The following is a 54,072-nucleotide window of genomic DNA, read 5'->3' on the forward strand; positions in this document are numbered from 1 at the left end:
GGGGGGTTGGGGGGGGGGGGGGCCGGGGGGGGGGGGCCCCCCCCCCCCCCCCCCCCCCCCCCCCCCCCCCCACAACCGTTAACGCAGAACCCCGCCAACGGGCGGGGTTCCGGGGTTACCGCAGCAGCCTTACGCCGCCTTCATGCCCTTGTGCGTATCGATCAGGTGCTGCACCACGCCCGGGTCGGCCAGGGTGGAGATATCACCCAGCGCGTCGTACTCGCCGGTGGCGATCTTGCGCAGGATGCGGCGCATGATCTTGCCCGAACGGGTCTTGGGCAGGCCTGGCGCCCACTGGATAACATCCGGCGAGGCAATTGGGCCGATTTCCTTGCGCACCCAGTTCTTCAGTTCCTGGCGCAGGGTCTCGCTGGGCTCCACGCCATGGTTGAGGGTGACGTACACGTAGATGCCCTGGCCCTTGATGTCGTGGGGCACGCCCACCACCGCGGCCTCGGCCACCTTGGGATGGGCAACCATGGCACTTTCGATCTCGGCGGTGCCCATGCGGTGGCCGGACACGTTGAGCACATCATCCACGCGGCCGGTGATCCAGTAGTAGCCATCCTCGTCGCGGCGCGCGCCGTCGCCGGTGAAGTACATGCCGCGGAAGGTCTTGAAGTAGGTGTCGACGAAGCGGTCGTGGTCGCCGTACAGGCTGCGCGACTGGCCCGGCCAGGAGTCGAGGATCACCAGGTTGCCCTCGGCGGCGCCATCGATCAGGTTGCCCAGGTTGTCCACCAGCCCCGGCACCACGCCGAAGAACGGCTTGCTCGCCGAGCCCGGCTTGAGCGCGGTGGCACCCGGCAGCGGGCTGATCAGCACGCCACCGGTCTCGGTCTGCCACCAAGTGTCGACGATCGGGCAGCGTTGCTTGCCCACGGTGTCGTAGTACCAGCCCCAGGCCTCGGGGTTGATCGGCTCGCCCACCGACCCCAGCAGGCGCAGGCTGGAGCCGTCGGCGCCTTCCACGGCGGCGGTGCCTTCGGCCATCATGGCGCGGATGGCGGTTGGCGCGGTGTAGAGGATGTTGACCTTGTGCTTGTCGATGATTTTCGACACGCGGGTGATGTCCGGGTAATTGGGCACGCCTTCGAACAGCAGCGTGGTGGCACCGTTGGCCAGCGGGCCGTAGACGATGTAGCTGTGGCCGGTGACCCAACCGACGTCGGCGGTGCACCAGTAGATTTCACCCGGGCGGTAGTCGAACACCCGCTCATGGGTGAGGGCTGCGTACACCAGGTAGCCACCGGTGGTGTGCAGCACGCCCTTGGGCTTGCCGGTGGAACCGGAGGTGTAGAGGATGAACAGCGGCTCCTCGGCGCCCATTTCTTTCGGCGCGCAGGTGCTGGAAGCCACGTCCAGCAGGGTGTGGTACCAGATGTCGCGGTGGCGGTTCCACTCGATGTCGCCACCGGTGCGCTTGCACACGATGACCTTCTGCACGCTGCTGGTTTCCGGGTTGGTCAGGGCGCGGTCGACGTTGGCCTTGAGCGCGGTCTTCTTGCCGCCACGCAGGCCTTCGTCGGCAGTGATCACTACCTTGGAGCTGCAGTCGATGATGCGCCCGGCCAGGGCCTCGGGCGAGAAGCCGCCAAATACCACCGAATGGATGGCACCGATGCGGGTACAGGCCAGCATGGCCACCACGGCTTCGGGAATCATCGGCATGTAGATGGTGACCACGTCACCGCGGTGCACGTCCTGGCCACGCAGGGCGTTGGCGAACTTGCAGACTTCTTCATGCAGTTCGCGGTAGGTGATGTTGCGGTGCTCGGAGGGGTCGTCGCCTTCCCAGATGATCGCGATCTGGTCGCCGCGTTCGGCCAGGTGCCGGTCCAGGCAGTTGTAGGAGACGTTGAGAGTGCCGTCGGCGAACCACTTGATGTCCACGTGGTGGTCATCGAAAGAGGTCTGCTTGACCTTGGTGAAGGGCTTGATCCAGTCCAGGCGCTGGGCCTGCTCGCGCCAGAAGCCGTCCGGGTTTACCACCGACTGCTGGTACATGGCCTTGTAGGTCGCTTCATCGGTCAGCGTGGTGGCTGCCACCTCGGGACGAACGGGATACAGAGACGCCGCACTCATCTTTCTTACCTCGGAGCTATGTAGTTGTTTTTGTATGACCTCGTTGTAAGGCTATCCGCACGCCGAGGCCATTCGACGATGGTAGTAACCATTACCCTACTCTTTGATGACGCCAAGCGGCAAGGCTCAAGCCCGGGGACGGGCAGGCGCGTCTTTGCGGGAAAAGTCCTCAGCGGAGCCTTTCGAAATTGATTGTTACAGATTCAGATAAAACTGTTTATCAAAACTCTGGCTGTTTAACCCACCGCCATCGCCCTAAAATTCACCTCGCCAACCGGCACTGTGATTAACACACGCAACAGCCCCCACGAAGGCCCGTTAATCCGAATCCAACTTCCGAAGCTACACACGCAGTCCCACAAGGATTGCGTGCCCCCTGACGACCGCATAAAGGTAAACTTTAAAATGAAAGCTTTAATTGTCCTGGCCCTGAGTACTTTCTCGCTGGCAGCCATGGCTGATGAAGTTTCAAACACCGCCAACACTGATGTTCCCGTGGAACATTACAACTATTCACAGCACCTGGACATCGCCAAGGTCATCAGCACCAGCGAAATCCCCAACGTCTGTGAAGTGGTGCCGGCACGCATGACCTATCTGGACTCCACTGGCCAGAAACACATTCTTGAATACCGCGTGATGGGCAATGGTTGCTCCAACGGTTGATTAAGAATGATTGCGGCGCCTCTTGAAGCGTCAAGAGGCTCGCCGTCAAACAGGTGGTTCCATTTCCACAAACCTGCGCAACTTTAATTCCACGTCACTCCGAAGTTTCCCTATTAACTTCATGCTCCCGCAACTTGTTGGCAATCGTCGTGTGCGACACCCCCAGGCGTTTTGCCAATAAACGACTGCTGGGATGCTCGGCATATAAACGCTGCAACACGGCTTTTTCAAAACGCCCGACAATAGTTTGCAAATCCCCTTCCAACGAGAACTCTCCCAACGGCTGGCGCACGCCATAGTCCGGCAGGCGGATGTGCTCGGCTTTCACCCAGCCGCCATCGCACAACGACACGGCCTGGAACAATACGTTTTCCAGCTGCCGCACGTTGCCGGGCCAATGGTAGCGGGCCAGCTTGTCCTTCGCCGCAGGCGCCAGGCGCGGCAGTGGGCAGCCGATCTGGCGGCTGGCCTGGTCGAGGAAGTGCTCCACCAGCGGGTCGAGGCCGTCCATGCACTCGCGCAGTGGCGGAATGTGCAGCGACAGCACGTTGAGGCGGTGGTACAGGTCCTGACGAAATTCGCCACGAGCACACAGCTCCGACAAGTCCACCTGCGTAGCGCAAATCACCCGCACGTCCAGGTACACCTCTTCATCGCTGCCCACACGGCGGAAGCAGCCGTCCTGCAGGAAACGCAGCAGTTTCGCCTGCAGGCGCGGGCTCATCTCCCCTACCCCGTCGAGGAATAGCGTACCGCCAGCAGTCAACTCCAGCAGGCCCAGCTTGCCTTCGGCGCGTGCGCCCTCGAAGGCGCCGGGGCCGTAGCCGAACAGCTCGGTCTCAGCCATGGACTCGGGCAACCCGGCGCAGTTGAGCGCCATCAATGGCGACTGGCCACGCGGGCTGGCCAGGTGGCAGGCGCGGGCCAGCAGCTCCTTGCCGGTGCCGGTCTCGCCCTCGATCAACAGCGGCGCGTCGAGTGGCGCCATGCGCCGCGCTTCGCGTACCACTGCCGCCATCACTTTCGAGCTCTGGAAAATGCTGTCGAAGCCGCGCAGTTCCTGTTTGCGCACATGATAGATGCGCTCGCCGATGCGGTCGGCGCGGTGCAGGGTCAGCACCGCCCCCGCCAGCGCTTCGCTGTCGTCGTGTTCGGACTGCAGCGGGGCGATGTCGGCCAGGAACACGTCACCCCGTACCTTCACCCGCAGGCCGTTGATGCGCGATTTGTTGTCACGCACCAACTGCGGCAAGTCGAAATCCTCGGCGTAGCGCGACAGCGGCATGCCCGGTACCTCGTCCACCCGCACCCCCAGCAACTGCGCGGCGGCGCGGTTGGCGGCGACGATGGAACCGGCCATGTCGATGGACAGCACCGGGAATTCCAGCGCGCCCAACAGCGCATTCAGCTCCATGTGCCGACGCTCGCTGGGCATCAGCCCCACGCGCTTGACGCCAAACACCCCGGCAATGGCTTCGAACTTGGGGCGCAGCGCCTGGAACTGCAGGTTGATCAGGTTGGGGCAGTGCAGGTAGATGGCGTTGCCGTGCTCGCCCCCCACTTCGCCGCGGGCGACGTTGATGCCGTATTCCACCAGCAGGTTGAGGATGTCACGCAGGATGCCGATGCGGTTCTGGCAGTGGACTTTGATGCGCATGTAGAGGCCTGTTTTTTGGCGAGGGGCAAGATATTCGTAAAGAATATGTGACGCCTGGGGCTAACGACAAGACATGGGCGCCGATGAACACGCTAGCCGTAACGAATAGTTTACGAAAAGTGTGGGCTGTGCCTGCGATGCGGGGCGGTAGGTGGGCAGACAGCCATGGGGCGGTGGGCTATCAATGGATCGTGGGGTCTGCGGACGCAGCCTTTGGCAGCTGCTACGGGGATGTGTGCGGGCCCATCTATAATAAAAATGTGCGCTGGAGAACAGCATGAAGCAGACCCACTACGTGGCCCGCGAACCGGATGCTCAGGGGTTCATCCATTACTCTGACACCGAACACGCGGTATGGCACACCCTGGTCAGCCGCCAGCTCAAGCTGGTAGAGGGCCGCGCGTGCCAGGAATACCTGGACGGCATCGAGCAGCTGGCCTTGCCCCATGAGCGCATTCCGCAACTGGCCGAGGTCAACCAGGTGCTGGCGCGCACCACCGGTTGGCAGGTAGCGCGGGTGCCGGCACTTATCCCCTTCCAGACGTTCTTTGAGCTGCTGGCCAGCAAGCGCTTCCCCGTGGCCACCTTCATTCGCACGCCCGAAGAGCTGGATTACCTGCAGGAACCGGACATTTTCCACGAGATATTCGGCCACTGCCCGCTGCTGACCAACCCCTGGTTCGCCGAATTCACCCACACCTACGGCAAATTGGGCTTGGCCGCCAGCAAGGAACAGCGGGTATTCCTGGCGCGCCTGTACTGGATGACCATCGAATTCGGCCTGGTGGACACGCCCCAGGGCCGGCGCATCTACGGCGGCGGCATTCTTTCGTCGCCGAAGGAAACACTCTACAGCCTGTCGGGCAGCCCTGAACATCAGCCCTTCGACCCGCTGGAATGCATGCGCACCCCATACCGCATCGACATCCTGCAGCCGCTGTACTTCGTGCTGCCGGACCTCAAACGGCTGTTCGACCTGGCCCACGAAGACATCATGGCCCTGGTGGCTCGCGCCCAGCAGCTGGGCCTGCACGCGCCGAAATTTCCGCCCAAGGCGGCTTGATTCCCTTTTGACTACTATAAGGAAGCAACCATGAACCCATTGAACCAGGCCCACTGCGAAGCCTGCCGCGCCGACGCCCCGCAGGTCAGCGACGAAGAGCTGCCGGTGCTGCTGCGGCAGATCCCGGACTGGAACATCGAGGTGCGTGACGGCGTCATGCAACTGGAAAAGGTGTGCCTGTTCAAGAACTTCAAACACGCCCTGGCGTTCACCAACGCGGTGGGCGAGATCGCCGAGGCCGAGGGCCACCACCCGGGCCTGCTGACCGAATGGGGCAAGGTCACCGTGACCTGGTGGAGCCATTCGATCAAGGGCCTGCACCGTAATGATTTCATCATGGCCGCCCGCACCGACGACGTCAGCCAGGGGGCCGAGGGGCGCAAATAATGCATTTCCGTGCAATTCCGCGAATTCCTGGCGACTCGATATTGAGCCTGATGGATGCCTACGCCCGCGACCCCAACCCACGCAAATTCGACCTCGGCGTAGGTGTGTACAAGGACGCCCAGGGCCTGACCCCTGTGCTGTCGGCGGTCAAGCAGGCCGAGCGATTTCTGCTCGACCACCAGACCAGCAAGACCTACGTCAGTGGCCACGGCGACCAGGCTTTCGGCCGCCTGGTCAGCGAACTGGTGCTGGGCAAGGACTCGCCCCTGCTGGCCCATGAGCGCGCCGGCGCCACCCAGACCCCAGGCGGCACCGGGGCCCTGCGCCTGGCCGGCGAATTCATCGCCCATTGCCTGCCGGGCAAGGGCATCTGGCTCAGCGACCCGACCTGGCCCATCCACGAAAGCATCTTTGCCGCCGTGGGGCTCAAGGTGAATCACTACCCGTACGTGGGCCGTGACAACCGCCTGGACGTGGAAGCCATGCTGCTGGCACTGGAAGACATTCCACGCGGCGACGTGCTGCTGCTGCACGCCTGCTGCCACAACCCCACCGGCTTCGACCTGCAACACAACGATTGGCACCGGGTGCTGGACGTGGTCAAGCGCCGCGAGCTGCTGCCGTTGATCGACTTCGCCTACCAGGGCTTCGGCGATGGCCTGAGCGAAGATGCCTGGGGCGTGCGGCTGTTCGCCAAGGAATTGCCGGAGTTGCTGGTCACCAACTCCTGCTCGAAGAACTTCGGCCTGTACCGCGAACGTACCGGCGCGCTGATCGTCTGCGCCAGCAACACTGAACAGCTGCTGGACGTGCGCAGCCAGTTGGCCGGCCTGGCGCGCAACCTGTGGTCGACACCGCCCGACCACGGCGCCGCCGTAGTGGCCACCATCCTCGGTGATGCGCAGTTGAGGAGCCTGTGGGCCGATGAGGTTGAGCACATGCGTTCGCGCATCGCCCAGCTGCGTGCGGGCCTGGTGGAAGCACTGGCCCCCCATGGCCTGGCGGCGCGTTTTGCGCACATCGGCGCGCAACGCGGGATGTTTTCCTACACCGGGCTCAGCCCCGAGCAGGTCGACCGCCTGCGCGATGAGCACAGCGTGTACATGGTGCGCTCGGGCCGCGCCAACGTCGCCGGCATCGACGCCAGCCGCCTGGACGAGCTGGCCGCCGCCATCGCCAAGGTGTGTTGAACCTGTGGGAGCTGGCTTGCCAGCGAGTTTTTGGGGGCCTCGAAAAACTCGCTGGCAAGCCAGCTCCCACATTCGGCATCCATGAAAATCCGTTCATTGTGCGACCAATGGCCGCCCCGAAAGTCAGTTTGTCATCCGCAGTGCTGTATCCTGTGCCGGCTTTAACAGCACGCGCTATCCAGCGCCACCCTCAACCTGTAATTGCGAGGAGCGATGACGATGCACGAGATCCCGAACCTGCCATTCCCGAGCCTGCACCAACCCGAGCAGCCTCAACCGCCGCAATCGGCCAGCCAGGCCACTGAAAACGAGGCCGACGAAGCCTTGAGCGCTGATCGCGACGACTAAGCGCCGACAGCAGGTGGTACGATCCCTACGGCGGCCATGCCGCGTGATCGCACCACCTCAGCGCCGAAACGGAGCCCCCATGCAAGAAACCTTCAATGAAGCACAGGCCGCGCAGGTCATCGACACCGCGCAACAGATGATCGACGTCTGGGCCCGCCTTTCCCCGGAAAAACAACGCACTTTGCTGCAACGCTTCGGCACCCAGGAGAACGCCCTGGCGGCCCTGGTAGCCACCCGACTGCTGGCACAGCCGCAGGCTTGAGCCTTCGGCAGGATTAAATCTTGCCGCTGGTCGTGCACTGTGTGGCTCGTCGCCCTATGATAAGCGTCTAGTGTGCTGGCACCCGACACCTATCCCCCTGGAATTCCCAATGTCTTCAAACCCGCGGCCGCTGGCGGTCACGCTGCAAGTCGTTTCCATCGTCCTGTTTACCTTCATCGGTTACCTGAACATCGGCATCCCCCTGGCCGTGCTGCCTGGTTTCGTGCACAACGGCCTGGGCTTCAACGCCGTGATCGCCGGCCTGGTGATCAGCGTGCAGTACCTTGCCACCCTGCTCAGCCGCCCCCACGCCAGCCGTATCATCGACAACCACGGCAGCAAGAAGGCAGTGATCTACGGCCTGTTCGGCTGTGGTGCCAGCGGCCTGTTCATGCTGCTGGCCGCGTTTACCCAGAGCCTGCCCATGGTCAGCCTGGCCAGCCTGTTCGTCGGCCGCCTGGTGCTGGGCAGCGCCGAAAGCCTGGTGGGCTCGGGCTCCATTGGCTGGGGGATCGGCCGCGTGGGTGCGCAGCACACCGCCAAGGTCATCTCCTGGAACGGCATCGCCAGCTACGGCGCCCTGGCCATCGGCGCTCCGGCCGGCGTGCTGCTGGTGCAGCACCTGGGCCTGTGGGCCATGGGCGTGAGCATCCTGCTGCTGGCGGCCATCGGCATCGCCCTGGCCTGGAACAAGACCCCGGCACCTATCGTCGTGGGCGAGCGCATGCCATTCATGCACGTGCTGGGCAAGGTGCTGCCGCACGGCACCGGCCTGGCGCTGGGTGGCATCGGCTTCGGCACCATCGCCACGTTCATCACCCTCTACTACTCCACCAACCATTGGGATAACGCCGCGTTGTCGCTGAGCCTGTTCGGTGGCTGCTTCATCGTCGCGCGGCTGATATTCGGCAACCTGATCAACCGCATCGGCGGCTTCCGCGTGGCCATCGGCTGCATGACCGTGGAAACCGCAGGCTTGCTGCTGCTGTGGCTGGCGCCCAGCGCCGAGCTGGCCATGGCGGGCGCGGCCCTGACCGGCTTTGGCTTCTCGTTGGTATTCCCCGCCCTGGGCGTGGAAGCGGTGAACCTGGTGCCGGCCTCCAGCCGGGGCGCGGCGGTGGGTGCCTACTCGCTGTTCGTCGACCTGTCGCTGGGCATCACCGGCCCGCTGGCTGGGGCAATTGCCGCAGGCTTCGGCTTCAGCTCGATCTTCCTGTTCGCCGGCATCGCCTCGTTCGCCGGCCTGGCGTTGAGCCTGTACCTGTACCGGCAAACGCTGAACCAGCCGCGCCACCCGGACGCCGCGCTTTAAAAGTCGACCTTGCCGCGGCCAGCCTTGATAGCGCCGCGCTTGGTCTTGCCCTCCAGCCGACGGGTTTTCGAACCCAATGTCGGTTTGGTGGGGCGCCGCTTCTTCTCCACTTTCGCCGCATTCACGATCAGCTCACGCAAGCGCTCCAGGGCGTCGGCGCGGTTCTGTTCCTGCGTGCGGTATTGCTGGGCCTTGATCACGATCACGCCTTCGCTGGTAATGCGGCTGTCGCGCAGGGCCAGCAGGCGTTCCTTGTAGAACGGCGGCAAGGAAGAGGCGTTGATGTCGAAGCGCAGGTGCACCGCGCTGGACACCTTGTTGACGTTCTGCCCACCGGCGCCCTGGGCGCGAATGGCGCTCAGCTCGATTTCGGCATCGGGCAGGTGGACGTTGTTGGAGATTTCCAGCATGGGGGAAAGTTTTCGAAGGAGGAAAAGCAAGGACCGTAGCAGCTGCCGCCAGGCTGCGTCAAAAGCCACCGCGGTGGCCCAGAACGCCGCCTGGCGGCAGCTGCTACGGGTTCAACCCAGCGCCAGGGCGGCGCGGCGGTTCTTGGCGCGGTAGGCCAGGTACATCACCACCACCCACACCGGGATGGCGTATACCGAGACGTTGATGCCCGGGATCATCAGCATGATGCCGAGGATGAACAGCACGAACGCCAGGCAAATGTAATTGCCCCATGGGTACCACAGCGCCTTGAACGACGACACGCGGCCGTTGCGCACCTGGTGCTGGCGGAACTTGAGGTGCGAGAAACTGATCATCGCCCAGTTGATCACCAGGGTGGCCACCACCAGCGACATCAGCAGTTCCAGCGCGTCATGCGGCATGAAGTAGTTGAGCAGCACCGCCACCAGGGTCACCGCCGCCGACACCAGGATGGCCCGCACCGGCACGCCGCGCTTGTCCACCTTGGCCAGTGCCGCAGGGGCATCGCCCTGCTCGGCCATGCCCAGCAGCATGCGGCTGTTGCAGTAGGTGCCGCTGTTGTAGACCGACAGCGCCGCGGTCAGTACCACGAAGTTGAGGATGTGCGCCGCAGTGTTGCTGCCCAGCATCGAGAACACCTGCACGAACGGGCTGCCGCTGTAGGCATCGCCGGCGCTGTTCAGGGTTTCCAGCAGGCCGTCCCACGGGGTCAGCGACAGCAGCACTACCAGCGCACCGATGTAGAAGATCAGGATACGGTAGATGACCTGGTTGATGGCCTTGGGGATAACGGTCTTCGGCTGGTCGGCTTCGGCAGCGGTGAAACCGAGCATTTCCAGGCCGCCAAACGAGAACATGATGATCGCCAGCGCCATCACCAGGCCCTTCACGCCATTGGGGAAGAAGCCGCCGTGGTCCCACAGGTTGCTGACCGATGCCTGCGGGCCGCCGTGGCCGCTGACCAGCAGGTAGCTGCCCAGGGCGATCATGCCGACGATAGCCGCCACCTTGATGATGGCGAACCAGAATTCGGCCTCGCCGAACACTTTGACGTTGGCAAGGTTGATGGCGTTGATCATCACGAAGAACACTGCAGCCGAGACCCACGTCGGGATCTCCGGCCACCAGTAGTGCACGTACTTGCCTACTGCGGTCAATTCCGACATGCCCACCAGGATGTACAGCACCCAGCAGTTCCAGCCCGACAGGAAGCCGGCGAAGCCGCCCCAGTACTGGTGCGCGAAGTGGCTGAAGGAGCCGGCCACCGGCTCTTCGACGATCATCTCGCCCAGCTGGCGCATGATCATGAAGGCGATGAAGCCGCAGATGGCGTAGCCGAGGATCATCGAAGGCCCGGCCGACTTGAGCACCCCGGCCGAGCCGAGGAACAGCCCGGTACCGATGGCACCGCCGAGGGCGATCAATTGGATGTGTCGATTTTTCAGGCCACGCTTTAGCTGGCCGGATGAGTCTTGTGCACTCATTGAGTTGGTCACCTGGTTATTTTTATCTGTGACGAAACGGGCCCGCCTCACTCGTGATGAGGCGGTTGACAGGCGCGCGTTAACGCAAGGTGCCACAGTAAAGGGCGCGCATTGTACACGCCGTGCATCTGAGCGCGAGGGGGTGGGGCTGGCAAGGGGGCAAAAAGGCGGGGAATGTTACAATTTAGTGCACAAGTGGCAATATTTCTTTACACCCGAAAAGCTCGCTGGCACGCCAGCTCCCTCATTGCCCCCATGTTCCCTGTGGGAGCTGGCTTGCCAGCGAGCTTTTGGCCGACGCCACGATCGTAAACAAATGTTTACAGCGCGCAACGTCAGTTTTCCACACGCCAGAATGCAAAACGCCAGCCCGAAGGCTGGCGTTTGCAATTCAAGCGCGCTGGTTACTCAGGCTTGGGCTTGCGGCGGGTGACCGGCGCACGCTTGTCCGCGGCTGGGCCACGGCGCTTGCTGTCGTCCGACAGCTTCAGGCCCGGGCGCTGGGCGCCTGGCTTGGCAGGACGCTTGTTCATGTCGGCTGGGCGTTCGGCCACTGCCGAACCACGGCCGTCCTTGCGGGCCGGAGCTTCGCCACGGCGCGGGGCCGGTGCGTCACCACGTGGCTTGCGGGCTGGCCGCTCGCCATCTTCCAGGCGCGGGGCACGCGCTGGGCGCTCGGCCGGGGCACCGTCGTGCGCCGGGCGCAAGGTGCGTACAACGCGCTCGCTGCGGCCCAGCGGGCGCGACGATTTGCGCTGCAGGCGCTCCATCTTGTCCTTGCCCTTGGCGGTCATGGTAGGCATGGCCACCGAGGTCAGGCCCACTTCGGCGCTGAGGATGTCCACTTCGTTCTGGCTCAGTTCGCGCCAGCGGCCCATCGGCAGGTCGGAGTTGAGGAACACCGGGCCGAAACGCACGCGCTTCAGGCGGCTGACCACCAGGCCCTGGGACTCCCACAGGCGACGTACTTCACGGTTGCGGCCTTCCATTACCACGCAGTGGTACCAATGGTTGAAGCCTTCACCACCCGGGGCGATCTGGATGTCGGTGAAACGCGCCGGGCCGTCCTCCAGGATCACGCCGTTCTTCAGGCGCAGCAGCATGTCGTCATCGACTTCACCACGCACGCGCACGGCGTATTCGCGGTCCATCTCGTACGAGGGGTGCATCAGGCGGTTGGCCAGTTCACCGTCGGTGGTGAACATCAGCAGGCCGGTGGTGTTGATGTCCAGGCGGCCAATGTTGATCCAGCGGCCTTCGCGCGGGCGCGGCAGGCGGTCGAACACGGTCGGGCGGCCTTCCGGGTCGTCGCGGGTGCAGATCTCGCCGTCAGGCTTGTTGTAGATGATCACGCGGCGCACGGTTTCCGCCGCTTCTTCGCGCTTGATCACCTTGCCGTCGACGCTGATGGCGTCGTGCAGGTCCACGCGCTGGCCCAGGGTGGCGGCCACGCCGTTGACCTTGATGCGGCCTTCACCGATCCAGGCTTCCACGTCGCGACGCGAGCCGACGCCGATACGGGCCAGGACTTTCTGCAGTTTTTCGCCGGCGGGGCCCATTTCCTGGACTTCTGGCTTGATAGGTTCACTCATCTTTTAGCACCTCCCGGTGTGTGATGTGGGGCGTTCATGTCGCCCGAAGGGTCGCGAATCATACGCGCATGTGCGCCGTTGCGCACCTGAGACTAGTCGAAATAGCGTGGCTTATTTCTTTTTCCGTCGGCCGGTGGCGCCCAGCGCCAGCAAACGCATGTGCGCCTGGGCCAGCGCGTCGCGGCGCTCGCCCTTGTCCAGCTTCTTCCAGCCCTTGATTTCACGCTTGGTGCGCCCGCAGCCCACGCACACGTCATCGTCGAACTTGCAGACACCGATACACGGATCCTTGCTGCTCATGGGCTCTCACTCGTGGCGGGGCTCTTGCTCCTGCTGGCCATCTTCATCTTCCGCCTCGTCGAAGGGGGCCAGCGGCGCATCGAGCAAATCGTCGAAGTCAGTCTTCAGACCCTGTTCCATGCTGTCGAGTTCGGCCAGCAGCGTGTGGAAGCTGGTTTCCTCCTTCGGCGCCTCGCCCTCCTCGCCCGGCTCGGCACTGGCATCCGCCATGGCCTGCAGGTGCGCCGGCACGGGCGGATCATCATCGAGATCGTCGACCACCGGCTCGGGCTCCAGCTCGCGTAGTTCAGCCAGCGGCGGCAGGTCGTCGAGGTTCTTCAGGTTGAAGTGGTCGAGAAACGCCTTGGTGGTGGCGAACATCGCCGGCCGCCCGGGCACTTCGCGGTAGCCCACCACGCGAATCCACTCGCGTTCAAGCAGGGTCTTGGTGATGTTGCTGTTCACCGCCACGCCCCGCACGTCCTCGATCTCACCGCGGGTGATGGGTTGGCGATAGGCAATCAGCGCCAGGGTTTCCAGCAGCGCACGGGAATAGCGCTGCGGGCGCTCTTCCCACAGCCGGCCGACCCAGGGCGCGAACTTTTCGCGGATCTGCAGGCGGTAGCCGGAGGCCACCTCCACCAGCTCGAAGGAGCGGCTGTCGCAGCTTTTGCGCAGCAGCTCCAGGGCCTTCTTGAACACGGCGGGCTCGGGGCGTTCGGGTTCTTCGAACAGCTCGTACAGGCGGTCCAGGGATTGGGGCTTGCCGGAGGCTAGCAGGAAGGCTTCGAGCAGGGACGCCAGCTCGCGGGGTTCGGTTAGGTTCATCTATTGGCTCTTGTTCACAATTCTGATCCAGCGCTCTCTGCTGCTCTTGCCGTTGCTAGTGATCTTGATCTTGATCTTGCTTTGCTTTTGATCTGGCTTTTGATCTCGGCCCCGTTAAGCGCCAGGGCCGACTGGAGGCGTCGATCAACGGGCTGCCCGAAGGGCCGAGGCCGCAGGCCGAAGAGACGGTAACCCGCAGGCTTCTATAGCGGGTGCCGTCTGCCCGTTGAGCGACGCCGGAAGGAGGGGACCCGTAGCGCAGCGGAGGGCCCAAGCAGGGGCGAGCCCTTTTTGCTTCCTTTTTGGGGCGACTGCCAAAAAGGGAGTCGCCGTAAGGGCGAAACGGTCGGTGGTCGCCCCGCGAAAATGGATATGTTCGAAATCGCCGAAGCGGGATACCAAATCTGTGACCATATCCATTACCGAGGGTGATGCAGAATCACCTTTTCGGCCTTACGCCGACTCACTTTTTGTCAAACGCCACAAAAAGTAAGCAAAAAAGGCTTGCCCCTGCTTGGTCCCTCCGCTCCGCTACGGGTCCCCTCCCTCCGGCGTCGCCCAAGCGGCCGACGGCCCGGAATAGAAGCGCCTCCGGTTCCGTCTTCCCCGGCTACGCCGAGGACCGCTCGGCCAACGCCTCCAGTCGGCCCTGGCGCTTTATGGGGCACACAATCAAGATCAAAGGCCGCACGGGATCAAGATCAAAAGCTTGATCGGCGGAGTGACGGTGTTATCACTCCGCTCTTGCGCGGACATGAATCGCCGCAAACGGCTCATTCTGCACCAATTCCACCAACGATTCCTTCACCAACTCCAGAATGGCCATAAAGGTCACCACCACCCCCAACTTGCCCTCTTCCTTGGTAAACAACTCAACAAACGGCACAAAGCCCCCGCCCTTCAACCGCTCCAGCACCTCACTCATGCGTTCACGGGTGGACAACGCCTCGCGGCTCACCTGGTGGCTCTCGAACAGATCCCCCCGCCGCATCACCTCGGCCATGGCCAGCAACACCTCCTCCAGCGCCACGTCGGGCACCAGCTTGCGCACCTTGGCCTGCGGCGCATCCAGCTGCGGTACATGGATGTCGCGGCCCAACCGCTTGAGGCCATCCAGGCTCTCGGCCGCCGCCTTGAACCGTTCGTACTCCTGCAGGCGGCGGATCAGCTCGGCGCGCGGGTCGTCTTCTTCCACCTCGGCCTCGGCCGAACGCGGCAGCAGCATGCGTGACTTGATCTCGGCGAGCATGGCTGCCATCACCAGGTACTCGGCGGCCAGCTCCAGGCGCACGGTTTTCATCAGCTCGACGTAGCCCATGTACTGGCGGGTGATTTCCGCGACGGGAATGTCGAGGATGTCGATGTTCTGCTTGCGAATCAGGTACAGCAGCAGGTCTAGCGGGCCTTCGAAGGCTTCCAGGAATACTTCCAGGGCATCGGGCGGGATGTACAGGTCCACGGGCATTTCCGTGAACGACTGGCCATACACCAGCGCCAGCTGCTCGGGCACACGCGGTTCGTCTACGGCAGGGGTGTTTTCAGCAATGGTCACGCCACTCACGCCTCGGCCATGAACGGCGACGGGTCGCCGCAGCCCACGCGCACCACTTGCGGCTCGCCGTCGGCGAGGTTGATCACCGTGGACGCCGACACGCCGCCAAAGCCGCCATCGATGATCAGGTCGACGTGATGCTCCAGCAGCTGGCGCATCTCGTAGGGGTCGGTCATGGGCAGTGTTTCGCCGGGCATGATCAGGCTGACGCTCATCAGCGGCTCGCCCAGTTCTTCCAGCAGCGCGTGGGAAATGGGGTGGTCGGGCACGCGCAGGCCAATGGTGCGGCGTTTGTCGTGCAGCAACAGCCGCGGCACCTCGCGGGTTGCGTTGAGAATGAAGGTGTAGGGCCCGGGAATGTGCGCCTTCAGCAGGCGGAAGGCACCGGTGTCGATCTTGGCGAACAGGCCCAGTTGCGACAGGTCGCGGCAGATCAGGGTGAAGTTGTGCTTGTCGTCCAGCTTGCGCAGGCGGCGCACGCGCTCAATGGCGCCCTTGTCACCGATCTGGCAACCGATAGCGTAGGAAGAGTCGGTGGGGTAGATCACCACGCCGCCCTTGCGGATGATCTCCACGGCCTGTTTGATCAGGCGCGGCTGAGGGTTTTCCGGATGAATCTGGAAGAATTGACTCACGTTCTCTACCTGTTGGTCAGACGACGAGTGGCTGCTCATGTTTGAACCGGCACCATAAAGGCGGCAAGTCCTCTGGCACGGGTCGGTACACACCGATCTCGGACCAGGCCCCTGGACCATGGAAATCACTGCCGGCGCTGACCAGCAGACCGAACTCACGCGCCAGGATCGACAGGGTGCCCACCTGTTCGGCAGGCTGCATGCCATTCACCACTTCAATTGCCTGGCCACCGGCTTGAATATAGTCGGCAATCAGCTTGCGGCGCTTGCTGCGGGTGAAATCGTAGTGCAGCGGGTGCGCCAGGCTCACCCACGCGCCCGAGGCCCGCAGGGTGCCAACGGTGTCTTCCAGGGTAGGCCAGTGCAACTTGACGTCGCCCAGCTTGCCGGCGCCCAGCCACTTGCGGAAGGCTTCGGCGCGGTCCTTGACGTAGTTCTGGCGCACCAGGAACTCGGCAAAATGCGGGCGCGCCGGAGCGTTGCCGCTGTCGCCCAGTTCCTGCTGGATGGCGCGCGCGCCTTCCAGGGCGCCGGGCATGCCCTTGAGTGCCAGTCGTCGGCTGATTTCCTCGGCACGCAACCAGCGGCCAGTGTGCAGGGCCTCCACTGCGGCGACCAACGGTGGTGCGTCGAGCTCGAAGCCGTACCCCAGCACGTGGATGGTGGCGCCGCCCCAGGTGCAGGACATTTCCACCCCGCTCACCCACTGCATGCCCAGCGCGCGCGTGGCTTCGCGGGCCTCGGGCAGGCCTTCGAGGGTGTCGTGGTCGGTCAGCGCCAGTACCCGCACGCCGTTGGCGTGGGCGCGCGCAGCCAGCTCGGTCGGCGAGAGGGAGCCGTCGGAGGCGGTGCTGTGGCAGTGCAGGTCAACATTCATGTGGTGGCGCTTTCGCTGTCTTTGATGTTTGTTATTATGCCGTCACATCCTGCTTCTGGCTGCCATTGTGAAACAATTCATCGATTTCATCCCGCTGTTCCTGTTTTTCATCGTCTACAAGCTTGACCCGCGCACGGTCGAAGTCGCCGGCCAGCAGGTCACCCTGGGGGGCATCTTCAGCGCTACCGGCGTGCTGATCGCCAGCTCCATCATCGTCTACGGCATCCTGTTCATCACCCAGCGCAAGCTGGAGAAGAGCCAATGGCTGACCCTGGCCGCGTGCCTGGTGTTCGGCAGCCTGACGCTGGCCTTTCACAGCGAGACCTTCCTGAAATGGAAGGCACCGGTGGTCAACTGGCTGTTCGCCCTGGCCTTCACCGGCAGCCATTTCATTGGCGACCGTCTGCTGATCAAGCGCCTGATGGGCCACGCCCTGGCCCTGCCCGATGCCGTGTGGGCACGCCTGAACGTGGCATGGATCGTGTTCTTCCTGTTCAGCGGCGCCGCCAACCTGTTCGTCGCCTTTACCTTCCAGAGCATCTGGGTGGACTTCAAGGTTTTCGGCAGCCTGGGCATGACCCTGCTGTTCCTGGTAGGCCAGGGTATCTACCTGTCCCGCCACCTGCATGACGCAGACACCACCACCCCGAAGACCGAGGACTGACATGCTCTACGCAATCATTGCCACCGACACGCCTGACTCGCTGGAAAAACGCCTGAGCGTACGCCCGGCCCACCTGGCGCGCCTGGAAAAGCTCAAGGATGACGGCCGCCTGGTCCTGGCCGGCCCGCACCCGGCGGTGGACAGCAACGACCCGGGCGCCGCCGGCTTCTCCGGCAGCCTGATCGTGGCCGAGTTCGAATCCCTGGCCGCTGCCCAGGAATGGGCCGGTGCCGACCCGTTCGTGGAAGCCGGCGTGTACGGCGACGTGCTGGTCAAGCCGTTCAAGCAAACCCTGCCGTAACCGCTGACAGTGGGAGCTGGCGTGCCAGTTCCCACAGCTCCCACGACAATTTTGTTTCTTTGTCGCCCCGCATTGCTCATCATTCGCCCATGACTGCCGACAACCTGCCGAACAATCGACAGATTCGGGAGTCTCTATGCGCCAGAGTGTGCTGTTTTCGCTGTTTGTACTGCTCCTGCTCGGTGCCGGCGATGCCCAGGCCGACGAGCCTTCCACGCCCCTGGCGCTGAACGCCGGCAGCCAGGTCAGCGACCTGCAGCAGCGGTTGCAGGACAGCGAGCGGGCACGGGCCGAGCTGAGCCAGGAAAACCAGCGGCTCAAACTGCAATTGCAAGATGCGCAGGGCAAGATGGCCCCGGGCGTGCGACTGCTGACCGAACAACAGCAATGGTTTGTCACCGGTGGTGGTGTAGCCTTGTTGGCTGCCGTGTGCGGTATTTTTATCAGCGGCGGGCGTAGACAACGTCGGCAATGGTTGAACTGAGAGATTCATGAGCGATCTGTTACTGATTGATGATGACGTGGAGCTGTGCGAGCTCCTCAGCAGCTGGTTGAGCCAGGAAGGCTTCGTGGTGCGTGCCTGCCACGATGGCGGCAGTGCCCGCAAGGCCTTGGCCGAACTGTCCCCGGCGGCCGTGGTGCTGGACGTGATGCTGCCCGACGGCAGCGGCCTGGAGCTGCTCAAGCAGCTGCGCAACGAACACCCCGACCTGCCAGTGCTGATGCTGTCGGCGCGTGGCGAGCCGCTGGACCGCATTCTGGGCCTGGAACTGGGCGCCGATGACTACCTGGCCAAGCCCTGCGACCCACGCGAGCTGACCGCACGCCTGCGCGCCGTACTGCGCCGCAGCCACCCCAGCGCCGCCAGCGGCCAGCTGGAGCTGGGCGACCTGTGCTTCAGCCAGGCCCGTGGCGTGGTCACCATCGATGAGCACGACATTACCCTGACCATCTCCGAAAGCCGCCTGCTCGAAGCGCTGCTGCGCCAGCCCGGCGAGCCGCTGGACAAGCAGGAACTGGCGCAGATCGCCCTGGGCCGCAAGCTGACCCTGTACGACCGCAGCCTGGACATGCACGTCAGCAACCTGCGCAAGAAGATCGGCCCGCACGCCGACGGCCGCCCGCGCATCGTCGCCCTGCGCAGCCGCGGCTACTACTACGCCGAGTGATAATTCAACATCGCGTTATCCCCTTCGCGGCCAAGGCCGGCTCCTACGCCGATCGTGTAGGAGCCGGCCTTGGCCGCGATGCGGATGACGCGGTTGATTGTGTAAACCCCCGTCCCAGACGTCTTTACCTAAGCTTTACCGTCCACTGACCGCAGCTGACCTTGATCTCCATAAACTGAGCTCATCCGGTTAATACCACCGGCAACGAGACAAGGAGATTCACCATGCGCAAGACCCTTATGGCTCTGATGTTCGCCGCCGCCCTGCCCACCGTTGCCATGGCTGCACCTGAAGGCGGCGACGGCCCAGGCTTCGGTCCTGGCCCTGGCGGCCCAGGCTTCGGCGGCCCAGGCATGCACCATGAGCGCGGCCCGCGCGACGGCTTCGCCAAGCTGGATCTGAGCCCTGAGCAACGCGAAAAAATCGGCCAACTGATGGGTGAAGAACGCCACATCGACCGCGAAGTGCTGCACAAGTACCTGGAAAAACTGCCAGCAGCCGACCAGAAGGCAATGAAAGACGAAATCGCTGCCAAGCATGACAAGGCCCGCGCCGACATCCGCGCCGTGCTGAACCCGACCCAGCAGAAACAGTTCGACGAAATGAAGAAGAAGCAGGACGAGCGCCGCGCAGAATGGAAGGAATTCCAGGCGTGGAAGGCCCAAAAAGGCCAGAAAGCCCAGTAAGCTTCACCTATCGTTGACCCCCACCCGGCACGCTCACGCGTGTCCGGGCTTCTGCATTTGAGGTACTCCCCTTGCGATCATTGTTCTGGCGAATCCTGGCAAGCTTCTGGCTGGCCATCGCCCTCGTCGCCGGCCTGTCGATACTGCTGGGCCACGTGTTGAACCAGGACACCTGGATTCTCAGCCGGCACCCTGGCCTGAAAAACCTGGCGCAAACCTGGGTGCAAACGTACGAGAAGGACGGCCAGGACGCGGCCCAGCAACTGCTGGAAGAGCGCAAGTGGCGTTACCACATTGATGTGCAGGTGCTCAACGAAGCCGGCGAAGCGGTGGTGCCCGGCACCTTCCCGCGCCGCGCGGCTGCCTTCGAGGCACGCCAGAGCGACGGCAATGATGACCGGCCGCTGCCCTGGCGCCGCCTGACCGCCGAATACACCAGCCCGAAAACGGGCGACACCTACCTGCTGATCTACCGCATCGCCCACCCGGAGCTCGATGCCTGGCGCCGCCAGAGCCTGGTGTGGCCGTTCAGTGCGCTGGGCATTGCCTTGGTGGTGCTGACCTTGTTCAGCCTGCTGGTGACGCTGTCCATCACCCGCCCGCTGAGCCGCCTGCGCGGCGCGGTGCACGAGCTGGGGCAAACCACTTACCAGCAGAACAGCCTGGCGCAGCTGGCCAAGCGCCGCGACGAGTTCGGCGTGCTGGCCAACGACTTCAACCGCATGGGCGGCCGCCTGCAAAGCCTGATCGGCAGCCAGCGGCAGCTGCTGCGCGACGTCTCCCACGAACTGCGCTCGCCCCTGGCGCGCCTGCGCATTGCCCTGGCCCTGGCCGAGCGTGCAGAGCCCGAGCAGCGTGAGCGCCTGTGGCCGCGCCTGACCCGCGAGTGTGACCGCCTCGAGGCCCTGATCAGCGAGATTCTGACCCTGGCACGGCTGGACGCCGAACACGCCACGGCGGAACCGGTGGACGTGGCCACGGTGCTGAAAAGCGTGCGCAACGATGCGCGCCTGAGCGCGGCGGAACAGCAGATCAAGATTGACTGCGAACCGGGCCTGACCCTCACCGGCTGGCCAACCATGATCGAACGCGCGGTGGACAACCTGGTGCGCAACGCCTTGCGCTTCAACCCCGAGGACAAGCCCATCGAGTTGAGCGCGCGGCTGGTGAACGAACACGTGGAACTGAGCGTGCGCGACCACGGCCCGGGCGTGGCAGATGAGCACCTGGCGCAGCTGGGCGAGCCGTTCTACCGCGCGCCCGGGCAGACCGCAGCGGGCCATGGCCTGGGGCTGGCCATCGCACGCCGGGCGGTGGAACGCCATGGCGGCAACCTGAACCTGGCCAACCACCCAGAAGGTGGCTTCATGGCCACCCTGGACCTGCCGCTGACCCCGGTGACCGCCGCCTGACGCGGCCTGCGGCCGCTGCTACGGCACACACCACGGCCGCGTCAAAAGCCCAGGCCTATCAGGCCGACCAGGCGCTGACGTAGTCGGCGGTGCTGACCACCGGTGCTTCACGCGGCGGGTTCAACGGCGTACCCAGGTACAGGAAGGCAATCACCTCCTCACCCTCGCCCAACCCCAGGCCCTTGGCCACGTGCGGGGCATAGGCCAGCTCGCCGGTGCGCCACACCGCGCCGATGCCCTGGGCAAACGCCGCCAGCAAAATATTTTGCGCAGCACAACCGGCCGCCAACAGTTGCTCGGCCTTGGGCACCTTGAAGTGGTCCTGCAGGCGCGCCACCACCACGACCACCAACGGCGCGCGCAGCGGCATGCCACGGGCTTTTTCCAGGGCCGCCGGGCTGGCGTCGCCCTTGAGTTGCACCGCCTCGGCCAGGATCTCACCCAGCTGTTCGCGGGCCGCGCCTTCCACGGTGAGGAACCGCCATGGCCGCAGCTGGCCATGGTCCGGCGCGCGCAGGGCGGCCTGGAACAGCACTTCGCGCTGCGCAGCCGACGGCGCGGGCTCCACCAGGCGCGGAACGGATACACGGTTGAGCAATGCGTCGAGGGCCTCCATCGGCCACCTCCTGAATATTGAAAGAGCACCTATTCTAGACATAACGAGCAAACCCTTGCCGGGTTTACATGCACAGACCCGCAGGTAGAATGGCGCCCTTCTTTTTTCAGCCCCGAGCGGACTCCATGGCGTTGCCGACCCTGCGCATCATTGGCTTTATCATCGGCATCTTCCTGATCACCCTGGCGATCAGCATGGTTGTCCCCATGGCCACCCTGCTGATTTTCGGCCACACCGGCGACCTGCCGTCATTCCTGTGGTCCAGCCTGATCACCTTCGTTGCCGGCCTGGCGCTGCTGATACCCGGCCGCCCCGACAACGTCAACCTGCGCCCGCGCGACATGTACCTGCTCACCGTGTCCAGCTGGCTGGTGGTGTGCGTGTTCGCCGCCCTGCCCTTCGTGCTCACCGAGCACACCAGCTACACCGACGCCTTTTTCGAAAGCATGTCGGGCATCACCGCCACCGGTTCCACCGTGCTCAGCGGCCTCGACAGCATGTCGCCGGGCATCCTGATGTGGCGCTCGCTGCTGCACTGGCTGGGCGGCATCGGCTTCATCGGCATGGCGGTGGCGATCCTGCCCCTGCTGCGGGTGGGTGGCATGCGGCTGTTCCAGACCGAGTCCTCGGACCGTTCGGAGAAGGTCATGCCCCGCTCGCACATGGTGGCCAAGTCCATCGTGCTGGTGTACATCGGCATCACCGCGCTGGGCAGCCTGGCCTTCTGGGCGGCGGGCATGAGCGTGTTCGACGCCATCAACCACGCAATGTCAGCGATTTCCACCGGCGGTTTTTCCACCTCCGACCAGTCCCTGGCCAAGTGGTCGCAGCCGGCAGTGCACTGGGTGGCGGTGGTGGTGATGATCCTCGGCAGCCTGCCGTTCACCCTGTACGTCGCCACCCTGCGCGGCAACCGCCGGGCGCTGCTGCGTGACGAACAGGTGCAGGGCTTTATCGGCCTGCTGCTGGTGACCTGGCTGGTGATGACCACATGGTATTGGTGGCAGACCAACCTGCCGTGGTGGACCGCCCTGCGCCACGTGGCGCTGAACGTGACGTCGGTGGTCACCACCACCGGCTTCGCCCTGGGCGACTACAGCCTGTGGGGCAACTTTGCCCTGATGCTGTTCTTCTATCTGGGCTTCATTGGTGGCTGTTCGGGCTCTACGGCCGGCGGGGTGAAGATTTTCCGTTTCCAGGTGGCCTACATCCTGCTCAAGGCCAACCTCAACCAGTTGATCCACCCGCGCGCGGTCATCCGCCAGAAGTACAACGGTCACCGCCTGGACGAAGACATCGTGCGCTCGATCCTGACGTTCTCGTTCTTCTTCGCCATCACCATCAGTGGCATCGCCCTGGCGTTGTCGCTGCTGGGCCTGGACTGGATGACCGCGCTGACCGGCGCCGCCAGCACCGTGTCGGGCGTGGGCCCGGGGCTGGGCGAAGCCATCGGGCCTTCCGGCAACTTCGCCGGCCTGCCAGACGCCGCCAAGTGGATACTGGCCGGCGGCATGCTGCTGGGTCGGCTGGAGATCATTACGGTGCTGGTGCTGTGCATGCCGGCGTTCTGGCGGCACTGACCTCCAACTCTTCGGTGCCCAGCAGGCGCGCACGGTATTCGCCCGGCGTGGTGTCGAACCAGCGGCGGAAGGCGCGGAAGAAGTTGCTGGGGTCGGCGAAGCCCAGCAGGTAGGCGGCTTCGAGCAGGGTCATGCGCGGCTGCGCCAGGTACTGCTCGGCCAGTTCGCGGCGGGTGTCATCAAGCAGTGCCTGGAAGCTGGTGCCTTCGTCCTGCAGGCGCCGCTGCAAGGTGCGCTGGGACAGGTGCAGCACCTGCGCCACCGCCTCGCGCTTGGGTTCGCCTTGCGGCAACAGGCGGCACAGCACCTGGCGCGCCTGGTGGGTCACGCGGCTTTCCGAGAAGCGCGCCAGGTATTCCCCGGCGAAGCGGTCGTGCAGTGCCGCCATGGCCTCGTTGGCAGTGGCCAGGGGCGCTTCCATGTCGGCGCGCTCGAAAATCAGCGCATCGTAGGGCGCGCCAAACACCAGCGGCGCATGGAACGCCTGCTGATAAGCGCTGGGGTCCGGGGGCTCACTGCCCTGGATCATCACCTTGCGCGGTTGCAGGGTGCGCCCGCTCAGCCAGCCGCAAAGTGACAAGGCGCAGGCCAGCGAGGCCTCGGCGCTCTGGCGGGTGGGCGGCAGGTGGTCGCCGTGCACGGTCACGATCAGCCCGTAGCCTTCGGGCAGCAGTTTGAAACTGACGTCGGCGCTTTCGGCGATGATGCGCTGGTAGCGCACCAGCCGTTCGAAGCCCTCGGCCAGGGTGCGGCTGGACATCAGCGCATAGCCCACCACATGGAAAGACGCCGGGCGCACTACCCGCGCCATGTTCAGGCCAATGGCAGGGTTGCCCGACAGCTCGACTGCCAGGGTCCACAGCCGCGTCATCGAGTCCTGGGTAAAGCGTGCATCGGGGTCGTCCAGGGCGCCGTAGTCGAGCCCCAGCTGGGCGAACAGCGCCCGGCAGTCCAGCCCTTCCAGTTCCAGCGCCTTCACAATGCCCCCGGCCCAACTGGCCGATGTGGTCCGTTCGCTCATGCCGCTGCCGCCCCATTCCTTTCAAACCGTGGCAATTGTGTCAAAAGATACGAAACTGGCGCCTTCGGTCACTGGCCCGCCTTGTCGTTCACTCTAGACTTAAATAAGGTGCCACGTAGTCCCATTGATCGTCTGCGAGACTGCCGTCGTGAACAAAGACCATGAGTTTGCCAGCTTCAACGACTTCTACCCCTACTACCTCGCGGAGCACAGCAACAGCACGTGCCGGCGCCTGCACTTCATCGGTACCAGCCTGGTGATAGCGCTGGTGGCGTGGATAGTGGCCAGCGGCAGCTGGATGCTGTTGATCGCCCTGCCGGTGGCCGGCTACAGCTTTGCCTGGATTGGCCATTTCTTCTTCGAGAAAAACCGCCCGGCCACCTTCCGCCACCCGCTGTACAGCCTGTTCGGCGACTTCGTGATGTACCGCGACATGCTGGTGGGCAAGGTAGGCTTTTAGCAACCGCGTCTATACTCGCCGCAACCCGCGACAGACGGAGCCGAGATGAGCGAACAAGCACGCTTCACCCACATGAAGGATGGCACCGAGCAGGACTGGGCCATCATCGCCAACGACTTTGCCCAGTATGCCCGCCAGTTGCCCCAGCGCATCGTCACCCACCTGCGCCTGCTGGACGGCGATTTCGGCGGCTTTCCCGTCGACCGCCTGACCCACTCGCTGCAGACCGCCACCCGCGCCTACCGCGATGGCCGCGACGAGGAATACGTGGTGTGCGCGCTGCTGCACGACATCGGCGACACCCTGGCCAGCTACAACCACCCGGACATCGCCGCGGCCATCCTCAAGCCGTTCGTCAGCCCCGAGAACCACTGGATGGTCGAGAAGCACGGGATATTCCAGGGCTATTACTTCTTCCATCACCTGGGCATGGACCGGCACCTGCGCGAGCAATTCCAGGACCACCCGCAGTACCGGCAGACCATCGAATTCTGTGCAAAATATGACGCCGCGGCGTTCGACCCGGCGTATGAGCACCTGCCCCTGGATTTCTTCGAGCCCATGCTGGCGCGGGTGTTCGCCGAACCCAGGCGCTCGCTTTACCGTGAAGCACTGGCCAATATGCCGGCGTGACACCGATCCCTTGTGGGAGCTGGCTTGCCAGCGAGCTGTGGGGCCTGCGAACAACTCGCTGGCAAGCCAGCTCCCACCTGTTACGGGGTTACGGTGGTGGCTTGGGCCAGTTGCGCGGCCTGCGCATCTGCAAGGCGGTACAGCTCGATCTGCCCGTCCCAATGCTCGATCAGCGCCGTGCATGACTCCACCCAATCGCCGCAATTGAGGTATTCCACCTCGCCCACCTGGCGGATCTCGGCGTGGTGGATGTGCCCGCACACCACCCCGTGGAAGCCACGCTTCACGCACTCATGGGCGATGGCTTCCTCGAAGTCGCTGATGAAGCTGACCGCAGTCTTGACCTTGTGCTTGAGGTAGGCCGACAGCGACCAGTAGCCGTAGCCGTAGCGGGCCCGCCAGTGGTTCAGCCAACGGTTCAGGGTAAGGGTGAATTCGTAGGCCGAATCCCCCAAAAACGCCAGCCAGCGGTGGTAGCGGGTGATAACGTCGAACTGGTCGCCGTGAATCACCAGCAGCCGGCGGCCATCGGCGGTGACGTGCTCGGCTTCGTCCACCAGCTGGATATTGCCCAGAATCAGCTTGGAATAGCGGCGCAGGAACTCGTCATGGTTGCCAGTGACGTAGATCACCTCGGTGCCACGCTTGCTCATGGTCAGTAGGCGGCGAATCACATTGGTGTGCGCCTGCGGCCAGTACATGCCGCCGCGCAGTTTCCAACCGTCGATGATGTCGCCCACCAGGTAAATGCGGTCGGCATGGTAGGCCTTGAGGAAGCGTGACAGGTGCTCGGCCTGGCAGTCGCGGGTACCCAGGTGTACATCGGAAATCCACAAGGTGCGCACGCGCTGCTTGCCGGTGGGCTTGGGAAACTGGGCGCTGGTCATGGGCAGGCTTCCGTCAGGGTTTGCACAAGCTTGCGACGGCGTCATGAAATGACCATGACGCTCGTGCAACAATAAAATGACAGCCCCCTCCGCCATAAGGACATGACATGAACCACCGCACCGCCCTCGCCGCCCTGCATTTCGGCGCGCTGTTCTTTGGCCTGGCCGGGGTGTTCGGCAAGCTGGCGAATGCTGGTGCCGTGGTGATCGTGTTTGGCCGGGCGGTGTTCGCCGTGGCGGCGCTGGCGGCGTTCCTGGGCCTGGCGCGGCGCGGCTGGCAGCGCCTGGAAGCGGCGGACTGGGGCCGGCTGCTGGGCGCCGGGGGCCTGCTGGCGGCGCATTGGGTGAGCTTTTTCATCGCCGTGAAAATGGCCGGTGTGGCCGTGGCCACGCTGGGCTTCGCCAGCTTCCCGGCGTTTACCGTGCTGCTGGAAGGCTTGGTGTTCCGCGAGCGTATTCGCCGTAATGAGATTTTGCTGATGCTGTTGGTGAGCATTGGCCTGGTTCTGGTGACCCCGGCGTTCGACATCGCCAGCCAGGCCACGGCCGGCCTGCTGTGGGCGGTATTTTCCGGCCTGACCTTCGCCGTGCTGTCGCTCGTCAACCGCGCCAGTGGCACACGCGTGCCGCCGGTGCAGGCAGCGCTGTGCCAGAACGCCGTGGTGGCGCTGTGCCTGGTGCCTGCCGCGTGGCCGCAATTACCCGCCGTCAGCGCCATGGATTGGCTGTGGATCGGCCTGCTGGGGGTGTTCTGCACCGGCATCGCCCACAGCCTGTTCGTCGCCAGCCTGGCGGTGATCAAGGCGCGCACGGCGGCGGTGGTGTTCGCGCTGGAGCCGGTCTACGGGATTGCGTTTGCGTGGGTGATTTTCAGCGAGACGCCGACATTGCGGATGCTGCTGGGTGGGGCGCTGATTCTGTTGGCGATTATCCTTTCCAGCCGCCGTGGCGCAAGCGCATAACGAGCCCCATGCCTGCAGCGGCTGCCAAGCTCTGTGGGAGCTGGCTTGCCAGCGAGTTGTCGAGGCCCCTAAAAGCTCGCTGGCAAGCCAGCTCCCACAGGAGGTCCGCCTGGCTTCAGGCCATCAGGGCCCAGGCCACCAGCACGATCATCTCCAGCAACTCCAGCAGCGCCCCGGCGGTGTCACCGGTGGTGCCGCCCAGGCGGCGCACCATCAGCTGGCGCAGCCAGAGGCCAGCCGCCAGCGCAATGGCTACGACCCACAGGGCCTTCACCCCCGCCAGCAACACACAGGCCACGGCGCTGAGCAGCAACACCCCACGCCCTGCCGCGCGCGGCAAATGGTCGGCCAGCGCCTGGCCCAGGCCGCCGGCACGGACATAAGGCGTGCTGAGGAACAAGCCCAGCAGCGACGCGCGGCCCAGCAACGGGGCGATCAGCAGGATTGCGCCGTGGCCGCTGTCCACCACCGCCAGCAGCGCACAGAACTTCAGCAGCAGCACCAACACCAGGGTCACCACGGCGATGGGCCCGCTGCGCGGGTCTTTCATGATTTCCAGGGTGCGCGCCCTGTCACCAAAGCCGCCCAACCAGGCATCGGCGCTGTCGGCCAGGCCGTCCAGGTGCAGGCCGCCGCTGAGCAGCACCCAGGCGCTGAGCAATAACGCCGCGTGCAGCAAGGCCGGGCTGCCTGCCAGCAGCAGGTTCAGCGCCCACAGCAGCACGCCGAACAGCAACCCCACCAGCGGGTAACACAGCAGCGAACGCCCCATGGCCTGGGGCGGCGGCATGCCGGCCAGGCGTACCGGCAAGCTGCTGAGAAATTGCAGGGCAATCCAGAACGGCAACATGGCTCAGCCTTCCTCGCGCAGGTGGCCGTCGGCAGCCAGCGCCAGGGTGAACAGGCTGCCATTGCCCGCTTCCACTGACAGCAACTGCTCGCGTGGCAAACCACGGGCACGGGCCAGCAGCAGGCGCATCACGCCGCCGTGGCAGACCACCAGCAAACGTTGCCCGGCGTAGGCCGCCTGCAGGCGCTCGACCGCCCCCAGCACGCGCGCGCTGAACGCCAGCACCGGCTCGCCGTTGGGTGGCGTGAACCCATACGGGTCGGACCAGAACAGGCCCAGGCCACGCTCGTCGGTCACCATGAGCTCGGCGGCGCTGCGCCCTTCCCAGTCGCCAAAGTGCAGTTCCTGCAGGCCCGGCTCCAGGCTCAAGGGCAGTTGCCGCTGCGCTGCCAGTTCCTCGGCGAACAGCCGGCAGCGCTGCAGCGGCGAGCTGATGATGCGGTCCCAGCCGCTGCGCTCGGCTACTGCATCGCGCATCTGCTGCCAGCCACGGGCGGTCAGCGCGTCATCGATGCTGCCGCGCAAACCGCCGCCCTGCTCGGTTTCACCGTGGCGCAGCAGGTCCAGCACCAGGGTCATTCGGCGCGGTCCGCCACGGCCGCTTCGGCGAAGGTCGCCATTTGCCCGTGCAGGTCGCAGGCCAGGCGCAGCAACGGCACGGCCAGGGCGGCGCCGCTGGCCTCGCCCAGGCGAAGGCCCAGGTCCAGCAGCGGCTGGGCGTCCAGCGCCGCCAATACATGGCGGTGGCCGGGCTCGGCGCCACGGTGGCCGAACAGCAGCCAGGCGCGGCAGCCCGGGTTCAGGCGCGTGGCCACAAGGGCGGCGACGGTACAGATGTAGCCATCCACCAGTACGGCAATGCCGGCCTGGGCAGCGGCCAGATAGGCGCCGACCAAAGCCACCACCTCAAAACCACCGAAGCACAGCAGGCGTTCCAGCGGGTCGGCAGGCAGGTTGGCATGAGTTTCCAGCGCGCGCTGAATCACCTGGGCCTTGTGGCTGACGCCAGCAGCGTCCAGGCCGGTGCCGGGGCCGGCCAGGTCGGTGATCGGGCAATCCAGCAGGGCGCAGGCCAGCGCAGCAGCCGAGCTGGTGTTGCCGATACCCATCTCGCCACCAATGAACAGCTGGGTGCCGGCGGCCAGGGCGCGCTGCACGCTGTCGCGGCCTACCTGCAGGGCCTGCTCGCCCTGGGCGCGGGTCATGGCCGGCTCCTTGGCGAAGTTGCGCGTGCCCGGGCCGACGCGTTCGTGGCGCACGCCCGGCAGGTTGTCGACAGCACTGGCGGTGCCCAGGTCGACCACTTCCAGTTGCGCGTTCAACTGGCGGGCAAGCACGCTGATGGCCGCGCCGCCGTTGACGAAATTCAGCAGCATCTGCCAGGTGACTTCCTGCGGGTACGGCGACACGCCTTCGGCGACGATGCCGTGGTCACCGGCGAAAATGCTGATCCAGACCTTGTCCACCGACGGCTTCAAGCGGTGTTGCAGGCCGGCAAGTTGCACCGCCACGTCCTCCAGCGGGCCCAGCGAGCCGGCCGGCTTGGTCAGCTGGCGCTGGCGCTCCTGGGCCTGCTGCAGCACCAGGGTGTCGATGGGCTGGCATGGGTTCAGCCACCAGGCATTGCTCATGTGTCGGTTCCTTTCAGGGTAAGGGGCAGGCCGGCGACGGTCAGGGTCACGCGCTGGCAGCGTTCGGCCAGGGCCTGGTGCAACAGGCCGGCCTCGTCCACGTAGCGGCGGGTCAGTTCGCCCAGGGGCACTACGCCGAGACCGGTCTCGTTGCTGACAAAAATGATTTCGCCCGGCAGTTGGGCCAGGCACTGCAGCAGCGCCTCGCGCTCGTGCGCCAGGCGTGCGGGGTCTTCGAGCATCAGCAGGTTGGTCAGCCACAGGGTCAGGCAATCCACCAGCAGGCAGCGCTCGGCGCTGGCGTGCCCAAGCAGCACCTGCGCCAGTTGCACCGGCTCTTCCACCAGGCCCCACTGTTCGGGGCGGCGCTGGCGGTGCAGGCGCACCCGCTCGTTCATTTCGCCGTCCAGCGGCTGGCTGGTGGCGATGTAGGTCACGGCCAGGCCGCTGTCGACGGCGCGCTGTTCGGCCAGGCGGCTCTTGCCCGAGCGGGCGCCACCCAGAATCAGTTGCAACATGCTGGCGCCTCCTGTGGCAGGCCGCACAGGGCGCGCAGGCGTTCGGTGTCCAGGTGCTTTTCCACCAGGTCTGCCAGGCGTTCGATGTCCACTTCGCGCAGGGCGTGGTAGTCCACGTCCTGCACGTCTTCAAGGCCGGCCCAGCGCAGCAGCGCGCTGCTGGAGGCCGACGCCTCGAACAGCCCGTGCAGGTAGGTGCCCAACACCTGGCCGTCGTCGCTGATGGCGCCGTCGCTGCGGCCGTCGTCCAGCTGCACCAGGGGGTTTGCCAGCGCCGGGCCACGGGTGACGCCGGCATGAATTTCGTAGCCGGCCACGGCAGCGCCTTCCAGGCTCAGGCGGCCCTGCACGTTGCGCAGCTGCTTTTCGCTTTCAAGGGTGGTCTCGTACGCCAGCAGGCCCAGGCCCGGGCTTGAGCCCGGCGCGCCTTCCAGGCCCAGCGGGTCATGCACCTGCTGGCCAAGCATCTGCAGGCCGCCGCAGATACCCAGCAGCTTGCCGCCGTAGCGCAGGTGACGGGCGATGGCAGTTTCCCAGCCTTGGGCACGCAGGTACGCAAGGTCACTGCGCACGCTCTTGGAGCCCGGCAGGATGATCAGGTCGGCCGGCGGAATGCTGTCGCCGGGGCCGATGAACTGCAGGTCCACTTGCGGGTGCAGGCGCAGCGGGTCGAAGTCGGTGTGGTTGCTGATGCGCGGCAGCACCGGCACGATCACCTTGAGCACTTGGGCGGCCTTGTCGGCCTGGCGCCGGTCGAGGCCATCTTCGGCTTCCAGGTGCAGGTCCAGCACGTAGGGCAGCACGCCGATCACCGGTTTGCCGGTGCGCGCTTCCAGCCAGTCCAGGCCTGGTTGCAGCAAGGCGATGTCGCCACGGAAACGGTTGATGATGAAACCCTGCACCCGCGCCTGCTCACTGGGCGAAAGTAATTCCAGGGTGCCCACCAGGTGGGCGAACACACCGCCACGGTTGATGTCGGCGATCAGCAGCACCGGGCAATCCACCGCTTCGGCAAAGCCCATGTTGGCGATGTCGCCAGCGCGCAGGTTGATCTCGGCCGGCGAACCGGCGCCTTCCACCATCACCACCGGGTACTGCTGGCTCAGGCGCTGGTGCGAGGCCAGCACCGCCTGCATGGCGATGGCCTTGTAGTCGTGGTAGGCCACGGCGTTCATGGTGGTGACTGCGCGGCCATGAATGATGACCTGGGCGCCGGTGTCGCTGTTGGGCTTGAGCAGCACCGGGTTCATGTCGGTGTGCGGCGCCAGGTAGGCGGCCTGGGCCTGCACGGCCTGGGCGCGGCCGATCTCGCCGCCGTCGGCGGTCACCGCGCTGTTGAGCGCCATGTTCTGCGGCTTGAACGGCACCACGGCGACGCCCTGACGGGTCAGCCAGCGGCACAGCGCGGTCACCAGGGTGCTTTTGCCGGCATCGGAGGTGGTGCCCTGCACCATCAATGTACTCACGGATGTTCCTCGTTGAAGGCGTGCAGCGTTTGTTCCAGGCGCAGCCAGTCGGGCTCTTCGGGTGGCAGGCCGAAGCGCACGCTACTGGTGGCGACGAACAGGCGCACGAGAATACCGCGCTGGGCCAGGAACTCGTGCAGCGCCACGGCCTTGTCGCTGACCAGCCACTGGAACAGCGCGCAGCCGCCGTGCGGCGCCAGCTCGAAGCGCGCCAGCAGGGCGGCCAGGCGCAGGCTGGCGAGGTCACTGCGCTCGATCATGCGCTGGTGCCCGGCGGTGTCGTTCAGGCAGGCCTGGCCGAGAATGCGCGTGGGGCCGCTGACGGCCCAGGGGCCGACCTGTTCGGCCAGCAGCTGAAGAAACTTTTTCTGCCCCAGCACAAAGCCCAGGCGCACGCCGGCCAGGCCGAAGAATTTGCCGAACGAGCGCAGCACTATCAGCCCGGGGCGCTCCACGTGGGGCGCAAGGCTGACCGCCGGGGTGTTGTCCATGAAGGCTTCGTCCACCACCAGCCAGCCGCCGCGCTGGGCCAGCCGCGCGTGCCAGTCCAGCAGGCGTTCGGCGGGCAGCAGGCGGCCGGTGGGGTTGTTGGGGTTGACCACCACCAGCACGTCGAGGCTGTCGAGGAAGAAGTCCACTTCGCTCTCACTGACCTCGCGCACCAGGTGCCCGGCGCGGCGCCAGGCCTCGGCATGCTCGGCGTAGCATGGCGACAGCACGCCGATCTTGCCGCCGCGGCGCAGGCGCGGCAGCAGCTGGATAGCGCACTGGGAACCGGGCACCGGCAGCACCTGGTTGACGCCGTAGTAGGCGCAGGCCGCCGCTTCCAGGCCGTCGTCGGTTTCCGGCAAGCGTGCCCAGGCGCGCTCGGGAATCGGCGGGATCGGCCAGGGCCAGGGCGCCAGGCCGCTGGACAGGTCGAGCCAGTCGGCTTCGGCGATGCCGTATTGCTGCGCGGCCTTGCGCAGCCGTCCACCGTGCTCAAGCATAGAATTGCCCTCCCACACACAGGATCAGCAGCCACAGCCACACACCGCGCTGCACCAGTTGCCAGCCGCGGTCGATGGCGTCGGCGTCGGCCGCCGGGCCTTCGCCCAGCGTCGCGCGTTCATGCAGTTCGCCATGATAGACCGCCGGGCCGCCCAGCTCGACGCCCAGGGCACCGGCACCGGCAGCCATCACCGGGCCGGCGTTGGGGCTGTCCCATTGCGGCGCCTGCCGACGCCAGCAGCGCAGGGCCAGGCGGGTCTTGCCCAGCCCCGCGTAGGTCAGCGCCACCAGCCGGGCAGGAATATAGTTGAGGACGTCGTCGATGCGCGCTGCCGCCCAGCCGAAACGTTCGAAACGCTCGTTGCGGTAGCCCCACATGGCGTCCAGGGTATTGCTTAGGCGGTACAGCACCACGCCCGGCGCGCCGGCCACGGCAAACCAGAACAGCGCGGCGAATACCGCGTCGCTACCGTTTTCCAGCACCGACTCGGTGGCGGCGCGGGCCACGGCGTTGGCATCCAGCTCGCTGGTCTGGCGGCTGACCAGGTAACCCACGCGGGTGCGCGCGGTGTCCAGGTCATCGCTGCGCAGCGCCTGGGCCACGGGGGCCACGTGCTCGCCCAGGCTGCGCAGGCCCAGGGCGCAGTACAGCGCCAGGATTTCCACAAGGGTGCCCAGGTACGGCAGCCAGGACAGCAGCGTCGCCAGCAGCGTCAAGGGAATCACGGCCAGGAACCACGCCGTCACACCGTGGCTGCGCCAGCCACGGCCACCGCTGTTGAAGCGCCGTTCCAGGCGGTCGGCCAGGCGCCCGAAGGCGACCAGCGGGTGGCGGCTTTTCGGCTCGCCCAGCAAGGCGTCCAGCGCCACGCCGGCAACCGTGACCAGGGCGATGCTCATGGCTTCACCCCCCACTGGTTTTCGTAGAGCATCTCGGCCAGGGGCTTTTCCGCAGCCCAGCCTTCCATCACCAGCATGGGCGAGGGATAGAATTCGGTCACCGGGCCCAGGCACAACACGGCCATGGGCTTGGCGCCGGCGGGCAGGCCCAGCAGCTCGGCCAATGCCTGGGGGTCGAACAGCGACACCCAGCCCATGCCCAGCCCCTCGGCGCGCGCCGCCAGCCACAGGTTCTGGATGGCGCAGGACAGCGACGCCAGGTCCATCTCCGGCAGGGTCCGGCGGCCGAATATGTGCCGCTCGCGGTCATCCATCAGCGCCGCCACCAGCACTTCGGCACAGTCGTTGATGCCTTCCACCTTGAGTTTCATGAACTCGTCCGAGCGCTCGCCCAGCGCCTCGGCGGTGCGCACCCGCTCGTGCTCCACCACTGCCTGGATTTGCCCGCGCAGGGCACGGTCGCTGATGCGGATGAAGCGCCACGGCTGCATCAGGCCGACGCTGGGCGCCTGGTGGGCGGCGTGCAGCAGGCGGCTCAGCAATGGCGGGGCGACGTCGCCGCCAGCGAAGTGACGCATGTCGCGGCGCTCACCGATGGCTCGGTAGATGGCCGCGCGCTCGGCGGCGGTGTAGGCGTTGTCAGTCATCAAGTGTGCGAGGCCCCTTTGGGGCAGAACAGGGCGGCGATGGCCGCCGGGTTGGACGGGAAATAGAAGTGCACGTACGACGCCGTCAGTCGGCCATCGCGGTACACCGCTTCGGCGCCGCGGCCACCGTTGGGGCTGATGCCCCGGGCGATGGGCTCAAGCGCAGTGCTGGTCAGCGAATGGTGGTAAGTGTGGCCGCGCAGGGTGCCTTCGGGCAGCTCCACTGCTTGCAGGGCCAAGGCCGCCAGGCGTTTTTGCATCACTGCTTCGCCCGGCAGCAGGCCGAGCAGCTCGGCGCGCTGGCCGTCGACGTCGGTCAGGGCGTCCAGCAGGTAAAGCATGCCGCCACATTCGGCCAGCAGCGGTTTGCCCTCGGCGTGGTGGACGCGGATCGCCGCCAGCATGGGCGCGTTGGCCGCCAGGGTGTGGTGGTGCAGTTCCGGGTAGCCACCGGGCAGGTACAGGCTGTCGCAGGCCGGCAGTTGCGCGTCATGCACCGGCGAGAAGAAGCTCAGCTCGGCGCCCATGGCGCGCAACAGGTCCAGGCTGGCACCGTAGGTGAAGGCGAAGGCTTCGTCACGGGCGACGGCGATGCGCACCCCGGCCAGCAGCGCTTCACACGGCACCGGGGTCGGCGCGGCGAAGGTGACCGGTGGTGGCAGTGCCACCTCGCAGCTTGCCGCCAGGGCGTTGGCGGCTGCGTCCAGGCGCAGGTCCAGGTCATTCAGTTCGCTGGCCTGCACCAGGCCGAGGTGGCGGCTAGGCAGTTCGATGCCGGTCTCGCGGGACAGCGCGCCGTACCAGCGCAGGCCTTCGGTGAGGCTGCCTTCCAGCAGTTGCGCGTGGCGCAGGGTGCCGACGCGGTTGGCCAGCACGCCGGCGAACGGCAGGTCCGGCTGGTAGCGCGCCAGGCCCAGGGCCAGGGCGCCGAAGGTCTGGGCCATGGCGGTGCCGTCGATCACGCCCAGCACCGGCACACCGAAGTGCCGCGCCAGGTCGGCGCTGCTGGGGGTGCCGTCGAACAGGCCCATCACCCCTTCAATCAGGATCAGGTCGGCCTCGGCCGCCGCTTCCCACAACAGGCGCCGGCTTTCCTCGGCGCCTACCATCCACAGGTCCAGCTGGTACACCGGCGCGCCGCTGGCCCGTTCCAGAATCATGGGGTCGAGGAAATCCGGCCCGCACTTGAACACCCGCACCTTGCGCCCCTGGTTGCGATGCAGGCGCGCCAGGGCGGCGGTGACGGTGGTCTTGCCCTGGCCAGATGCAGGTGCTGCGATCAGCACCGCCGGGCAATGACGCGGCTGGGTCATAGCTCGATGCCCTTCTGGGCGCGGATGCCGGCCTGGAAGGCGTGCTTGAGCATGCCCATCTCGGTGACGGTGTCGGCCAGTTCGATCATCTCGTCCTTGGCGCCGCGGCCGGTCACCACCACGTGCTGCATGGGCGGGCGCGCCTGCAGGTCGGCCAGCACCTGGTCGAGGTCCAGGTAGCCGTGCTTGAGGGCAATGTTCAGCTCGTCGAGAATCACCAGGCCGATGCTTTCATCCTGCAGCAGGCCACGGGACACTTCCCAGGCGGCCTGGGCAGCCGCGATGTCGCGCTGGCGGTCCTGGGTTTCCCAGGTGAAGCCCTCGCCCATCACGTGGTAGCGCACTTGCTCGGGGAAGCGGCGGAAGAACAGCTCTTCGCCGGTGGCGTTGCGGCCCTTGATGAACTGCACCACACCACATTGCATGCCATGGCCCATGGCGCGCGCGAGCATGCCGAAGGCCGAACTGCTCTTGCCCTTGCCGTTGCCGCTCAGTACCAGCAGCAGCCCGCATTCGTTGGGCGCATTGGCGATGCGCTCGTCAATGACTGCCTTTTTGCGCAACATGCGCGCCAAATGGCGTTGTTCACGTTCCTGGGATTCACTCATCGCAGCTCTCCGCTACACCTGCACACAGGCGACATCGACGAAAAGCCGCGGCCCGGACGGGCGCAGCACAGACTCGTCAATGCCGCTCTCACCCGCGCGACAGAACAAAAGGGGACCGGCAAGCCTGCGGCTTGCCAAGAAGGGTTCCAGGCCGGTCTCCGGGCTCATGAGCGGGGGCATGCACACCCCGGCCGCGCGCCTTCCCGAACCAGACCGGCCCAGTGGCGCCATGCGCGACCTTGACTCATTTACCGTTGCGGGGGCAGCGCCGGGCTCGCACGCCTGCGGCGGCTCACCGGCTTCCCTGTTTCACCCTGCCAGCCGTTGGGCTGCAAGGCACCTGAAACACGCCGGGAAGGTTAGAGGGTTGGGGGTGGGAGGTCAATTAAAGCTGGGGGCAATCCGTTGGAACCACCACCCCTGCCCTGCCCTCTACTGAAGACATCGCGCCTGAGTGAGAACCGACAATGCACAAGACCCGCCTGGCCCTGATCATCCTCGCCTCCAGCACGCTGCTGGCTTGCGGCGAGTCTTCTACCCTGAAAGTGACCGACGGCACCGGCCCGCACCCGCAATTGCCGGAGCCAAACAAGACGTTGATCCCCACGGTGAACATCGCCGACGCCATCGGCTGGCCCGCCGACGAAAAACCCCAGGCGGCGCAAGGCACCCAGGTGGCGGCCTTCGCCGAAGGCCTGGACCACCCGCGCTGGCTGTATGTGCTGCCCAACGGCGACGTGCTGGTGGCAGAGACCAACGCCCCGCCCAAGCCCGAGGACGGCAAGGGCATCAAGGGCTGGGTGATGAAGAAGGTGATGGGCAAGGCCGGCGCCGGCGTGCCTAGCGCCAACCGCATCACCTTGCTGCGCGACACCGACGGTGACGGCAAGGCCGACACCCGCACGGTCTTCATCGCCAACCTCAATTCGCCGTTCGGCATCACCCTGGTCGGCAGCGACCTGTACGTGGCCGACACCGATGCGCTGCTGCGCTTCCATTACGACACTGGCGCCACCGCCATCACCGGCCAGGGCACCAAGGTCACCGACCTGCCCGGCGGGCCACTCAACCACCACTGGACCAAGAACGTCATTGCCAGCCCGTCGGGCAACAAGCTGTACGTCACCGTAGGCTCCAACAGCAACGTCGGCGAGAACGGCCTGGACAAGGAAGAAGGCCGGGCGGCCATCTGGGAAGTGGACCGGGCCACTGGCGAGCACCGCATTTACGCCTCGGGCCTGCGCAACCCCAACGGCATGGCGTTCGAGCCGCAGACCGGGCAGCTGTGGACTTCAGTCAACGAACGCGACGAAATCGGCAGCGACCTGGTGCCCGACTACATCACTTCAGTGAAGGATGGCGGCTTCTATGGCTGGCCGTTCAGCTACTACGGGCAGCACATCGACAACCGCGTCAGCCCGCAGAACCCGGGCCTGGTGGCCAAGGCCATCGCCCCGGACTACGCCGTGGGGCCGCACACCGCGTCCATCGGTTTCACCTTTGCCAGCAACAGCGGCGGCCTGGCCGCGCCGTTCAACCATGGCGCCTACGTCAGCCAGCACGGCTCGTGGAACCGCAAGCCGCACAGCGGTTACAAGGTGATTTTCGTGCCGTTCGTGGACGGCAAGCCCAGCGGCCAGCCGATTGACGTGCTGACCGGGTTCCTCAATGACAAAGAGCAGGCCATGGGCCGGCCGGTGGGCGTGACCGAGGACCACAAGGGCGGGGTGTTGGTGGCGGATGATGTGGGGAACAAGATCTGGCGGGTAACGGCTGCGAAGTAAACAACCTGTGGGAGCTGGCTTGCCAGCGAGCTTTGGGGGAACCCCGAAGAGCTCGCTGGCAAGCCAGCTCCCACAGACACATCAAGGGTTATGCGCCAGGCTCGCTGGCTGCAGCACGCGCTTGGCGTTCAGGTAGGCGTGCTGCCAGTAGGGCTTGTTGAGGTAGTCCAGCTTCACTGTGCCACCCGTGGCCGGGGCATGCACGAAGCGGCCCTCGCCCACGTAGATGCCGGCATGGCTGACTTGCGAGCCGCCGCTGGTGGCGAAGAAGATCAGGTCGCCGGACTGCAGGGCATCCTTGCTGACGTCCGGGGCGCGCATGCTGATCATCTCCCGCGTGGAGCGCGGCAGGCTGATGCCGGCGGCATCGCGATAGACGTAGGCGATCAGGCCACTGCAGTCGAAGCCCGAATCAGGCGTGTTGCCACCCCAACGATAGGGGGTGCCAACCAACCCGATGGCACGCATCAATACGTCATCGGCCTGGGGCGAAAGGGGCTGTTGGGGGGCTGAAACGAAAGGCTGGTACACCGGCGCGGGCGCAGGTGGCGGCTTATGGCCAGCGCAGGCACTGAGCAGGCCTGCAACAATTAATAGCGCGAAACGGACCGTAGGCGACATAAACAGAACCATCCTGATTCAACTGCCGTTGAAGACTAGCTTGTATTCCCGAAAACGCGCAACGGCGGCACACTTCTCAGTGCGCCGCCGCTGCAGGTACCGCCCCAGACTGCTTACTTGCGTGCGATAGTCGTGGTGGCGGGCGCCATGGCCAAGGCACGCTTGGCTTCAATAAAGGTCTTGCTCCAGTAGGCGTCATCGAGGCTGTCGATGCGCACGCCGCCGCTGCGGTGGCTGCTGGAGTGGATGAACTGGTCATCACCCAGGTAGATGCCGGCGTGGCTCACGCGCCCACGGCCACGGGTGCTGAAGAACAGCAGGTCACCGGGCTTGAGGTTGTTGCGGGCTACCAGGGGAGCTTTCACGTTGATCATGTCACGCGTGGAACGCGGCAAGGTCATGCCGGCCTCTTCGCGGAACAGGTAACCAATGAAACCGCTGCAATCGAAGCCCGATTCAGTGGAACCACCGGTGCGATAGCGGGTACCGATCAGCGATTTGCCGCGTTCCAGGATGCTGTCGGCCAGCATTGGCATCTGGTAGGGCTTGCTGTTATCGGAGAAGTCAGCCAGTTCCTTTTCGGTGTCCAGCTCTTCTTCTTGGAAATTCAGGGTTACAGCTTTCGCCTGGGCCTGGGACTGCGGAGTCACCGGGTTGAGAGCCTGTTGCTGCGAAACCGGCGTATGAGCCGCGCAGCCGAAAAGCAGGGTCACGAGTGCGAGGGGCACGAGGGGTGCGAAGCGCTTTAGCATGGGCACGACCGTGTCTGTAGAAATTAAGAAGACGCGACTATGCCTTCTATCAAATCCATTTGCAAATTCAATCGAAAAAAATGTGACTCAGCAGTTTCGGCATGACTTCTAACGCCCTACTCTCAAAAAACACGTCCATGCTGGCAGAAAGCCCGCTTCGCAATGGGTTGATCTCAATGGCAAACCCGCCAGCGGCGCGGGTTTCAGCGATGGGCGCGTTAATGTAGGGGAAGCTTGCCGTGGTGCCGATCACCAGCACCACCTCGAAACCGATCGCCATTTGCTGATACAGCGCCTCAATCGCCCGCTCGGGCAGCATTTCCTCGAAAAGCACCACGGAAGGCCGCATAACGCCATTACAGACGTTACAGCGCGGCGGCAGTGGCTCACCAAGGATTTCACGCAAACGGTCGCTTGTGGCGCCACAGGCGCGACAGAACAGTGGCGCCAATTGTCCGTGAATTTCGATCAACCGTTCGTCGGGACTTCCTGCCTGACGGTGATAACCGTCAGTATTTTGCGTCAGCACCCAGCATTCCGGCTTGGCCTGTTGCAGTTGGGCAATGGCGTGGTGGGCGGCGTTTGGCTGCGCGCCCAGGCAGGCTTCGCCCAGCTGCGCGAGGTATTTCCAGCACAGCGCCGGGTCGCGTTCGAGCATGGGCCCCGACAGGGCTTTTTCGATGGGCAGGCCTTCACTGGTGGTGCCGTTGTACAGGCCGCCCAGGCCACGATAGGTGGGCAGGCCAGAGTCGGCGGACAACCCGGCACCGGTAATCACCAGGATGCGCCGGGCATCGCGCAGGGCAGCGCCGGCGCGGGCCAGCAGCTGCGGGTCTACCAACCCAGGGTTTCCTTGAGGAAGGGAATGGTCAGCTTGCGCTGGGCCTGCAGCGAGGCCTGGTCCAGGCGCTCCAGCAGGTCGAACAGGGCGCTCATGCTGCGGGTGCCGCGGGTGAGGATGAAGTGCCCAACCTCGTCGGTCAGGTGCAGGCCGCGGCGCGAGGCCCGCAGCTGCAAGGCGCGCAGCTTGTCTTCGTCCGACAGCGGGCGCATCTGGAAGATCAGCGCCATGGTCAGGCGCGACTTCAGGTCGGGCAGCCTCACCGCCAGTTCGCGGGGCGAATGGGAGGCTGCGATCAACAGGCGCCGACCGCTGTCGCGCAAGCGGTTGAACAAGTGGAACATGGCCTCTTCCCACTCCGGCTTGCCGGCGATGACCTGCAGGTCGTCCAGGCACACCAGTTCGTACTGCTCCAGGTAATCAAGGATTTCCACGCCACGGTCGAGCAATTGCGCCAACGGCAGGTACACCGCGGGCTCGCCCATCTGTTCGAAGCGCAGGCACGCGGCCTGCAGCAGGTGGGTACGGCCCACGCCCTGCTTGCCCCACAAGTAGATCAGGCTTTCGGTCCAGCCAGCGTCGGCTTCGCACAGGCGTTCGACGTAGCCGAGTGCAGCGGCATTGGCGCCTGGATAGTAATTGATGAAGGTAGCGTCATCACGCAGACGCACACCTAAGGGCAGCTGAATCGGTTTCATGCTGGCTGACGGTTCTGGCGAACCGCAGGGGGCCTCTGTGTGAAGTTAGCAAAGTTTATACCCGTGACGCTGAGGGCACAATGCAACAGACCACAAGCAAAATCAAAGGTTTGCGAACATTTTCACACCCGCCGGTGAACCGGCGGGTGCACGACGCCACTACAGGTCGGGGTCTTCCTGCCCGCCGTAGATGTCCGATTCCTTATACAGATCATGGGCATGGCGCAGCAGCACCATGATTACCGCGGCCACCGGCAGCGCCAGCAGCACGCCGGCAAAGCCGAACAGCTCGCCGCCAGCCAGGATGGCGAAGATCACTGCCACCGGGTGCAGGCCGATGCGGTCGCCCACCAGCATCGGGGTCAGCACCATGCCTTCGAGCAGTTGCCCCACCAGGAACACCGCACCAATGCCCATCAGCGGGTAGATGTCGCCACCAAACTGGAACAGCCCGGTGATCATCGCCGCGCTGATACCGATGATGAAGCCCATGTACGGCACGATGGCGGCAAGGCCGGCGATCAGGCCGATCAACAGCCCAAGCTCTACCCCTACCAGCATCAGGCCGGCGGCGTAGATGATGCCCAGCGCCAGCATCACCAGCAGCTGGCCCCGCACGAACGCGCCCAGCACTTCGTGGCACTCCTTGGCCAGGGCGACGATCTTGCCCTCGCGGTGGCGCGGCAACAGGCTGCGGATCTTGGCCATCATCAGGTCCCAGTCGCGCAGCAGGTAGAAACCCACCACCGGGATCAGCACCAGGTTGGTCAGCCAGCCGATCAGCGCCAGGCTGGAGGCGGTGGCCTGGCTCAGCACCACGCCGACGATGTCGGTGGTCTGGCCCATGTGCTCGGTGATGGCGGCCTTGATCTTGTCGAACTTCCAGAAACCGTCAGCCAGGCCCAGCTTGGCCTGCACCCACGGCAGGGCCACGTGCTGCAGCCAGTCCAGCACCTGCGGCGCCAGCTCGTACAGGCGCACGAACTGCTTGGCCAGCAGTGGCACCAGCACCAGCAGGGCAATCATGAACACCAGGGTGAACAGCGAGAACACCACGATGACGCCCCAGGTGCGCGACAGGCCGACCTTTTCCAGGCGGTCCACCAGCGGGTCGGCCATGTAGGCCAGCACGATCGCCACCAGGAACGGCGAAAGAATGGGGTGCAGGAAATACACGAACAGGCAGAGCAGGAGCACCGCCCCCACCCAGACCCAACGACGCATGTCAGTCATCAAAACACCCAAGCCTTATATAAAGAGAAGAACAGTGCATTACCAATGGAAGCGCAGGCCGGGGGCTGGTTGCGGTGCAGGGGCTGGCGCGGCGCCAGGCGCAAGCGGCTGGGTAGCGACCACGGGCGCCGCTTCCGGCGGCATCTCGCTGAGCTTGCCCAGGGCCAGTTGCGCGCGCAGCTGGTCGTTGTTGCCGCTCACCTGGTACACCACCTTGTCGCCATCGACGGATTTCAGCTTGGCGTTGAACGGTTCCAGCAGGCGGCCCAGGGCGGCGTAGCGCTCAAGGGTCATGCCTTCGACCTGCAAGCTCATGTCGGTGCTGGCACCGCCTCCGGACTTGACCACGTAGCGCGGCGCCAGGCGTTCGCTGACAGCCAGCAGCACGGCATCGGCCAGGGCGGCGGGGTCATCGCCCTCGGCCTTGCCCTGCTCGGGGCGGTCGCCCAGGTACAGATGCCACTGGGCGCTCCATTTGCCACCCTCCTGCTTCGCGTGCACGGCCAGCAGGCCGTCGGCCCCGTAGCGGTCGGAGGCGGCACGCAACGGCGTGGCATCGCTGCCGTCCAGGGTCTTGGCGGTGCCCAGCGATTGCTCGCCCAGGTCGGCCAGCGGCAGGCGCAACGGCAGGCCACGGTGCTGGGCGGCGCGGCGCAGGGGCTCGGCGGTCGGCTGGCCGTCGCCCACCAGGTTGGCGCCGTCGGTGCCTTCGTTCAGCCACCAGGCCAGCACGCTGGGGCGGTTGTTGCCCCAGGTGGGCAACCCGGCCTGGCGCAGGGCGTTGTCGGTGCTGGCCTGGTCGAAGTCCACGCGCAGGCTTTCCGGCGGGCCGGCTTCATAGCCAAATTGGGTGATGATTTGCTGCGGGTCCTTGCGTACCGCCGCAAGGCCGGGGGCGCTGACCGCCTTGGGGTCGCCGGTGAGGCGCAACACCAGGGTCTCGAGCGCGCGCTGGGTGGCTGCGTCGCGCTCTTCGGGGGTCTGGCCGGCCACGGTTTCACGGACCTGGTAGAGGTTCTTGACGGTTTCGGCATGAGCGGCCAGGGCGAACACCGACAGGCAGCCGACTAAAAGGTAGTTACACAGACGCATGGAGGATTCCCGACGGGCAATAAGCGGACTGAGGCTTGTGACCACAGTTTCAAGCAAAACATTCAAGCCGCCCATTGAAGTTTTCGTAATGCGCCTACTATAGCGCTTAAGGATGCTGCACACCTGTAGCAGCTGCCGAAGGCTGCGTCCGGTTCCAATACAGTGTCGCGATGGGACGCCGCCTGCGGCAGCTGCTACGGGTCAACGGATTAATTTTGGCCCTGCCCGTCGGCCTGAGGATGGCCGCACAGGGGCAAGCCTGATAAAATCGCGCGCCTTCGCAGACCGTCGACGGTTGGCCGAATGGAAATACCCCGCAACGGTATTTCCGGGCAGCCCGCCGCTAGTGGTCGATTTTTCGAATCCCTCCCTCTAAAGGCCTGGATCATGAGCAAGCAACCCTCCCTGAGCTACAAGGACGCCGGTGTAGACATCGACGCCGGTGAAGCATTGGTCGAACGCATCAAGAGCGTCGCCAAGCGCACCGCGCGTCCTGAAGTCATGGGCGGCCTGGGCGGTTTTGGCGCCCTCTGTGAGATCCCGGCCGGCTACAAGCAGCCTGTGCTGGTCTCGGGCACCGACGGCGTGGGCACCAAGCTGCGCCTGGCACTGAACCTGAACAAGCACGACAGCATCGGCATCGACCTGGTGGCCATGTGCGTCAACGACCTGGTGGTGTGCGGCGCCGAACCGCTGTTCTTCCTGGACTACTACGCCACCGGCAAGCTGAACGTGGACACCGCCGCCCAGGTAGTGACCGGTATCGGCGCTGGCTGCGAACTGTCGGGTTGCTCGCTGGTAGGCGGCGAAACCGCTGAAATGCCTGGCATGTACGAAGGCGAAGACTACGACCTGGCCGGCTTCTGCGTAGGCGTGGTCGAGAAGGCCGAGATCATCGACGGTTCGAAAGTGGCCACTGGCGACGCCCTGCTGGCCCTGCCATCGTCCGGCCCGCACTCCAACGGCTACTCGCTGATCCGCAAGATCATCGAAGTGTCGGGTGCCGACATCGAGAACACCCAACTGGACGGCCAGCCACTGACCGACCTGCTGATGGCCCCGACCCGCATCTACGTCAAGCCGCTGCTGAAGCTGATCAAGGACACCGGCGCGGTCAAGGCCATGGCCCACATCACCGGCGGCGGCCTGCTGGACAACATCCCGCGCGTGCTGCCAAAAGGCGCCCAGGCCGTGGTTGACGTGGCCAGCTGGCAGCGCCCGGCGGTCTTCGACTGGCTGCAGGAGAAAGGCAACGTCGACGAGCACGAAATGCACCGCGTACTGAACTGCGGCGTCGGCATGGTCATTTGCGTGGCCCAGGAGCACGTCGACGTGGCCCTGCAAACCCTGCGTGACGCTGGCGAACAGCCATGGGTCATCGGCCAGATCGGCGTTGCCGCCGAAGGCGCCCCACAGGTCGAGCTGAAGAACGTCAAGGCACACTGATGCACGAACAGATGCCCGCACGCTGTAACGTAGTGGTGCTGTTGTCCGGCACCGGCAGCAACCTGCAGGCCCTGATCGATAGCGTGAACCAGGGGGCCGGTGAAAACCCGGCCCACATCCGCGCGGTGATCTCCAACCGCGCCGATGCCTACGGCCTGGAACGCGCCCGCCACGCCGGTATCGACACCGCCGTGCTGGACCACAAGGCGTTCGAAGGCCGCGAAGCCTTCGACGCCGCGCTGGTCGAACTGATCGACGGTTTCAGCCCCGACCTGGTGGTGCTGGCCGGCTTCATGCGCATCCTCAGCGCTGATTTCGTGCGCCACTATCAAGGGCGCCTGCTCAATATCCACCCTTCCCTGCTGCCCAAATACAAAGGCCTGCACACCCATCAGCGCGCCATCGAGGCCGGTGATGCCGAGCACGGCTGCAGTGTTCATTTTGTCACCGAGGAACTCGATGGCGGACCACTGGTCGTACAGGCAGCAATACCGGTACAGTTGGACGACACGCCGGTCACCCTGGCGCAGCGGGTCCATGCCCAGGAACACCAGATCTATCCGCTGGCCGTGCGCTGGTTTGCCGAAGGGCGCTTGCGCCTGGACGCCCACGGTGCATTATTGGACGGTCAGCCCCTCGGGGCCAGCGGTCACTTGATTCGACCCTAGGAGATTTTATGCGTCGTGCCCTGCTGTTCTGCGCCGCGTTGCTGGCTTTGCCGGTACACGCTGCCGAACTCAAGCCTTTCACCGCCAGCTATACCGCCGACTGGAAGCAGCTGCCCATGAGCGGCACCGCTTCGCGCAGCCTGGAAAAGGGTGCCAACGACACCTGGACCCTGAGCTTCAAGGCGTCGATGATGATTGCCAGCCTCACCGAGGAAAGCACCCTCACCGTCGACAAGGACGCACTGCTGCCCAAGACCTACCACTTCGAACGTGGCGGCCTGGGCAAACCGAAGAAGACTGACCTGGACTTCGACTGGTCGCAGAAAATGGTCACCGGCACCGACCGTGGCGACGCGGTGAAGGTGCCGCTCAACCGCGGCATGCTCGACAAGTCGACCTACCAGCTGGCGCTGCAGCGTGACGTGGCTGCCGGCAAGAAGAGCATGAGCTACCAGGTAGTGGACGGCGGCGACGTCGACACCTACGACTTCCGCGTGCTGGGCACCGAGAAGGTCGACACCAAGGCCGGCCAGGTCGAGGCCACCAAGGTTGAGCGCGTGCGCGACCCCACGCAGAACAAGCGCACCACCGTGCTGTGGTTCGCCAAGGACTGGGACTACCTGCTGGTGCGCCTGCAACAGGTCGAGACCGACGGCAAGGAATACAACATCATGCTGCAGGACGGTACCGTTGATGGCCGTTCGGTGAAAGGCAGCTGATTGTGTAGCCCCCAACAAAAAGCCCCGCTGTCTCACGACACCGGGGCTTTTTGTTGAAGCGCAGGGCTATCAGGCGTTTTCGCCGGCCTTGGCTTTTTCGGCAGCAGCCTTGATCAGCGTCTGCAGCTCGCCGTTGGCGAACATTTCAGCCACGATGTCGCTACCGCCAACCAGCTCGCCAGCTACCCACAGCTGCGGGAAAGTCGGCCAGTTGGCGTATTTTGGCAGGTTCGCACGGATTTCCGGGTTCTGCAGGATATCCACATAAGCGAATTTCTCGCCGCACTGCATCACGCACTGCGACGCCTTCGACGAGAAGCCACACTGCGGGGCGTTCGGCGAGCCTTTCATGTAAAGCAGAATGGTGTTGTTGGCAATCTGCTCTTTAATCGTTTCGATGATATCCATGGAGCACCTCGGCTTAGCTTTCCGACTCATAGGTCGACACGGTGACGCATTGTAACGGAAACCCGAGCGGCGCGCTCGGCCTTGCCGATGGACCTGCTCAGGCGGCCGCCACCCGCACCGGCACGCCGTTGAGGGCGGCATTGCCCGATACCCGGTCCAGCACGCGCTCATCGGTGAGGTCATTGGCACTGGCGCCCGGCTGGGCCCGGGCGATCTCCAGGCGTACGCCATGGCGGGCGTGGCCGAAGCCATGCGGCAGGCTGACCACCCCGGGCATCATCTCCAGGCTGCCCAGCACCTCCACCTCGACGCTGCCCACCCGCGACGTCACCCGCACCCGCTGGCCATCCACCAGGCCACGCGCAGCCAGGTCATCGGGGTGCATCAGCAGTTGGTGGCGTGGCTTGCCCTTCACCAGGCGGTGGTAGTTGTGCATCCACGAATTGTTGCTGCGCACGTGGCGGCGCCCCACCATCACCAGCTCATCGGCGCCCGGCAGCGGCTGCGCGGCAAAGCGCTGCAAATCGTCCAGCAGCAACGCCGGCGCTGCCTGGATGCGCTGGTTGGCGGTCTTCAGCCGCGCGGCCAGGTTGGGCTGCAACGGGCCCAGGTCAATGCCATGAGGGTGTTCGGCCAAGGTCGCCAATGACAGCCCTGCTTCGCTGGCATCGCCCCAGGGGCCGCTGCGCAGGCCGCGCTCGATCAACTGCGCGGGCGGCAAAGTGGGCTTGAGCTCCTTGCCCGCCCGCGCCGCGAACGCCTCTGCCAGGCCGACGAAGATTTCCCAGTCATGCAGCGCACCGTCGGGCTTGGGCAGGATCGCCCGGTTGAAGCGGCTGACGTTGCGCACCGCGAACAGGTTGAAGGTGGTGTCGTAGTGGTCGTTCTCCAGCGCCGAGGTAGAGGGCAGGATAAGGTCGGCGTAACGCGTGGTCTCGTTGATGTACAGGTCGATGCTGAGCATGAACTCCAGGCCATCCAGCGCCTGTTCCAGCTGCCGGCCGTTGGGCGTCGACAGCACCGGGTTGCCGGCCACGGTGACCAGCGCACGCACCTGCCCCTCGCCCTCGGTGAGCATCTCTTCGGCCAGCGCCGACACCGGCAGCTCGCCGGCGTATTCCGGCAGGCCCGACACCCGGCTTTGCCAGGCATTGAAGTGGCCGGCACTGGTGTTGGCCACCAGGTCCACCGCCGGCGTGGTGCACAAGGCGCCACCGACGCGGTCGAGATTGCCGGTGACCAGGTTGATCAACTGCACCAGCCAATGGCACACCGTGCCGAAGGCTTGGGTGGAGACGCCCATGCGGCCGTAGCACACCGCCTTGTCGGCGGCGGCGAAGTCCCGGGCCAGCTGGCGAATCTGCGCCGCCGCCACGCCACAGCGCGCGCTCATGGCCTCGGCGCTGAAGCCGGCAATGGCCTCGCGCACCGCCTGCAGGCCGTCCACGGGCAAATGCGTGCCACGCGCCAGGCCTTCCTCGAACAGCGTGTTGAGCAGGCCCAGCAGCAGCGCGGCGTCGCCACCGGGGCGGATGAACAGGTGCTGGCTGGCCATGGCCGCCGTCTCGCTGCGCCGCGGGTCGATGACCACCACCTTGCCGCCACGGGCCTGGATGGCCTTGAGGCGCTTCTCGACGTCCGGCACGGTCATGATGCTGCCGTTGGAGGCCAGCGGGTTGCCGCCCAGTATCAGCATGAAATCGGTGTGGTCGATATCCGGCACCGGCAGCAGCAGGCCGTGGCCGTACATGAGGAAGCTGGAGAGGTGGTGGGGCAACTGGTCCACCGAAGTGGCCGAGAAGCGGTTGCGGGTCTTCAGCAGGCCGAGGAAATAGTTGCCGTGGGTCATCAGCCCATAGTTGTGCACGCTGGGGTTGCCCTGGTAGATGGCCACGGCGTGCTGGCCATGCCGCTGCTGGATGTCCCACAGGCGCGCCGCCACGGTGTCGAAGGCCTCCTGCCAGCTGATCGGCTGCCATTCGCTGCCAGCGCGCAGCATGGGTTGGCGCAGGCGGTCGGGGTCATTCTGGATGTCCTGCAGGGCCACTGCCTTGGGGCAGATATGGCCGCGACTGAAGGCGTCCAGGGGGTCGCCCTTGATCGAGGTGATGGCCAGACGGCCGGCTTCGTCGGCCTGGGTCTCGATGTTCAGGCCGCAGATGGCCTCGCACAGGTGGCAGGCGCGGTGGTGCAGGGTCTTGGTCATGGCCAGTCTCGTCCGGGCAGCGAAAGCCGACTATGGAACGATAGTACCCGGTGCACCAGCACGCTTGGCGGGCTGAATCGGCCGGCATCAGGCCAGCCGATGATGCTCAGTTGGCAGGCAGGCCGGGCGGCGGCGCCTGCAGCTGGATTTCCACGACGGTCTCGACTTCTTCCTGGCCGATGGGCACGCCGGTCAGCTCGCCGATCAGTTTCCAGTGTTCGTCCAGGCCGCCGCTGATGGTGGCCATGCGGTCGATCATGCGCCTGGCGGCGGAGGCGGTGACGTCGTCATCGCTGCGCAGCAATTCGAATGACATGGACGTCATCGAGGCCGTCAGGTGCGTGAGCGTGCGCGCCGTCAGGCCGAGCAGCTCAAGCAGTTGTTGTTCTCTGGAATCCATTCACCCTCTCCGCGTATCTTGCAGGATACAGTCGTGTACCCGAGGCCTGCAGTGTACGAAATGGCTGCGGTGGCAGCCAGTCGCATGCAAAACCCTGAGACAGGGTTAACGCTAGACAATTCCTGGCCCGATTGCCAAAAGAACCGACGGGGGTGTAAAAAGCAGGGCCGGAGCGTTGTAATAGGGCCTTTCGCGACACGCCCTGAAACACTGTCCGTGATCGGAATATGAAACACATATTGGCGAGACGCGACATTTAATTATAAGATCGCGTCTTCCCTAATTTCGTCGCCGCGTGCGGCTTTCGCCGCAGGCCTCCCTCGTTTTTTTCAAAAACCGGTCATGAGCGCTGCGGTACGTTGCAAAAAGGTAGTCAATGATGAGCGCAAGGCACTTTCTCTCCCTGATGGATTGCACGCCCGAAGAGCTTCTCAGCGTCATCCGTCGAGGCATCGAGCTCAAGGACCTGCGTGACCGCGGCGTGCTGTTCGAGCCGCTGAAGAACCGGGTACTGGGCATGATTTTCGAGAAGTCCTCGACCCGTACCCGCCTGTCGTTCGAAGCCGGCATGATCCAGCTCGGCGGCCAGGCCATCTTCCTGTCCCCGCGCGACACCCAACTGGGCCGTGGCGAGCCGATCGGCGACTGCGCCATCGTCATGTCGAGCATGCTCGACGCGGTGATGATCCGTACCTACGCCCACAGCACCCTGACCGAATTCGCCGCCAACTCGCGCGTGCCAGTGATCAACGGCCTGTCCGATGACCTGCACCCCTGCCAGCTGCTGGCCGACATGCAAACGTTCCTGGAACACCGCGGCAGCATCCAGGGCAAGACCGTGGCCTGGATCGGCGACGGCAACAACATGTGCAACAGCTATATAGAAGCGGCCATCCAGTTCGACTTCCAGCTGCGCGTGGCCTGCCCTGAAGGTTTCGAGCCCAACCCGCAGTTCCTGGCCCAGGCCGGCGACCGCGTGCAGGTGATGCGCGACCCCAAGGCCGCCGTGGCCGGCGCGCACCTGGTGAGCACCGACGTCTGGACCTCCATGGGCCAGGAAGAGGAAACCGCGCGCCGCCTGAAGCTGTTCGCACCCTACCAGGTCACCCGCGAACTGCTGGACCTGGCCGCCGCCGACGTGCTGTTCATGCACTGCCTGCCCGCCCACCGTGGCGAGGAAATCAGCATGGACGTGCTGGACGACCCGCGCGCCGTGGCCTGGGACCAGGCCGAGAACCGCCTGCACGCGCAGAAGGCGCTGCTGGAGTTCCTGGTGGCCCCGGCCTACCGCCCGGCATGAGCCAGCCGCTGCTGGCGCTGAACCACCTGGCCTGCGGTTACCAGGGCCAGGCGGTGGTGCACGACCTGGGCCTGCACCTGCAGGCTGGCGACATCGGTTGCCTGCTGGGCGCCTCGGGTTGCGGCAAGACCACCACCCTGCGCGCCATCGCCGGTTTCGAACCGGTGCACCAGGGTGAGATCCGCCTGGCCGGCGAAGTCATTTCCCGGCCAGGCTTCACCCTGGCCCCGGAAAAGCGCCGCATTGGCATGGTCTTCCAGGACTACGCGCTGTTCCCCCACCTTACCGTGGCGCAGAACATCGCCTTCGGCATTCGCCAGCACCCGCAGCAGGCCCGGGTGATCGACGAGATGCTCGAACTGGTGAACCTCACCGGCCTGGGCGCGCGCTACCCGCATGAGCTTTCCGGCGGCCAGCAACAGCGCGTGGCCCTGGCGCGCGCGCTGGCGCCACAACCGCAATTGCTGCTGCTGGACGAGCCGTTCTCCAACCTCGACGTGGAATTGCGCCGGCGCCTGAGCCAGGAAGTGCGGGACATTCTGAAAAGCCGCGGCACCAGCGCGATCCTGGTCACCCATGACCAGGAAGAGGCGTTTTCGGTGAGCGATCAGGTCGGCGTCTTCCAGCAAGGCCGGCTGGAGCAATGGGGCACGCCCCACGACCTTTATCACCGGCCCGAAACGCCGTTCGTTGCCAGCTTCATCGGCCAGGGCTACTTTTTGCGCGGCACGGTCAGTGACGCGCAATCGGTGCACACCGAGCTGGGCGAACTGCACGGCGAGCCCGCCCGCGCCTGGCCACGCGGCAGTGCCGTCGACGTGTTGCTGCGCCCGGACAATATCGTGCATGCGCCCGATAGCCCGGTGCAGGCGCGCGTCACCGGCAAACGCTTCCAGGGCGCTGCCACGCTGTACCAGCTGCAACTGGGCAGCGGCAACCAAGTGGAGGCGCTATTGCCCAGCCACCTGCATTGCGAGCCCGGCCAGCACATTGGCATTCGCCTGCGCAGCGAACACCTGGTGCTGTTCGCCGCGGCCTGACCTCAAGGCCGGCCGATGTCGGCGAAGCTTCCCCGGGTATGCTCGGCCAGCAGCGCCGGCGCCAGCTCAACTTCCAGGCCACGCCGCCCGGCACTGACGAACATGGTCGCCAGGGGTTGGGCCGATTGGTCGATAAAGGTACGCAGGCGCTTCTTCTGCCCCAACGGGCTGATGCCCCCCAGCAGGTAACCGGTGGAACGCTGCGCAGCGGCCGGGTCGGCCATCTCGCATTTCTTCACCCCGGCGGCATGCGCCAGGCCCTTGAGGTCCAGGGTACCGGCCACCGGCACCACGGCCACCAGCAACTCGCCTTTCTCACTGCTGGCCAGCAGCGTCTTGAACACCTGCGCCGGGTTCAGCCCCAGCTTTTCAGCTGCCTCCAGGCCATAGGAAGCGGCCTTGGGGTCATGTTCGTAGCTGTGCACGTGATGTTCGGCACGGGCCTTTTTCAACAAATCCAACGCCGGGGTCATGTTCACTCCATGCATTCAAGGGTGGCAACTCGATATTACAGGCCATGGTACGTTGCAACAAATGTAGGAGCCGGCCTTGCGGGGGGCGGCGGGGTTGCCGAGCGCCTGTCGATGAATTCATGGCGCTCTTGAGATCGAGCGCCGCCCGCGCGGCGCTTCGCGGGCAGAGCCCACTCCCACATTTGTTTCGGGCCAGTCATGTCAGTGGCATCACCTGGTTCGCCTTGTTTGCATGGCAGCGAATCCGTGTTGCCAGCACCGCTGCACCCCCGCCAGTCAGTTTCTGAATCACGGTTCATTTTCGACCTTTGACATTAGCGTTTCTTGTCTATATTTTTTCGTTTCTGAATATCGCGAACCCTAGACCAGTTTGCGCAGGCAACACATCCGCAGGTATGGGGTATTACCGGCGGGTGCACGATTCGAGCGCCCTAACGGCGCCGCACAACAACAAAAAAGGTGTCATTGATGACGACTGCTCAGCAACAACCTGCGTTGTCCGGCCAGTGCATGGCCGAGTTTCTCGGAACCGCCCTCCTGATCTTCTTCGGCACCGGCTGTGTGGCGGCGCTCAAGGTGGCGGGCGCCAGCTTCGGGCTGTGGGAAATCAGCATTATCTGGGGGGTTGGCGTCAGCATGGCGATCTACCTGACTGCCGGGGTTTCAGGGGCGCACCTCAGCCCTGCGGTGAGCATCGCCCTGTGCGTGTTCGCCGGTTTCGACAAGCGCAAGCTGCCGTTCTACATCCTGGCCCAGGTAGCCGGGGCGTTCTGCGGCGCGGCGTTGGTGTACACGCTGTACAGCAACCTGTTCTTCGATTACGAACAAGCCCACCACATGATCCGCGGCAGCCAGGAAAGCCTGGAACTGGCGTCGGTGTTCTCCACCTACCCTCACCCTTCCCTGTCCACCGCCCAGGCATTCCTGGTGGAAATGGTGATTACCGCCATTCTGATGGGCGTGATCATGGCCCTGGGCGATGACCAGAACGGCCTGCCCCGCGGCCCTTTGGCGCCGCTGCTGATCGGCCTGCTGATTGCCGTGATCGGCAGCTCCATGGGCCCGCTGACCGGTTTCGCGATGAACCCGGCGCGCGATTTCGGGCCCAAGCTGATGACATTCTTCGCAGGTTGGGGCGAAATAGCCTTTACCGGCGGGCGTGACATCCCGTATTTCCTGGTGCCGATCTTCGCCCCTATCCTGGGTGCCTGCCTCGGCGCGGCCATGTATCGCGGCCTGTTGGCCCGCCACCTGCCCGCCGCCGCACCTGCTGGCGAAGCCGCCACCGATACTACCGGGAGCAAGGTACAGGCGTCCTAGACCAGCGCCCGTGCGTGCCTTGAGCCGTATTCCCGACTTTTACTTTTCTTGAAAGGCCACCGCCATGACAGACCTTCAGAACAAGAACTACATCATCGCCCTGGACCAGGGCACCACCAGTTCGCGCGCGATCATCTTCGACCGCGACGCAAACGTTGTCTGCTCCAGCCAAAGCGAATTCACCCAGCACTACCCGCAGCCGGGCTGGGTGGAGCACGACCCCATGGACATCTTCGCCACCCAGAGCGCGGTGATGGTCCAGGCGCTGGCCAAGGCCGGCCTGCACCACGACCAGGTGGCCGCCATCGGCATCACCAACCAGCGTGAAACCACCGTGGTATGGGACAAGAACACCGGCCAGCCGGTGTACAACGCGATTGTCTGGCAGTGCCGCCGCAGCACCGAGATCTGCGAACAGCTCAAGCGTGACGGCCACGCCGAATACATCCACGAAACCACCGGCCTGGTCACCGACCCGTACTTCTCGGGCACCAAGCTGAAATGGATCCTGGACAACGTCGAAGGCGCACGCGAACGCGCGCAGAAAGGCGAGCTGCTGTTCGGCACCGTCGATACCTGGCTGATCTGGAAATTCTCCGGCGGCAAGGTGCACGTCACCGACTACACCAACGCCTCGCGCACCATGCTGTTCAACATCCATACCCTGCAATGGGATGAGAAGATGCTGGACGTGCTGAACATTCCGCGCGAAATGCTCCCGGAAGTGAAAGGCTCGTCCGAGGTGTATGGCCGCACCAAGAGCGGCATCGCCATCGCCGGTATCGCCGGCGACCAGCAGGCCGCGTTGTTCGGCCAGATGTGCGTGGAGCCCGGCCAGGCCAAGAACACCTACGGCACTGGCTGCTTCCTGCTGATGAACACCGGCGACAAGGCCGTGACCTCCAAGCACGGCATGCTCACCACCATCGCCTGCGGCCCGCGTGGCGAAGTGGCCTACGCCCTGGAAGGCGCGGTCTTCAACGGCGGCTCCACGGTGCAGTGGCTGCGCGACGAACTGAAGCTCGTCAACGATGCCTACGACACCGAATACTTCGCCAACAAGGTCAAGGACAGCAACGGCGTGTACCTGGTGCCGGCCTTCACCGGC

57 protein-coding genes, 1 pseudogene and 1 riboswitch (1 of these 59 running past the window's edge) are annotated in these 54,072 nt (G+C 65.0%); of the genes and pseudogenes, 25 read left to right on the forward strand and 33 right to left on the reverse strand.

The window, feature by feature from the left end; translation table 11 throughout:
- Window positions 1-129: 129 nt before the first annotated feature.
- Window positions 130-2,085 (reverse strand): acetate--CoA ligase, encoded by a 1,956-nt coding sequence (gene acs / locus AC0SZ7_RS10840; protein ID WP_475504400.1) that lies wholly within the window; start codon window positions 2,083-2,085, stop codon window positions 130-132.
- Window positions 2,086-2,490: 405 nt separating this feature from the next.
- On the opposite strand from acs, the gene AC0SZ7_RS10845 reads away from it, so the two are divergent.
- Complete coding sequence (locus AC0SZ7_RS10845) at window positions 2,491-2,751, forward strand: DUF2790 domain-containing protein (protein WP_475504401.1); 261 nt, start codon at window positions 2,491-2,493, stop codon at window positions 2,749-2,751.
- A 94-nt stretch (window positions 2,752-2,845) separates the two neighbouring features.
- Here AC0SZ7_RS10845 and AC0SZ7_RS10850 read toward each other — a convergent pair whose 3' ends face one another.
- A complete protein-coding gene (locus AC0SZ7_RS10850) occupies window positions 2,846-4,408 on the reverse strand; it encodes a sigma-54-dependent transcriptional regulator (protein ID WP_475504402.1) in 1,563 nt (520 codons plus the stop codon).
- Between the two features lie 277 nt (window positions 4,409-4,685).
- Between AC0SZ7_RS10850 and phhA the strand changes: the two genes are divergently transcribed.
- The 6 genes from phhA to AC0SZ7_RS10880 all read left to right on the forward strand — a co-directional run bounded on the left by phhA (window position 4,686) and on the right by AC0SZ7_RS10880 (window position 8,970).
- Window positions 4,686-5,471, forward strand: a complete 786-nt coding sequence (phhA, locus tag AC0SZ7_RS10855) for a phenylalanine 4-monooxygenase (protein ID WP_475504403.1) — start codon at window positions 4,686-4,688, stop codon at window positions 5,469-5,471.
- A 30-nt stretch (window positions 5,472-5,501) separates the two neighbouring features.
- Complete coding sequence (locus AC0SZ7_RS10860; RefSeq protein WP_475504404.1) at window positions 5,502-5,858, forward strand: 4a-hydroxytetrahydrobiopterin dehydratase; 357 nt, start codon at window positions 5,502-5,504, stop codon at window positions 5,856-5,858.
- Window positions 5,858-7,048 carry an amino acid aminotransferase gene (locus AC0SZ7_RS10865; RefSeq protein ID WP_475504405.1) on the forward strand — a complete coding sequence of 397 codons (1,191 nt, stop codon included), beginning with the start codon at window positions 5,858-5,860 and terminating at the stop codon, window positions 7,046-7,048. Before AC0SZ7_RS10860 ends, AC0SZ7_RS10865 begins: the two co-directional genes overlap by 1 nt.
- A 219-nt stretch (window positions 7,049-7,267) precedes the next feature.
- Entirely contained in the window at window positions 7,268-7,396 is a 129-nt protein-coding gene (locus tag AC0SZ7_RS10870; RefSeq protein ID WP_475504406.1) for a hypothetical protein, read from the forward strand.
- Window positions 7,397-7,475: 79 nt separating this feature from the next.
- Window positions 7,476-7,658 (forward strand): hypothetical protein, encoded by a 183-nt coding sequence (locus AC0SZ7_RS10875; RefSeq protein ID WP_475504407.1) that lies wholly within the window; start codon window positions 7,476-7,478, stop codon window positions 7,656-7,658.
- A gap of 109 nt (window positions 7,659-7,767) precedes the next feature.
- Window positions 7,768-8,970, forward strand: a complete 1,203-nt coding sequence (locus AC0SZ7_RS10880; RefSeq protein ID WP_475504408.1) for an MFS transporter — start codon at window positions 7,768-7,770, stop codon at window positions 8,968-8,970.
- Here AC0SZ7_RS10880 and arfB read toward each other — a convergent pair.
- From arfB to AC0SZ7_RS10920, 8 genes and pseudogenes are all read right to left on the reverse strand, one after another.
- On the reverse strand, window positions 8,967-9,380 hold the full coding sequence (gene arfB / locus AC0SZ7_RS10885; RefSeq protein ID WP_475504409.1) for an alternative ribosome rescue aminoacyl-tRNA hydrolase ArfB: 414 nt from the start codon (window positions 9,378-9,380) through the stop codon (window positions 8,967-8,969). The two genes, AC0SZ7_RS10880 and arfB, sit on opposite strands and share 4 nt — an antisense overlap.
- A gap of 111 nt (window positions 9,381-9,491) precedes the next feature.
- Window positions 9,492-10,886 (reverse strand): amino acid permease, encoded by a 1,395-nt coding sequence (locus tag AC0SZ7_RS10890; protein WP_475504410.1) that lies wholly within the window; start codon window positions 10,884-10,886, stop codon window positions 9,492-9,494.
- A 404-nt stretch (window positions 10,887-11,290) separates the two neighbouring features.
- Complete coding sequence (rluB, locus tag AC0SZ7_RS10895) at window positions 11,291-12,478, reverse strand: 23S rRNA pseudouridine(2605) synthase RluB (RefSeq protein ID WP_475504411.1); 1,188 nt, start codon at window positions 12,476-12,478, stop codon at window positions 11,291-11,293.
- 111 nt (window positions 12,479-12,589) lie between these two features.
- Complete coding sequence (locus tag AC0SZ7_RS10900; RefSeq protein ID WP_475504412.1) at window positions 12,590-12,778, reverse strand: DUF1289 domain-containing protein; 189 nt, start codon at window positions 12,776-12,778, stop codon at window positions 12,590-12,592.
- Window positions 12,779-12,787: 9 nt separating this feature from the next.
- Window positions 12,788-13,585, reverse strand: a pseudogene (gene scpB / locus AC0SZ7_RS10905) (SMC-Scp complex subunit ScpB); the annotation flags it as partial.
- Window positions 13,586-14,318: 733 nt separating this feature from the next.
- Window positions 14,319-15,017, reverse strand: coding sequence for a segregation and condensation protein A (locus tag AC0SZ7_RS10910; protein ID WP_475504619.1), 699 nt, complete (start codon window positions 15,015-15,017; stop codon window positions 14,319-14,321).
- Window positions 15,018-15,142: 125 nt separating this feature from the next.
- Entirely contained in the window at window positions 15,143-15,772 is a 630-nt protein-coding gene (locus tag AC0SZ7_RS10915; protein WP_475504413.1) for an L-threonylcarbamoyladenylate synthase, read from the reverse strand.
- A gap of 16 nt (window positions 15,773-15,788) precedes the next feature.
- Window positions 15,789-16,649 (reverse strand): PHP domain-containing protein, encoded by an 861-nt coding sequence (locus AC0SZ7_RS10920; RefSeq protein WP_475504414.1) that lies wholly within the window; start codon window positions 16,647-16,649, stop codon window positions 15,789-15,791.
- 67 nt (window positions 16,650-16,716) lie between these two features.
- On the opposite strand from AC0SZ7_RS10920, the gene AC0SZ7_RS10925 reads away from it, so the two are divergent.
- From AC0SZ7_RS10925 to AC0SZ7_RS10950, 6 genes are all read left to right on the forward strand, one after another.
- The gene (locus AC0SZ7_RS10925; RefSeq protein ID WP_475504415.1) at window positions 16,717-17,313 is read left to right on the forward strand and encodes a septation protein A; all 597 of its coding nucleotides are present in this window, start codon (window positions 16,717-16,719) and stop codon (window positions 17,311-17,313) included.
- Between the two features lies 1 nt (window position 17,314).
- The gene (locus AC0SZ7_RS10930) at window positions 17,315-17,614 is read left to right on the forward strand and encodes a YciI family protein (protein ID WP_475504416.1); all 300 of its coding nucleotides are present in this window, start codon (window positions 17,315-17,317) and stop codon (window positions 17,612-17,614) included.
- A 136-nt stretch (window positions 17,615-17,750) separates the two neighbouring features.
- The gene (locus AC0SZ7_RS10935; RefSeq protein WP_475504417.1) at window positions 17,751-18,098 is read left to right on the forward strand and encodes an SH3 domain-containing protein; all 348 of its coding nucleotides are present in this window, start codon (window positions 17,751-17,753) and stop codon (window positions 18,096-18,098) included.
- 7 nt (window positions 18,099-18,105) lie between these two features.
- Entirely contained in the window at window positions 18,106-18,783 is a 678-nt protein-coding gene (locus AC0SZ7_RS10940) for a response regulator transcription factor (protein ID WP_475504418.1), read from the forward strand.
- Between the two features lie 224 nt (window positions 18,784-19,007).
- Window positions 19,008-19,469: an LTXXQ domain protein gene (locus AC0SZ7_RS10945; protein WP_475504419.1), complete on the forward strand. Its 462-nt coding sequence runs from the start codon at window positions 19,008-19,010 to the stop codon at window positions 19,467-19,469.
- Between the two features lie 71 nt (window positions 19,470-19,540).
- Window positions 19,541-20,881 carry a sensor histidine kinase gene (locus tag AC0SZ7_RS10950; protein ID WP_475504420.1) on the forward strand — a complete coding sequence of 447 codons (1,341 nt, stop codon included), beginning with the start codon at window positions 19,541-19,543 and terminating at the stop codon, window positions 20,879-20,881.
- Between the two features lie 58 nt (window positions 20,882-20,939).
- Here the strand turns inward: AC0SZ7_RS10950 and AC0SZ7_RS10955 are convergent, their stop codons facing one another.
- Window positions 20,940-21,497: a nitroreductase family protein gene (locus tag AC0SZ7_RS10955; protein ID WP_475504421.1), complete on the reverse strand. Its 558-nt coding sequence runs from the start codon at window positions 21,495-21,497 to the stop codon at window positions 20,940-20,942.
- 125 nt (window positions 21,498-21,622) lie between these two features.
- Here AC0SZ7_RS10955 and AC0SZ7_RS10960 point away from each other — a divergent pair, with 125 nt between their 5' ends.
- Window positions 21,623-23,077, forward strand: a complete 1,455-nt coding sequence (locus tag AC0SZ7_RS10960) for a TrkH family potassium uptake protein (RefSeq protein WP_475504422.1) — start codon at window positions 21,623-21,625, stop codon at window positions 23,075-23,077.
- Here the strand turns inward: AC0SZ7_RS10960 and AC0SZ7_RS10965 are convergent.
- Entirely contained in the window at window positions 23,034-24,098 is a 1,065-nt protein-coding gene (locus AC0SZ7_RS10965) for an AraC family transcriptional regulator (protein WP_475504423.1), read from the reverse strand. The two genes, AC0SZ7_RS10960 and AC0SZ7_RS10965, sit on opposite strands and share 44 nt — an antisense overlap.
- Before the next feature lie 148 nt (window positions 24,099-24,246).
- Here AC0SZ7_RS10965 and AC0SZ7_RS10970 point away from each other — a divergent pair, with 148 nt between their 5' ends.
- Window positions 24,247-24,558 carry an Mpo1-like protein gene (locus tag AC0SZ7_RS10970; protein ID WP_475504424.1) on the forward strand — a complete coding sequence of 104 codons (312 nt, stop codon included), beginning with the start codon at window positions 24,247-24,249 and terminating at the stop codon, window positions 24,556-24,558.
- Between the two features lie 45 nt (window positions 24,559-24,603).
- On the forward strand, window positions 24,604-25,191 hold the full coding sequence (locus AC0SZ7_RS10975) for an HD domain-containing protein (protein ID WP_475504425.1): 588 nt from the start codon (window positions 24,604-24,606) through the stop codon (window positions 25,189-25,191).
- Window positions 25,192-25,271: 80 nt separating this feature from the next.
- On the opposite strand, the gene AC0SZ7_RS10980 is transcribed toward AC0SZ7_RS10975, so the two are convergent.
- Entirely contained in the window at window positions 25,272-26,078 is an 807-nt protein-coding gene (locus AC0SZ7_RS10980) for a UDP-2,3-diacylglucosamine diphosphatase (RefSeq protein ID WP_475504426.1), read from the reverse strand.
- Window positions 26,079-26,185: 107 nt separating this feature from the next.
- Between AC0SZ7_RS10980 and AC0SZ7_RS10985 the strand changes: the two genes are divergently transcribed.
- Window positions 26,186-27,040, forward strand: coding sequence for a DMT family transporter (locus tag AC0SZ7_RS10985; protein ID WP_475504427.1), 855 nt, complete (start codon window positions 26,186-26,188; stop codon window positions 27,038-27,040).
- Window positions 27,041-27,155: 115 nt separating this feature from the next.
- On the opposite strand, the gene AC0SZ7_RS10990 is transcribed toward AC0SZ7_RS10985, so the two are convergent.
- Genes AC0SZ7_RS10990 through cobO form a run of 10 tightly spaced genes read right to left on the reverse strand, consistent with a single transcriptional unit; the run spans window position 27,156 to window position 35,963 of the window.
- Window positions 27,156-27,890 carry an adenosylcobinamide-GDP ribazoletransferase gene (locus tag AC0SZ7_RS10990; RefSeq protein WP_475504428.1) on the reverse strand — a complete coding sequence of 245 codons (735 nt, stop codon included), beginning with the start codon at window positions 27,888-27,890 and terminating at the stop codon, window positions 27,156-27,158.
- Between the two features lie 3 nt (window positions 27,891-27,893).
- Window positions 27,894-28,469: an alpha-ribazole phosphatase family protein gene (cobC, locus tag AC0SZ7_RS10995; RefSeq protein WP_475504429.1), complete on the reverse strand. Its 576-nt coding sequence runs from the start codon at window positions 28,467-28,469 to the stop codon at window positions 27,894-27,896.
- Window positions 28,466-29,521, reverse strand: a complete 1,056-nt coding sequence (cobT, locus tag AC0SZ7_RS11000) for a nicotinate-nucleotide--dimethylbenzimidazole phosphoribosyltransferase (RefSeq protein ID WP_475504430.1) — start codon at window positions 29,519-29,521, stop codon at window positions 28,466-28,468. Before cobT ends, cobC begins: the two co-directional genes overlap by 4 nt.
- On the reverse strand, window positions 29,518-30,039 hold the full coding sequence (gene cobU / locus AC0SZ7_RS11005; protein ID WP_475504431.1) for a bifunctional adenosylcobinamide kinase/adenosylcobinamide-phosphate guanylyltransferase: 522 nt from the start codon (window positions 30,037-30,039) through the stop codon (window positions 29,518-29,520). Before cobU ends, cobT begins: the two co-directional genes overlap by 4 nt.
- Complete coding sequence (locus AC0SZ7_RS11010) at window positions 30,027-31,493, reverse strand: cobyric acid synthase (RefSeq protein ID WP_475504620.1); 1,467 nt, start codon at window positions 31,491-31,493, stop codon at window positions 30,027-30,029. The genes cobU and AC0SZ7_RS11010 overlap by 13 nt, the downstream gene beginning before the upstream one ends.
- Window positions 31,494-31,501: 8 nt before the next feature.
- Window positions 31,502-32,494: a threonine-phosphate decarboxylase CobD gene (gene cobD, locus AC0SZ7_RS11015; protein WP_475504432.1), complete on the reverse strand. Its 993-nt coding sequence runs from the start codon at window positions 32,492-32,494 to the stop codon at window positions 31,502-31,504.
- On the reverse strand, window positions 32,487-33,395 hold the full coding sequence (gene cbiB / locus AC0SZ7_RS11020) for an adenosylcobinamide-phosphate synthase CbiB (protein ID WP_475504433.1): 909 nt from the start codon (window positions 33,393-33,395) through the stop codon (window positions 32,487-32,489). The genes cobD and cbiB overlap by 8 nt, the downstream gene beginning before the upstream one ends.
- On the reverse strand, window positions 33,392-34,042 hold the full coding sequence (gene bluB, locus AC0SZ7_RS11025; protein ID WP_475504434.1) for a 5,6-dimethylbenzimidazole synthase: 651 nt from the start codon (window positions 34,040-34,042) through the stop codon (window positions 33,392-33,394). Before bluB ends, cbiB begins: the two co-directional genes overlap by 4 nt.
- On the reverse strand, window positions 34,042-35,355 hold the full coding sequence (locus AC0SZ7_RS11030) for a cobyrinate a,c-diamide synthase (protein WP_475504435.1): 1,314 nt from the start codon (window positions 35,353-35,355) through the stop codon (window positions 34,042-34,044). Before AC0SZ7_RS11030 ends, bluB begins: the two co-directional genes overlap by 1 nt.
- The gene (gene cobO, locus AC0SZ7_RS11035; RefSeq protein WP_475504436.1) at window positions 35,352-35,963 is read right to left on the reverse strand and encodes a cob(I)yrinic acid a,c-diamide adenosyltransferase; all 612 of its coding nucleotides are present in this window, start codon (window positions 35,961-35,963) and stop codon (window positions 35,352-35,354) included. The genes AC0SZ7_RS11030 and cobO overlap by 4 nt, the downstream gene beginning before the upstream one ends.
- Before the next feature lie 132 nt (window positions 35,964-36,095).
- Window positions 36,096-36,322: riboswitch (cobalamin riboswitch) on the reverse strand.
- 108 nt (window positions 36,323-36,430) lie between these two features.
- On the opposite strand from cobO, the gene AC0SZ7_RS11040 reads away from it, so the two are divergent.
- The gene (locus AC0SZ7_RS11040; RefSeq protein WP_475504437.1) at window positions 36,431-37,747 is read left to right on the forward strand and encodes a PQQ-dependent sugar dehydrogenase; all 1,317 of its coding nucleotides are present in this window, start codon (window positions 36,431-36,433) and stop codon (window positions 37,745-37,747) included.
- Window positions 37,748-37,828: 81 nt separating this feature from the next.
- On the opposite strand, the gene AC0SZ7_RS11045 is transcribed toward AC0SZ7_RS11040, so the two are convergent.
- The 6 genes from AC0SZ7_RS11045 to AC0SZ7_RS11070 form a co-directional block, all read right to left on the reverse strand.
- Window positions 37,829-38,368: a C40 family peptidase gene (locus AC0SZ7_RS11045; RefSeq protein ID WP_475504438.1), complete on the reverse strand. Its 540-nt coding sequence runs from the start codon at window positions 38,366-38,368 to the stop codon at window positions 37,829-37,831.
- Window positions 38,369-38,481: 113 nt separating this feature from the next.
- Window positions 38,482-39,120, reverse strand: coding sequence for a C40 family peptidase (locus tag AC0SZ7_RS11050; protein ID WP_475504439.1), 639 nt, complete (start codon window positions 39,118-39,120; stop codon window positions 38,482-38,484).
- Window positions 39,121-39,187: 67 nt separating this feature from the next.
- Window positions 39,188-39,961: an NAD-dependent deacylase gene (locus AC0SZ7_RS11055; protein WP_475504440.1), complete on the reverse strand. Its 774-nt coding sequence runs from the start codon at window positions 39,959-39,961 to the stop codon at window positions 39,188-39,190.
- On the reverse strand, window positions 39,955-40,659 hold the full coding sequence (gene hda, locus AC0SZ7_RS11060; RefSeq protein WP_416426226.1) for a DnaA regulatory inactivator Hda: 705 nt from the start codon (window positions 40,657-40,659) through the stop codon (window positions 39,955-39,957). Before hda ends, AC0SZ7_RS11055 begins: the two co-directional genes overlap by 7 nt.
- 159 nt (window positions 40,660-40,818) lie before the next feature.
- Window positions 40,819-41,892 carry an AI-2E family transporter gene (locus tag AC0SZ7_RS11065; protein WP_475504441.1) on the reverse strand — a complete coding sequence of 358 codons (1,074 nt, stop codon included), beginning with the start codon at window positions 41,890-41,892 and terminating at the stop codon, window positions 40,819-40,821.
- 39 nt (window positions 41,893-41,931) lie between these two features.
- Window positions 41,932-42,984, reverse strand: a complete 1,053-nt coding sequence (locus tag AC0SZ7_RS11070; RefSeq protein ID WP_475504442.1) for a DUF2066 domain-containing protein — start codon at window positions 42,982-42,984, stop codon at window positions 41,932-41,934.
- A 387-nt stretch (window positions 42,985-43,371) separates the two neighbouring features.
- Here AC0SZ7_RS11070 and purM point away from each other — a divergent pair, with 387 nt between their 5' ends.
- From purM to AC0SZ7_RS11085, 3 genes are read left to right on the forward strand one after another with little or no spacing between them, the layout of a single operon-like run.
- A complete protein-coding gene (purM, locus tag AC0SZ7_RS11075; protein ID WP_027978711.1) occupies window positions 43,372-44,430 on the forward strand; it encodes a phosphoribosylformylglycinamidine cyclo-ligase in 1,059 nt (352 codons plus the stop codon).
- A gap of 11 nt (window positions 44,431-44,441) precedes the next feature.
- The gene (gene purN / locus AC0SZ7_RS11080) at window positions 44,442-45,098 is read left to right on the forward strand and encodes a phosphoribosylglycinamide formyltransferase (RefSeq protein ID WP_475504621.1); all 657 of its coding nucleotides are present in this window, start codon (window positions 44,442-44,444) and stop codon (window positions 45,096-45,098) included.
- An 8-nt stretch (window positions 45,099-45,106) separates the two neighbouring features.
- Window positions 45,107-45,817: a DUF3108 domain-containing protein gene (locus tag AC0SZ7_RS11085; RefSeq protein WP_455923809.1), complete on the forward strand. Its 711-nt coding sequence runs from the start codon at window positions 45,107-45,109 to the stop codon at window positions 45,815-45,817.
- A 69-nt stretch (window positions 45,818-45,886) separates the two neighbouring features.
- Here AC0SZ7_RS11085 and grxD read toward each other — a convergent pair whose 3' ends face one another.
- The 3 genes from grxD to AC0SZ7_RS11100 form a co-directional block, all read right to left on the reverse strand.
- Complete coding sequence (grxD, locus tag AC0SZ7_RS11090) at window positions 45,887-46,225, reverse strand: Grx4 family monothiol glutaredoxin (protein WP_158154208.1); 339 nt, start codon at window positions 46,223-46,225, stop codon at window positions 45,887-45,889.
- 97 nt (window positions 46,226-46,322) lie between these two features.
- The gene (locus AC0SZ7_RS11095) at window positions 46,323-48,431 is read right to left on the reverse strand and encodes a molybdopterin oxidoreductase family protein (RefSeq protein WP_475504443.1); all 2,109 of its coding nucleotides are present in this window, start codon (window positions 48,429-48,431) and stop codon (window positions 46,323-46,325) included.
- A 106-nt stretch (window positions 48,432-48,537) separates the two neighbouring features.
- Window positions 48,538-48,831, reverse strand: coding sequence for a hypothetical protein (locus AC0SZ7_RS11100; protein WP_475504444.1), 294 nt, complete (start codon window positions 48,829-48,831; stop codon window positions 48,538-48,540).
- 379 nt (window positions 48,832-49,210) lie between these two features.
- Between AC0SZ7_RS11100 and argF the strand changes: the two genes are divergently transcribed.
- Window positions 49,211-50,131 (forward strand): ornithine carbamoyltransferase, encoded by a 921-nt coding sequence (gene argF, locus AC0SZ7_RS11105; RefSeq protein WP_475504445.1) that lies wholly within the window; start codon window positions 49,211-49,213, stop codon window positions 50,129-50,131.
- The gene (locus AC0SZ7_RS11110) at window positions 50,128-51,171 is read left to right on the forward strand and encodes an ABC transporter ATP-binding protein (RefSeq protein ID WP_475504446.1); all 1,044 of its coding nucleotides are present in this window, start codon (window positions 50,128-50,130) and stop codon (window positions 51,169-51,171) included. Before argF ends, AC0SZ7_RS11110 begins: the two co-directional genes overlap by 4 nt.
- Before the next feature lie 2 nt (window positions 51,172-51,173).
- On the opposite strand, the gene ybaK is transcribed toward AC0SZ7_RS11110, so the two are convergent.
- Complete coding sequence (ybaK, locus tag AC0SZ7_RS11115; protein ID WP_475504447.1) at window positions 51,174-51,644, reverse strand: Cys-tRNA(Pro) deacylase; 471 nt, start codon at window positions 51,642-51,644, stop codon at window positions 51,174-51,176.
- A gap of 468 nt (window positions 51,645-52,112) precedes the next feature.
- Here ybaK and AC0SZ7_RS11120 point away from each other — a divergent pair, with 468 nt between their 5' ends.
- Complete coding sequence (locus AC0SZ7_RS11120) at window positions 52,113-52,964, forward strand: MIP/aquaporin family protein (RefSeq protein WP_475504448.1); 852 nt, start codon at window positions 52,113-52,115, stop codon at window positions 52,962-52,964.
- 64 nt (window positions 52,965-53,028) lie between these two features.
- Window positions 53,029-54,072 carry the 5' portion of a glycerol kinase GlpK gene (gene glpK / locus AC0SZ7_RS11125; RefSeq protein ID WP_475504449.1) on the forward strand. Its footprint extends 459 nt past the window's final position, so 1,044 of the gene's 1,503 nt are visible here — the first part of the coding sequence; its start codon is at window positions 53,029-53,031; its stop codon lies off the right edge, out of view.

Source organism: Pseudomonas sp. JC1203 (genome assembly GCF_056175065.1).

What these genes read in the sequence shown, in the direction of transcription:
- cbiB (WP_475504433.1), bottom strand. Translation starts at nt 33,395, where the DNA reads ATGAGCATCGCCCTGGTCACGGTTGCCGGCGTGGCGCTGGACGCCTTG.
- AC0SZ7_RS10875 (WP_475504407.1), top strand. Translation starts at nt 7,476, where the DNA reads ATGCAAGAAACCTTCAATGAAGCACAGGCCGCGCAGGTCATCGACACC.
- AC0SZ7_RS11065 (WP_475504441.1), bottom strand. Translation starts at nt 41,892, where the DNA reads ATGACTGACATGCGTCGTTGGGTCTGGGTGGGGGCGGTGCTCCTGCTC.
- AC0SZ7_RS10975 (WP_475504425.1), top strand. Translation starts at nt 24,604, where the DNA reads ATGAGCGAACAAGCACGCTTCACCCACATGAAGGATGGCACCGAGCAG.
- AC0SZ7_RS10985 (WP_475504427.1), top strand. Translation starts at nt 26,186, where the DNA reads ATGAACCACCGCACCGCCCTCGCCGCCCTGCATTTCGGCGCGCTGTTC.
- AC0SZ7_RS10965 (WP_475504423.1), bottom strand. Translation starts at nt 24,098, where the DNA reads ATGAGCGAACGGACCACATCGGCCAGTTGGGCCGGGGGCATTGTGAAG.
- AC0SZ7_RS10955 (WP_475504421.1), bottom strand. Translation starts at nt 21,497, where the DNA reads ATGGAGGCCCTCGACGCATTGCTCAACCGTGTATCCGTTCCGCGCCTG.
- AC0SZ7_RS10930 (WP_475504416.1), top strand. Translation starts at nt 17,315, where the DNA reads ATGCTCTACGCAATCATTGCCACCGACACGCCTGACTCGCTGGAAAAA.
- AC0SZ7_RS10935 (WP_475504417.1), top strand. Translation starts at nt 17,751, where the DNA reads ATGCGCCAGAGTGTGCTGTTTTCGCTGTTTGTACTGCTCCTGCTCGGT.
- AC0SZ7_RS10960 (WP_475504422.1), top strand. Translation starts at nt 21,623, where the DNA reads ATGGCGTTGCCGACCCTGCGCATCATTGGCTTTATCATCGGCATCTTC.
- AC0SZ7_RS10940 (WP_475504418.1), top strand. Translation starts at nt 18,106, where the DNA reads ATGAGCGATCTGTTACTGATTGATGATGACGTGGAGCTGTGCGAGCTC.
- grxD (WP_158154208.1), bottom strand. Translation starts at nt 46,225, where the DNA reads ATGGATATCATCGAAACGATTAAAGAGCAGATTGCCAACAACACCATT.
- AC0SZ7_RS11010 (WP_475504620.1), bottom strand. Translation starts at nt 31,493, where the DNA reads ATGGTGCAGGGCACCACCTCCGATGCCGGCAAAAGCACCCTGGTGACC.
- cobD (WP_475504432.1), bottom strand. Translation starts at nt 32,494, where the DNA reads ATGCTTGAGCACGGTGGACGGCTGCGCAAGGCCGCGCAGCAATACGGC.
- AC0SZ7_RS10945 (WP_475504419.1), top strand. Translation starts at nt 19,008, where the DNA reads ATGCGCAAGACCCTTATGGCTCTGATGTTCGCCGCCGCCCTGCCCACC.
- AC0SZ7_RS10850 (WP_475504402.1), bottom strand. Translation starts at nt 4,408, where the DNA reads ATGCGCATCAAAGTCCACTGCCAGAACCGCATCGGCATCCTGCGTGAC.
- argF (WP_475504445.1), top strand. Translation starts at nt 49,211, where the DNA reads ATGAGCGCAAGGCACTTTCTCTCCCTGATGGATTGCACGCCCGAAGAG.
- acs (WP_475504400.1), bottom strand. Translation starts at nt 2,085, where the DNA reads ATGAGTGCGGCGTCTCTGTATCCCGTTCGTCCCGAGGTGGCAGCCACC.
- AC0SZ7_RS10865 (WP_475504405.1), top strand. Translation starts at nt 5,858, where the DNA reads ATGCATTTCCGTGCAATTCCGCGAATTCCTGGCGACTCGATATTGAGC.
- AC0SZ7_RS10845 (WP_475504401.1), top strand. Translation starts at nt 2,491, where the DNA reads ATGAAAGCTTTAATTGTCCTGGCCCTGAGTACTTTCTCGCTGGCAGCC.
- AC0SZ7_RS11095 (WP_475504443.1), bottom strand. Translation starts at nt 48,431, where the DNA reads ATGACCAAGACCCTGCACCACCGCGCCTGCCACCTGTGCGAGGCCATC.
- AC0SZ7_RS11045 (WP_475504438.1), bottom strand. Translation starts at nt 38,368, where the DNA reads ATGTCGCCTACGGTCCGTTTCGCGCTATTAATTGTTGCAGGCCTGCTC.
- purN (WP_475504621.1), top strand. Translation starts at nt 44,442, where the DNA reads ATGCCCGCACGCTGTAACGTAGTGGTGCTGTTGTCCGGCACCGGCAGC.
- cobU (WP_475504431.1), bottom strand. Translation starts at nt 30,039, where the DNA reads ATGTTGCAACTGATTCTGGGTGGCGCCCGCTCGGGCAAGAGCCGCCTG.
- AC0SZ7_RS10990 (WP_475504428.1), bottom strand. Translation starts at nt 27,890, where the DNA reads ATGTTGCCGTTCTGGATTGCCCTGCAATTTCTCAGCAGCTTGCCGGTA.
- AC0SZ7_RS11100 (WP_475504444.1), bottom strand. Translation starts at nt 48,831, where the DNA reads ATGGATTCCAGAGAACAACAACTGCTTGAGCTGCTCGGCCTGACGGCG.
- bluB (WP_475504434.1), bottom strand. Translation starts at nt 34,042, where the DNA reads ATGACTGACAACGCCTACACCGCCGCCGAGCGCGCGGCCATCTACCGA.
- AC0SZ7_RS10860 (WP_475504404.1), top strand. Translation starts at nt 5,502, where the DNA reads ATGAACCCATTGAACCAGGCCCACTGCGAAGCCTGCCGCGCCGACGCC.
- AC0SZ7_RS10890 (WP_475504410.1), bottom strand. Translation starts at nt 10,886, where the DNA reads ATGAGTGCACAAGACTCATCCGGCCAGCTAAAGCGTGGCCTGAAAAAT.
- AC0SZ7_RS11110 (WP_475504446.1), top strand. Translation starts at nt 50,128, where the DNA reads ATGAGCCAGCCGCTGCTGGCGCTGAACCACCTGGCCTGCGGTTACCAG.
- purM (WP_027978711.1), top strand. Translation starts at nt 43,372, where the DNA reads ATGAGCAAGCAACCCTCCCTGAGCTACAAGGACGCCGGTGTAGACATC.
- AC0SZ7_RS11040 (WP_475504437.1), top strand. Translation starts at nt 36,431, where the DNA reads ATGCACAAGACCCGCCTGGCCCTGATCATCCTCGCCTCCAGCACGCTG.
- AC0SZ7_RS10920 (WP_475504414.1), bottom strand. Translation starts at nt 16,649, where the DNA reads ATGAATGTTGACCTGCACTGCCACAGCACCGCCTCCGACGGCTCCCTC.
- rluB (WP_475504411.1), bottom strand. Translation starts at nt 12,478, where the DNA reads ATGAGTGAACCTATCAAGCCAGAAGTCCAGGAAATGGGCCCCGCCGGC.
- cobO (WP_475504436.1), bottom strand. Translation starts at nt 35,963, where the DNA reads ATGAGTGAATCCCAGGAACGTGAACAACGCCATTTGGCGCGCATGTTG.
- hda (WP_416426226.1), bottom strand. Translation starts at nt 40,659, where the DNA reads ATGAAACCGATTCAGCTGCCCTTAGGTGTGCGTCTGCGTGATGACGCT.
- AC0SZ7_RS10880 (WP_475504408.1), top strand. Translation starts at nt 7,768, where the DNA reads ATGTCTTCAAACCCGCGGCCGCTGGCGGTCACGCTGCAAGTCGTTTCC.
- AC0SZ7_RS11030 (WP_475504435.1), bottom strand. Translation starts at nt 35,355, where the DNA reads ATGACCCAGCCGCGTCATTGCCCGGCGGTGCTGATCGCAGCACCTGCA.
- AC0SZ7_RS11120 (WP_475504448.1), top strand. Translation starts at nt 52,113, where the DNA reads ATGACGACTGCTCAGCAACAACCTGCGTTGTCCGGCCAGTGCATGGCC.
- AC0SZ7_RS11070 (WP_475504442.1), bottom strand. Translation starts at nt 42,984, where the DNA reads ATGCGTCTGTGTAACTACCTTTTAGTCGGCTGCCTGTCGGTGTTCGCC.
- AC0SZ7_RS11085 (WP_455923809.1), top strand. Translation starts at nt 45,107, where the DNA reads ATGCGTCGTGCCCTGCTGTTCTGCGCCGCGTTGCTGGCTTTGCCGGTA.
- cobC (WP_475504429.1), bottom strand. Translation starts at nt 28,469, where the DNA reads ATGACCCTGGTGCTGGACCTGCTGCGCCACGGTGAAACCGAGCAGGGC.
- AC0SZ7_RS11050 (WP_475504439.1), bottom strand. Translation starts at nt 39,120, where the DNA reads ATGCTAAAGCGCTTCGCACCCCTCGTGCCCCTCGCACTCGTGACCCTG.
- arfB (WP_475504409.1), bottom strand. Translation starts at nt 9,380, where the DNA reads ATGCTGGAAATCTCCAACAACGTCCACCTGCCCGATGCCGAAATCGAG.
- AC0SZ7_RS10870 (WP_475504406.1), top strand. Translation starts at nt 7,268, where the DNA reads ATGCACGAGATCCCGAACCTGCCATTCCCGAGCCTGCACCAACCCGAG.
- AC0SZ7_RS10980 (WP_475504426.1), bottom strand. Translation starts at nt 26,078, where the DNA reads ATGACCAGCGCCCAGTTTCCCAAGCCCACCGGCAAGCAGCGCGTGCGC.
- phhA (WP_475504403.1), top strand. Translation starts at nt 4,686, where the DNA reads ATGAAGCAGACCCACTACGTGGCCCGCGAACCGGATGCTCAGGGGTTC.
- ybaK (WP_475504447.1), bottom strand. Translation starts at nt 51,644, where the DNA reads ATGACCCCGGCGTTGGATTTGTTGAAAAAGGCCCGTGCCGAACATCAC.
- cobT (WP_475504430.1), bottom strand. Translation starts at nt 29,521, where the DNA reads ATGAGCAATGCCTGGTGGCTGAACCCATGCCAGCCCATCGACACCCTG.
- AC0SZ7_RS10900 (WP_475504412.1), bottom strand. Translation starts at nt 12,778, where the DNA reads ATGAGCAGCAAGGATCCGTGTATCGGTGTCTGCAAGTTCGACGATGAC.